The 57,414-nt window shown below is 67.1% G+C and carries 52 protein-coding genes and 8 pseudogenes (2 of these 60 only partly in view); 23 read left to right on the top strand and 37 right to left on the bottom strand.

The annotated features are described in order from the left end of the window. From ID132_RS09380 to ID132_RS09370, 3 genes are all read right to left on the bottom strand, one after another. Positions 1 to 767, bottom strand: partial view of a Dyp-type peroxidase gene (locus tag ID132_RS09380; protein ID WP_193128445.1) — the 5' portion only. It extends 457 nt beyond the left edge of the window; the window shows 767 of its 1,224 coding nt (coding positions 1-767); its start codon is at positions 765 to 767; its stop codon lies beyond the left edge, outside the window. A gap of 2 nt (positions 768 to 769) precedes the next feature. Next, positions 770 to 1,297 carry a copper chaperone PCu(A)C gene (locus ID132_RS09375; protein ID WP_193128444.1) on the bottom strand — a complete coding sequence of 176 codons (528 nt, stop codon included), beginning with the start codon at positions 1,295 to 1,297 and terminating at the stop codon, positions 770 to 772. A 79-nt stretch (positions 1,298 to 1,376) separates the two neighbouring features. Next, entirely contained in the window at positions 1,377 to 2,081 is a 705-nt protein-coding gene (locus ID132_RS09370) for a hypothetical protein (RefSeq protein ID WP_193128443.1), read from the bottom strand. A 52-nt stretch (positions 2,082 to 2,133) separates the two neighbouring features. Between ID132_RS09370 and ID132_RS09365 the strand changes: the two genes are divergently transcribed. Further along, positions 2,134 to 4,692, top strand: coding sequence for a DEAD/DEAH box helicase (locus ID132_RS09365; RefSeq protein ID WP_125107882.1), 2,559 nt, complete (start codon positions 2,134 to 2,136; stop codon positions 4,690 to 4,692). Between the two features lie 113 nt (positions 4,693 to 4,805). Here ID132_RS09365 and ID132_RS09360 read toward each other — a convergent pair. From ID132_RS09360 to ID132_RS15310, 4 genes and pseudogenes are all read right to left on the bottom strand, one after another. Next, positions 4,806 to 6,438: pseudogene (locus tag ID132_RS09360) on the bottom strand (solute symporter family protein). After that, positions 6,435 to 6,803 (bottom strand): DUF485 domain-containing protein, encoded by a 369-nt coding sequence (locus ID132_RS09355; RefSeq protein WP_193128442.1) that lies wholly within the window; start codon positions 6,801 to 6,803, stop codon positions 6,435 to 6,437. The pseudogene ID132_RS09360 and the gene ID132_RS09355 overlap by 4 nt, the downstream one beginning before the upstream one ends. Before the next feature lie 8 nt (positions 6,804 to 6,811). Further along, positions 6,812 to 8,853: pseudogene (locus tag ID132_RS09350) on the bottom strand (AMP-binding protein). A gap of 64 nt (positions 8,854 to 8,917) precedes the next feature. Continuing rightward, complete coding sequence (locus ID132_RS15310; RefSeq protein ID WP_413229363.1) at positions 8,918 to 9,211, bottom strand: hypothetical protein; 294 nt, start codon at positions 9,209 to 9,211, stop codon at positions 8,918 to 8,920. 133 nt (positions 9,212 to 9,344) lie between these two features. On the opposite strand from ID132_RS15310, the gene ID132_RS15305 reads away from it, so the two are divergent. From ID132_RS15305 to ID132_RS09320, 7 genes and pseudogenes are all read left to right on the top strand, one after another. Then, positions 9,345 to 9,845 (top strand): response regulator transcription factor, encoded by a 501-nt coding sequence (locus tag ID132_RS15305; protein ID WP_413229362.1) that lies wholly within the window; start codon positions 9,345 to 9,347, stop codon positions 9,843 to 9,845. Positions 9,846 to 9,931: 86 nt separating this feature from the next. Beyond that, positions 9,932 to 10,144, top strand: a complete 213-nt coding sequence (locus tag ID132_RS15300) for a GntR family transcriptional regulator (RefSeq protein WP_459562469.1) — start codon at positions 9,932 to 9,934, stop codon at positions 10,142 to 10,144. 34 nt (positions 10,145 to 10,178) lie between these two features. Next, positions 10,179 to 10,229: pseudogene (locus ID132_RS15295) on the top strand (hypothetical protein); the annotation flags it as partial. Between the two features lie 106 nt (positions 10,230 to 10,335). Then, positions 10,336 to 10,590 (top strand): FCD domain-containing protein, encoded by a 255-nt coding sequence (locus ID132_RS15290; protein ID WP_413229366.1) that lies wholly within the window; start codon positions 10,336 to 10,338, stop codon positions 10,588 to 10,590. Continuing rightward, positions 10,583 to 12,118 carry an MmgE/PrpD family protein gene (locus tag ID132_RS09330; RefSeq protein ID WP_328744059.1) on the top strand — a complete coding sequence of 512 codons (1,536 nt, stop codon included), beginning with the start codon at positions 10,583 to 10,585 and terminating at the stop codon, positions 12,116 to 12,118. The genes ID132_RS15290 and ID132_RS09330 overlap by 8 nt, the downstream gene beginning before the upstream one ends. Before the next feature lie 9 nt (positions 12,119 to 12,127). Next, positions 12,128 to 13,028 (top strand): annotated as a pseudogene (gene prpB / locus ID132_RS09325) (methylisocitrate lyase). 26 nt (positions 13,029 to 13,054) lie between these two features. Next, positions 13,055 to 14,164 carry a bifunctional 2-methylcitrate synthase/citrate synthase gene (locus ID132_RS09320; RefSeq protein WP_193128438.1) on the top strand — a complete coding sequence of 370 codons (1,110 nt, stop codon included), beginning with the start codon at positions 13,055 to 13,057 and terminating at the stop codon, positions 14,162 to 14,164. A 38-nt stretch (positions 14,165 to 14,202) separates the two neighbouring features. On the opposite strand, the gene ID132_RS09315 is transcribed toward ID132_RS09320, so the two are convergent. Then, positions 14,203 to 15,231, bottom strand: a complete 1,029-nt coding sequence (locus tag ID132_RS09315; protein WP_193128437.1) for a TerC/Alx family metal homeostasis membrane protein — start codon at positions 15,229 to 15,231, stop codon at positions 14,203 to 14,205. A 140-nt stretch (positions 15,232 to 15,371) separates the two neighbouring features. Next, entirely contained in the window at positions 15,372 to 15,953 is a 582-nt protein-coding gene (locus ID132_RS09310; RefSeq protein ID WP_125107885.1) for a histidine phosphatase family protein, read from the bottom strand. A gap of 38 nt (positions 15,954 to 15,991) precedes the next feature. Here ID132_RS09310 and ftsY point away from each other — a divergent pair. After that, positions 15,992 to 16,874: pseudogene (ftsY, locus tag ID132_RS09305) on the top strand (signal recognition particle-docking protein FtsY). A gap of 76 nt (positions 16,875 to 16,950) precedes the next feature. Here the strand turns inward: ftsY and ID132_RS09300 are convergent. Further along, positions 16,951 to 18,390, bottom strand: a complete 1,440-nt coding sequence (locus ID132_RS09300; RefSeq protein WP_193128436.1) for an amino acid permease — start codon at positions 18,388 to 18,390, stop codon at positions 16,951 to 16,953. Between the two features lie 258 nt (positions 18,391 to 18,648). Here ID132_RS09300 and ID132_RS09295 point away from each other — a divergent pair, with 258 nt between their 5' ends. Further along, entirely contained in the window at positions 18,649 to 19,920 is a 1,272-nt protein-coding gene (locus ID132_RS09295) for a S1C family serine protease (protein WP_193128435.1), read from the top strand. Positions 19,921 to 19,981: 61 nt separating this feature from the next. Here ID132_RS09295 and ID132_RS09290 read toward each other — a convergent pair whose 3' ends face one another. Beyond that, positions 19,982 to 20,536 (bottom strand): gamma carbonic anhydrase family protein, encoded by a 555-nt coding sequence (locus ID132_RS09290; RefSeq protein ID WP_193128434.1) that lies wholly within the window; start codon positions 20,534 to 20,536, stop codon positions 19,982 to 19,984. Positions 20,537 to 20,588: 52 nt separating this feature from the next. Between ID132_RS09290 and ID132_RS09285 the strand changes: the two genes are divergently transcribed. Then, positions 20,589 to 21,494: a LysR family transcriptional regulator gene (locus ID132_RS09285; RefSeq protein WP_164509821.1), complete on the top strand. Its 906-nt coding sequence runs from the start codon at positions 20,589 to 20,591 to the stop codon at positions 21,492 to 21,494. A 50-nt stretch (positions 21,495 to 21,544) separates the two neighbouring features. Beyond that, positions 21,545 to 23,104, top strand: a complete 1,560-nt coding sequence (ffh, locus tag ID132_RS09280) for a signal recognition particle protein (protein ID WP_193128433.1) — start codon at positions 21,545 to 21,547, stop codon at positions 23,102 to 23,104. 76 nt (positions 23,105 to 23,180) lie between these two features. Here the strand turns inward: ffh and trmD are convergent, their stop codons facing one another. Genes trmD through rpsP form a run of 4 tightly spaced genes read right to left on the bottom strand, consistent with a single transcriptional unit; the run spans position 23,181 to position 25,137 of the window. After that, complete coding sequence (trmD, locus tag ID132_RS09275; protein ID WP_193128432.1) at positions 23,181 to 23,897, bottom strand: tRNA (guanosine(37)-N1)-methyltransferase TrmD; 717 nt, start codon at positions 23,895 to 23,897, stop codon at positions 23,181 to 23,183. A 6-nt stretch (positions 23,898 to 23,903) separates the two neighbouring features. Continuing rightward, positions 23,904 to 24,455 (bottom strand): ribosome maturation factor RimM, encoded by a 552-nt coding sequence (rimM, locus tag ID132_RS09270; protein WP_211198359.1) that lies wholly within the window; start codon positions 24,453 to 24,455, stop codon positions 23,904 to 23,906. A 1-nt stretch (position 24,456) separates the two neighbouring features. Beyond that, positions 24,457 to 24,687, bottom strand: coding sequence for an RNA-binding protein (locus tag ID132_RS09265; RefSeq protein ID WP_125107893.1), 231 nt, complete (start codon positions 24,685 to 24,687; stop codon positions 24,457 to 24,459). A gap of 18 nt (positions 24,688 to 24,705) precedes the next feature. Beyond that, a complete protein-coding gene (gene rpsP / locus ID132_RS09260; RefSeq protein WP_125107894.1) occupies positions 24,706 to 25,137 on the bottom strand; it encodes a 30S ribosomal protein S16 in 432 nt (143 codons plus the stop codon). A 219-nt stretch (positions 25,138 to 25,356) separates the two neighbouring features. Here rpsP and ID132_RS09255 point away from each other — a divergent pair, with 219 nt between their 5' ends. From ID132_RS09255 to ID132_RS09230, 6 genes are all read left to right on the top strand, one after another. Then, positions 25,357 to 26,448: a carboxylate-amine ligase gene (locus ID132_RS09255; protein ID WP_193128431.1), complete on the top strand. Its 1,092-nt coding sequence runs from the start codon at positions 25,357 to 25,359 to the stop codon at positions 26,446 to 26,448. 38 nt (positions 26,449 to 26,486) lie between these two features. Further along, entirely contained in the window at positions 26,487 to 27,101 is a 615-nt protein-coding gene (locus ID132_RS09250; protein WP_125107896.1) for a hypothetical protein, read from the top strand. A 162-nt stretch (positions 27,102 to 27,263) separates the two neighbouring features. Continuing rightward, positions 27,264 to 27,611: a 50S ribosomal protein L19 gene (rplS, locus tag ID132_RS09245; protein WP_125107897.1), complete on the top strand. Its 348-nt coding sequence runs from the start codon at positions 27,264 to 27,266 to the stop codon at positions 27,609 to 27,611. A 100-nt stretch (positions 27,612 to 27,711) separates the two neighbouring features. Beyond that, entirely contained in the window at positions 27,712 to 28,560 is an 849-nt protein-coding gene (gene lepB / locus ID132_RS09240; protein WP_241209220.1) for a signal peptidase I, read from the top strand. Continuing rightward, positions 28,557 to 29,219 (top strand): ribonuclease HII, encoded by a 663-nt coding sequence (locus ID132_RS09235; protein WP_193128430.1) that lies wholly within the window; start codon positions 28,557 to 28,559, stop codon positions 29,217 to 29,219. Before lepB ends, ID132_RS09235 begins: the two co-directional genes overlap by 4 nt. Before the next feature lie 29 nt (positions 29,220 to 29,248). Continuing rightward, positions 29,249 to 29,572, top strand: a complete 324-nt coding sequence (locus ID132_RS09230) for a DUF2469 family protein (protein ID WP_125107899.1) — start codon at positions 29,249 to 29,251, stop codon at positions 29,570 to 29,572. A gap of 78 nt (positions 29,573 to 29,650) precedes the next feature. On the opposite strand, the gene ID132_RS09225 is transcribed toward ID132_RS09230, so the two are convergent. Beyond that, a complete protein-coding gene (locus ID132_RS09225; protein WP_193128429.1) occupies positions 29,651 to 31,342 on the bottom strand; it encodes a thiamine pyrophosphate-binding protein in 1,692 nt (563 codons plus the stop codon). A gap of 449 nt (positions 31,343 to 31,791) precedes the next feature. Here ID132_RS09225 and ID132_RS09220 point away from each other — a divergent pair, with 449 nt between their 5' ends. The 3 genes from ID132_RS09220 to ID132_RS09210 all read left to right on the top strand — a co-directional run bounded on the left by ID132_RS09220 (position 31,792) and on the right by ID132_RS09210 (position 34,773). Further along, entirely contained in the window at positions 31,792 to 32,151 is a 360-nt protein-coding gene (locus ID132_RS09220; protein WP_125107901.1) for a YraN family protein, read from the top strand. A 67-nt stretch (positions 32,152 to 32,218) separates the two neighbouring features. Then, the gene (locus ID132_RS09215; protein ID WP_193128428.1) at positions 32,219 to 33,118 is read left to right on the top strand and encodes an ATP-binding protein; all 900 of its coding nucleotides are present in this window, start codon (positions 32,219 to 32,221) and stop codon (positions 33,116 to 33,118) included. A 14-nt stretch (positions 33,119 to 33,132) separates the two neighbouring features. Next, positions 33,133 to 34,773 carry a recombinase family protein gene (locus ID132_RS09210; RefSeq protein WP_193128427.1) on the top strand — a complete coding sequence of 547 codons (1,641 nt, stop codon included), beginning with the start codon at positions 33,133 to 33,135 and terminating at the stop codon, positions 34,771 to 34,773. A gap of 168 nt (positions 34,774 to 34,941) precedes the next feature. Here the strand turns inward: ID132_RS09210 and ID132_RS09205 are convergent, their stop codons facing one another. The 6 genes and pseudogenes from ID132_RS09205 to ID132_RS09180 all read right to left on the bottom strand — a co-directional run bounded on the left by ID132_RS09205 (position 34,942) and on the right by ID132_RS09180 (position 40,651). Next, entirely contained in the window at positions 34,942 to 35,511 is a 570-nt protein-coding gene (locus ID132_RS09205; RefSeq protein ID WP_193128426.1) for a hypothetical protein, read from the bottom strand. A gap of 17 nt (positions 35,512 to 35,528) precedes the next feature. Next, a complete protein-coding gene (locus ID132_RS09200) occupies positions 35,529 to 35,978 on the bottom strand; it encodes a single-stranded DNA-binding protein (RefSeq protein ID WP_193128425.1) in 450 nt (149 codons plus the stop codon). An 84-nt stretch (positions 35,979 to 36,062) separates the two neighbouring features. Further along, positions 36,063 to 37,843: pseudogene (locus ID132_RS09195) on the bottom strand (type IV secretory system conjugative DNA transfer family protein). After that, the gene (locus tag ID132_RS09190) at positions 37,840 to 38,376 is read right to left on the bottom strand and encodes a hypothetical protein (protein WP_193128424.1); all 537 of its coding nucleotides are present in this window, start codon (positions 38,374 to 38,376) and stop codon (positions 37,840 to 37,842) included. The pseudogene ID132_RS09195 and the gene ID132_RS09190 overlap by 4 nt, the downstream one beginning before the upstream one ends. Beyond that, a complete protein-coding gene (locus ID132_RS09185) occupies positions 38,376 to 39,860 on the bottom strand; it encodes an ATP-binding protein (RefSeq protein ID WP_193128423.1) in 1,485 nt (494 codons plus the stop codon). Before ID132_RS09185 ends, ID132_RS09190 begins: the two co-directional genes overlap by 1 nt. Further along, the gene (locus ID132_RS09180; protein ID WP_193128422.1) at positions 39,857 to 40,651 is read right to left on the bottom strand and encodes a hypothetical protein; all 795 of its coding nucleotides are present in this window, start codon (positions 40,649 to 40,651) and stop codon (positions 39,857 to 39,859) included. The genes ID132_RS09185 and ID132_RS09180 overlap by 4 nt, the downstream gene beginning before the upstream one ends. Before the next feature lie 337 nt (positions 40,652 to 40,988). Here ID132_RS09180 and ID132_RS09175 point away from each other — a divergent pair, with 337 nt between their 5' ends. Continuing rightward, complete coding sequence (locus tag ID132_RS09175; RefSeq protein ID WP_193128421.1) at positions 40,989 to 41,705, top strand: hypothetical protein; 717 nt, start codon at positions 40,989 to 40,991, stop codon at positions 41,703 to 41,705. A gap of 8 nt (positions 41,706 to 41,713) precedes the next feature. Here ID132_RS09175 and ID132_RS09170 read toward each other — a convergent pair. From ID132_RS09170 to ID132_RS09160, 3 genes and pseudogenes are all read right to left on the bottom strand, one after another. Then, positions 41,714 to 43,200: pseudogene (locus ID132_RS09170) on the bottom strand (SCO6880 family protein). After that, positions 43,197 to 44,714 (bottom strand): TrbL/VirB6 family protein, encoded by a 1,518-nt coding sequence (locus ID132_RS09165; RefSeq protein WP_193128420.1) that lies wholly within the window; start codon positions 44,712 to 44,714, stop codon positions 43,197 to 43,199. Before ID132_RS09165 ends, ID132_RS09170 begins: the two are co-directional and overlap by 4 nt. Before the next feature lie 45 nt (positions 44,715 to 44,759). Continuing rightward, positions 44,760 to 45,073: pseudogene (locus ID132_RS09160) on the bottom strand (DUF6112 family protein). Between the two features lie 205 nt (positions 45,074 to 45,278). On the opposite strand from ID132_RS09160, the gene ID132_RS09155 reads away from it, so the two are divergent. Continuing rightward, positions 45,279 to 46,130 carry a TIGR02391 family protein gene (locus tag ID132_RS09155; protein ID WP_193128419.1) on the top strand — a complete coding sequence of 284 codons (852 nt, stop codon included), beginning with the start codon at positions 45,279 to 45,281 and terminating at the stop codon, positions 46,128 to 46,130. Positions 46,131 to 46,310: 180 nt separating this feature from the next. Here ID132_RS09155 and ID132_RS09150 read toward each other — a convergent pair whose 3' ends face one another. The 12 genes from ID132_RS09150 to ID132_RS09095 form a co-directional block, all read right to left on the bottom strand. After that, a complete protein-coding gene (locus tag ID132_RS09150) occupies positions 46,311 to 46,577 on the bottom strand; it encodes a DUF6112 family protein (protein WP_193128418.1) in 267 nt (88 codons plus the stop codon). Positions 46,578 to 46,582: 5 nt separating this feature from the next. After that, positions 46,583 to 48,169 (bottom strand): M23 family metallopeptidase, encoded by a 1,587-nt coding sequence (locus ID132_RS09145; RefSeq protein WP_193128457.1) that lies wholly within the window; start codon positions 48,167 to 48,169, stop codon positions 46,583 to 46,585. A gap of 34 nt (positions 48,170 to 48,203) precedes the next feature. Further along, complete coding sequence (locus ID132_RS09140; RefSeq protein ID WP_193128417.1) at positions 48,204 to 48,902, bottom strand: hypothetical protein; 699 nt, start codon at positions 48,900 to 48,902, stop codon at positions 48,204 to 48,206. A 45-nt stretch (positions 48,903 to 48,947) separates the two neighbouring features. Beyond that, a complete protein-coding gene (locus ID132_RS09135) occupies positions 48,948 to 49,982 on the bottom strand; it encodes a ParB N-terminal domain-containing protein (RefSeq protein ID WP_193128416.1) in 1,035 nt (344 codons plus the stop codon). Then, positions 49,979 to 50,347 (bottom strand): hypothetical protein, encoded by a 369-nt coding sequence (locus ID132_RS15580; RefSeq protein WP_459562468.1) that lies wholly within the window; start codon positions 50,345 to 50,347, stop codon positions 49,979 to 49,981. The genes ID132_RS09135 and ID132_RS15580 overlap by 4 nt, the downstream gene beginning before the upstream one ends. A 625-nt stretch (positions 50,348 to 50,972) precedes the next feature. After that, complete coding sequence (locus tag ID132_RS09125; protein ID WP_193128415.1) at positions 50,973 to 51,518, bottom strand: hypothetical protein; 546 nt, start codon at positions 51,516 to 51,518, stop codon at positions 50,973 to 50,975. Then, a complete protein-coding gene (locus tag ID132_RS09120) occupies positions 51,515 to 52,324 on the bottom strand; it encodes a DUF2637 domain-containing protein (RefSeq protein ID WP_193128414.1) in 810 nt (269 codons plus the stop codon). The genes ID132_RS09125 and ID132_RS09120 overlap by 4 nt, the downstream gene beginning before the upstream one ends. Positions 52,325 to 52,341: 17 nt before the next feature. Further along, positions 52,342 to 53,262: a bifunctional DNA primase/polymerase gene (locus ID132_RS09115; protein ID WP_193128413.1), complete on the bottom strand. Its 921-nt coding sequence runs from the start codon at positions 53,260 to 53,262 to the stop codon at positions 52,342 to 52,344. After that, positions 53,259 to 54,338 (bottom strand): ArdC-like ssDNA-binding domain-containing protein, encoded by a 1,080-nt coding sequence (locus ID132_RS09110; protein ID WP_193128412.1) that lies wholly within the window; start codon positions 54,336 to 54,338, stop codon positions 53,259 to 53,261. Before ID132_RS09110 ends, ID132_RS09115 begins: the two co-directional genes overlap by 4 nt. 207 nt (positions 54,339 to 54,545) lie before the next feature. After that, positions 54,546 to 55,001: a helix-turn-helix domain-containing protein gene (locus ID132_RS15285; protein WP_413229365.1), complete on the bottom strand. Its 456-nt coding sequence runs from the start codon at positions 54,999 to 55,001 to the stop codon at positions 54,546 to 54,548. Positions 55,002 to 55,055: 54 nt separating this feature from the next. Further along, complete coding sequence (locus ID132_RS09100) at positions 55,056 to 56,405, bottom strand: MFS transporter (protein ID WP_193128410.1); 1,350 nt, start codon at positions 56,403 to 56,405, stop codon at positions 55,056 to 55,058. Between the two features lie 144 nt (positions 56,406 to 56,549). After that, positions 56,550 to 57,414 carry the 3' portion of a GNAT family N-acetyltransferase gene (locus ID132_RS09095; RefSeq protein WP_193128409.1) on the bottom strand. The gene runs 215 nt beyond the window's last position, so 865 of the gene's 1,080 nt are visible here — the last part of the coding sequence; its start codon lies beyond the right edge, outside the window — the gene reads right to left on this strand; its stop codon occupies positions 56,550 to 56,552.

Below are 57,414 nucleotides of genomic sequence, written 5' to 3'. Positions count from 1 at the left end.
TCGAGGTTCATCTCGATGCGGCGTAGCACGAGGCTAGTGCCGCCCTGCAGCCACCCGGGTTCGGTGATGCGCACGACCGTCTCGAACTCGGTGGTGCCCGGGGTCGGGTTCGAGGTGCCGTCGAGCTGCCCGAACAAGTTGCGCTGCGTCGTGGCGGGTTTCGCGACGCCGTGGGCGTTGCGAAACCCGTGCTGCTGCCAGCGAATTGTCGTGTACGCCCGCGCATCCTTGAGCAGCATGCGCTGCGCGTGCGCGACGGCGAGCGGGTCGTCGCCGGTCACGAGCAGCAGCAGGTCACCCTCGCTCCAGTGGTCCTCGAGCGCGTCGATCGAAAAGGCCGGCAGCTGGGCGAGCCACTCGGGCCGCGCGGCGGGATTCACCCGCTCGACGAGGCCCGGCCCGAAGCCGAACGTCACCGCGAGGTTCGCGGGCTGCTCGGCGAGCTCGGGCTCCTGGTCGCCGATCGGCGCGGCACCCCGGGTGAGGCGCGCCGCGTCGTCGTGGAGGAGCCGCAGCAGGCTCGCGATGCGGTCGCGCTCGAGCCCCGGTGCGAGGTCGAGGCCGAGGAACACGGCGTGCGCCGACTCGACGCCGAGGCCCGGTGGCAGGGATGCGTCGTTCGCCTCGCGGCGCTGCTGGCCGAGCGGCGCGGCCTCGGTGAGACGCTCAGTCAGGCGCACCCCGGCCACGCCCGCGGCCGCACCGACGCCGACGGCCGCGGCGCCGACGAGCACGTCGCGGCGCCGCGGCCCCCGAACGGCGGCCACGGCTAGTGCCCCTCGTGCCCGGACTCGGGCGCGTAGCTTTCCTCGGCGCCGGTGTACTCCTTCGCCGTCGCGGTGAAGTCGACCTCGGTGCCGTCGTCGAGCGTCAGCGTCACCGCGACCTCGTCACCGGGCTCGATCGCCGAGTCGAGGCCCATCGGCATGATGTGGTTGCCGCCCGGCTGCAGCTCGAGCGTCTCGCCGTCGGCGATCGCGAAGCCGCCCTCGATTTCTTGCATGAGGCTCGAGCCATCCGACTGCACGATCGTCTCGTGCAGCTCGGTCATCGAGGCGCCCTCGACGGTGGCCGACTCGATGACGACATCGTGGCCCGACGTGTTTTTGATCGACGCGAACACGCCGGTCATGTCGGTGTCGGTCGCCTTCACCCACGGGTCGGTGACGGTGAGGGCCGCGTCGGTGGCGCCGGCCTCGGCCTGGCTGCAGCCGGCGAGGGTCAGGGCGATCAGGCCCGCCGCGGCGAGCGCGGTGAGGGGGCGGATGGTTGTGGTGGTGGCACGGAAAATAGACATAGGGATGCTCCTGAGTGCGTAAGCGATGCGGCAGCGCCGGGGTCGTCGCGCACAGCGAGCACCCCGTCTGCCGGGGGAGCTACGCCAAGGTGCAGTGCGCGAGGAAATCGCGCGACGGCGGCCCTCGTCGCGGTGCCGACGCCACAGCGCGAGCCGCGAGCCGCGGCACCCACGGCAGCGACAGGGTCGCCGGTGCCGCGCTCGGGCGCGGCGTGAGGGCCCGCACGAGCACGAGTACGAAGGCAAAGAATTCACCGAGCGCGTCGCGCACGCGCGAGAGCCGGCGCAGGATCGCCTCGCCGAAGAACAGTACGAGCGTCGTCACGAGCGCGGCGACCCCGTGCATCGCCCACATGAACGGGGTGTCGTGGCCGAGGTGCACCGACGCCGAGGCGGAGCCCGTGTGCGCGGCGATCGCGCTCGCCATCTCGGAGTTCGACGCGTGGTGGTGCGGGTGCGCCCCGCCCCCGAACGCCGAGGGAGCGCCGAGCGTGAAGATCGCGTGGAACGCGAACTGGCTCAGCGCGACCGAGAGCCCGAGCCGCAACCAGCTCGAGCGAATCGGGGTGAGCCAGAGCGAAAACACGTAGGCGAGGCCGAGCGGCACGAGGATGCCCGCAAGGGTTGGCAACTCGCCGCCCGCGGTGAGGTGCGAGGTGAGCGCCACGAAGGTCGAGAAGGACGCCGCGACGAGCGCGAGGCGAAGCCGGCGACGGAGGATGGCGGCGCGCACACGCGAGTCGGCGCCCGGCGCGGGCACGTTCTCGAGGCGCAGCAAACTCACAGCTCTACGATACGTCGTAACCGCGTCGGGGGCGCGTGGGATGATCGAGGGGATGCCTACCCTGCCCGAGCTCATCCCCACCCTCGCTGACCCGGGGGCACCCTACGACCCCGACCATGTCTACGACGCGATTCTCGAGTGGACGAGCGGGCGCGGAATCGACCTCTATGACGCCCAGGACGAAGCGATCGTGCACCTCGTCTCGGGCGCGAACGTCGTGCTCGCGACCCCAACCGGCACCGGCAAGTCGCTCGTCGCCATCGCGGCGCACGCGATCGCACTCGCGGAGGGCAAGCGCAGCTACTACACGGCGCCGATCAAGGCGCTCGTGAGCGAAAAGTTCTTCGCCCTCGTCGAGATCTTCGGCGCCGAGCGCGTCGGCATGGTCACCGGCGACAGCTCGGTGAACCCCGACGCGCCCATCATCTGCGCGACCGCCGAAATCCTCGCCAACAAGGCCCTCCGTGACGGCGAAGGCGCCGACGTCGACCAGGTCGTGATGGACGAATTCCACTACTACGGCGACCACCAGCGCGGCTGGGCGTGGCAGGTGCCGCTGCTGCTCCTGCCGCGGGTGCAGTTTCTGCTCATGTCGGCGACGCTGGGCGACACCGACGCCCTGCGCGAAGACCTCACCCGCCGAACGGGCCGCCCCACCGAGCTCGTCGCCGGCGCGACGCGACCCGTGCCGCTGAGCTACGAGTACGTGCTCACGCCCGTGCACGAGACCGTCGAGCGCCTGCTCGAGGAGCACGAGGCGCCGATCTACGTCGTGCACTTCTCGCAGAAGGAGGCGGTCGACCGTGCCCAGGCGCTCTCGAGCATCCGCGTCGCCTCGCGCGAGCAACGCGACGAGATCATCGCCGCGATGGGCGGCTTCAAGTTCACGACCGCGTTTGGCCGCAAGCTCTCGGGCTGGCTGCGGCAGGGCATCGGCGTGCACCACGCCGGCATGCTGCCGCGCTACCGGCGCCTCGTCGAGGTGCTCGCGCAGCGCGGTCTGCTCCGCGTTATCTGCGGCACCGACACCCTCGGCGTCGGCATCAACGTGCCGATCCGCTCGGTGCTCATCACCTCGCTCACGAAGTTCGACGGCACGAAGCAGCGCCATCTCTCGGCGCGAGAATTCCACCAGATCGCCGGCCGCGCAGGCCGCGCCGGCTTCGACGACCACGGCACCGTTATCGTGCAGGCCCCCGACCACGTCGTCGAGTACGAGCACGCGATGTCGAAGGCCGCTGGCGACCCGAAGAAGCAGCGAAAAGTCACGCGCCGCCAGCCGCCGCAGGGCTTCGTCAACTACACCGACAAGACCTTCGAGAAGATCGTCGCCGCCGAGCCCGAGAAGCTCTCGAGCCACATGGAAATGACCTCCTCGATGCTCATCAACGTCGTCGCCCGCGGCGGTGACGTGTTCGCGAACGTGCGTCGGCTCTGCTTCGACAATCACGAGTCGCGCTCGCGGCAGTTCGAGCTCGCGCGGCGAGCCCTCGCGCTCGGCCGCACCCTGCTCGACGCGGGCATCATCGAGGTCGATTACCTCGAGCCGGTGCCCGGCACCTCGCGCCCGAGCCTTCACCTCACCGTCGATCTGCAGCCGAACTTTGCGCTGAACCAGCCGCTGTCGCCGTTCGCGATCGCGGTGCTTGACGTGCTCGACCCGGCGGTCGAGACCGACGGGAAGACCGACGAGGTCGGCAGCGGCCACTACGCGCTCGACGTCGTCAGCGTCGTCGAGTCGATCCTCGACGACCCACGCCCGATTCTCATGGCGCAGCAGCGCAAGGCCCGCGGCGAGGCGATCGCCGCGATGAAAGCCGATGGGCTCGACTACAACGAGCGGATGGAGCGGGTCGAGGAGATCAGCTGGCCGAAGCCGCTCGAAGAGCTGCTCGAGCAGAGCTACGAGCAGTTCGCCGAGGGGCAGCCGTGGGCCCGCGACTTCGACCTCGCCCCGAAGACCGTCGTGCGCGACATGTACGAGCGGGCGATGAGCTTCGCGGAGTTCACCGGCTACTACGACCTCGCCCGCGCCGAGGGCGTCGTGCTGCGCTACCTCAGCGACGCCTACCGCACGCTGCAGCACTCGGTGCCGTCGGATCGCCTTACCGACGAACTCGAATCGATCATTGAGTGGCTCGGCGAGCTGATTCGCCAGGTCGATTCGAGCCTCGTCGACGAGTGGGCCGAGCTCGTGGCGCCGACGGATGCGCAGGGCCAGCCGGTGCTGCCGCCGTCGCCACCGAGCGTGGTCGCGAACCGCCGCGCGTTCACCGTGCTCGTGCGCAACGAGCTCTGGCGGCGCGTGCAGCTCGCCGCCCTCGAACGCGACGACGAACTCGAGAAGCTCGACCCCGAGCTCGGCTGGCCCGAGATCCTCGACGACTATTACGACACGTACGACGACATCAATATTGATGGCGCCGCACGCTCGCCGCAGCTGTGCCGCATCGACACGAGCCGCGAGCGCGAGGGCATCTGGCTCGTCGAGCAGACGATCGATGACCCTGAGCACCACCACGACTGGCGCATCCGAGCCGAGGTCGACCTCACCGCATCCGCGGAGGAAGGCGAGGCCATCGTGCGCCTAACCGAGGTAGTCGAGCTGTGAGCCTGTTCGCGGAGCCGCGGCAGCGCATCCGAACCTGCTGCGAACGCCGAGCGGCCCGCGCAAACGCGGGGGCCGCTCGGCGTTCGGGCCGCTTGCCGAAGCAAGCCGGCTAGCTAGTGGTGCACGGGCGGCTCAGCGCCGTGGCCGGTGAGGGCGCGCACCTCCATCTCGGCCGCAAGGCGAGGGTCCTCCCGCTGCCGCGAGGTGACCGAGCCGAGCCAGCCGAGGAAGAAGCCGAGCGGAATTGAGATGATGCCCGGGTTCGACAGCGGGAACCACGCGAAGTCGACGCCCGCGCCGAGCAGCGAGGTCTCGGAGCCCGAGACGACGTGCGAGAACGTGATGAGCACGAGCGCCGAGATGAGGCCGCCGTACATGCTCCACACCGCGCCGCGGGTGGTGAAGCCCTTCCAGTAGAGCGAGTAGAGGATCGTCGGCAGGTTTGCCGACGCGGCGACCGCGAAGGCGAGGGCGACGAGGAACGCGATGTTCTGCCCCTGCACGCCGATGCCGCCGGCGATCGCGACGATGCCGAGCACCACCACGGTGACCTTGCCGACGCGCACCTCGTCTTCGGGTGCGGCCTTGCCGCGCTTGATGACGTTGCCGTAGATGTCGTGGGCGAAGGAAGCGGCGGCCGTGATGGCGAGGCCCGCGACGACCGCGAGAATGGTCGCGAACGCGATCGCCGAGACGACGCCAAGCAGGATCGGCCCGCCGAGCTCGAGCGCGAGCAGCGGGGCCGCCGAGTTCACCTTGCCGGGCGCGGCCGCGATGGTCTCAGGGCCGACGAGCGCCGCGGCACCGTAGCCGAGCTCGAGCGTGAAGACGTAGAACGCGCCGATGAGCCAGATGGCCCAGACGACCGATTTGCGGGCCTCCTTCGCGGTGGGCACCGTGTAGAAGCGCATGAGCACGTGCGGCAGGCCTGCCGTGCCGAGCACGAGGGCCATGCCGAGCGAGAGGAAGTCGAGCGGGTTGGTGCCGTACTGGAGGCCCGGCGCGAGGATCGCGGCACCATTCGATGATGCCTCAATGGCGCGGTCTAACACGGCACTGAGGTTGAAGCCGTTGAGCACGAGCACCCAGATCGTCATCGCGAATGCGGCGCCGATGAGCAGCCATGCCTTGATGATCTGCACCCAGGTGGTGCCCTTCATGCCACCGATGAGCACATAGACGATCATGAGCACGCCGACAACGGCGACGACGATGCTCTGGCCGAGCCTGTCGTCGATGCCGAGCAGCAGCGAGACGAGACCGCCCGCGCCGGCCATCTGCGCGAGCAGGTAGAACAGTGTCACGGCGAGCGTCGTGATCGCCGCCGCCATGCGCACAGGACGCTGCTTGAGTCGGAACGAGAGCACGTCGGCCATCGTGAACTTGCCGGTNGTTACGCATGAGCTCAGCGACGAGTAGCAGCGCGACGAGCCACGCGACGAGGAAGCCGATCGAGTAGAGGAAGCCGTCATAGCCGTTGATTGCGATGGCGCCGACAATGCCGAGGAACGACGCGGCCGAGAGGTAGTCGCCCGAGATTGCGAAGCCATTCTGGGTGCCCGAGAACGAGCGGCCGCCGGCGTAGAAGTCGGCCGCCGAGCGGGAGTTGCGGCTCGCGCGGATCACGATGAACAAAGTGATGCCCACGAACACGACGAAGATCGAGATGTTGAGCACCGGGTTGTTTTCGACTGCGGTCACGGTGTCGGCGAGCACAGTGCCGACGTTGCTGAAGAACTCATTCATCGGGCGTTCCCTTCGATGGTGCCGGCGCCAACCTCAATGTCTTCGAGCTCGCCTCGGAGGTCCTCTGCGACCGGGTCGAGCTTGCGGTTCGCGAAGCGGACGTAGAGCGTCGTGATCGTGAAGGTCGTGACGAACTGCAGTAGACCGAGGATCAAGCCGACGTTGATGTTGCCGAACACGGGCGTCGCCATGAAGTCGTGCGCGTAGGCGCCGAGCAGCACGTAGACGAAGTACCACACGAGAAAGAAGATCGTCATGGGGAAGACGAAGGAGCGCTGCCTCCGCCGGTGCCCCTGGAATTTTTCGGACGCTTGCACGGCGACGTAGTCGACCGGCGATGGTGTTGCCGATTCTGGATGGGACACTGATCCTCCTAGTTGTCGTCGTCCGCCTCGTTGCGAACGACTTCGATTGGTGTGGTAAACATGTCGGTGGCGGCGCCGGACGGGTCGGCGAGGCCGAGGGCGCGCACGTCGTCGAGCACGCTCGCATCCTCGATCGTCGCGGGCACGCGGATCTCGGCCTCGCCATCGAGAATCTGCCGGATGGTTTTGCGCAGCACCTTGCCCGAGCGGGTCTTCGGCAAGCGCGGCACGACGGCGACCTCGCGGAACGCGGCGACGGGGCCGATGTGCTCGCGCACGAGCGCAACGAGCTCGCGGCGGAGCGCATCCGGGTCGATGTTTGTGCCGTGCTTCAGTGTGACGAGGCCGTACGCGCGCTGGCCCTTGAGCGTGTCGGTGACGCCGACGACGGCGGCTTCGGCGACCGCCTCGTGGCGCGCGAGCACCTCCTCGAGCGAGCCGGTCGAGAGCCGGTGCCCGGCGACGTTGATGACGTCGTCGGTGCGGCCCATGATGAAGACGTAGCCGTCGTCGTCGACATAGCCCGAGTCGCCGGTCGCGTAGTAGCCGGGGAACGCGTCGAGGTACGAGGTGCGCATCCGCTCGGGGTTGCCCCACACGCCGCGCAGATAACCCGGCGGCAGCGGCAGGCGCAGCGCGATGTTGCCCTCGACGCCGGGTCGATCGATCTCGTGGCCCTGCGCGTCAAGTACCCGCAGCTGCACGCCGGGGCTCGGCAGCGCGGTCGAGCCGGGCTTTGCCGGGAGGAGCTCGGTGCCTCGCGGATTCGCGCAGATCGCCCANGCCCGTTTCGGTCTGCCACCAGTGGTCAATGACCGGGCAGTCGAGCCCGTCGTTCGCCCAGTGGTAGGTCTCGGGGTCGAGGCGCTCGCCGGCGAGGAAGAGCGCCTCGAGGCTCGTGAGGTCGTGGCGTGCGGCACCCGTGAGTTGCGGATCCTCGCGGCGGATCGCGCGCACGGCGGTCGGCGCCGTGAAGAGCGCCTTGACGCCGTACTGCTCGACGACGCGGAAGAACGCGCTGGCGTCGGGCGTGCCGACGGGCTTGCCCTCGTAGAGCACGGTTGTCGCGCCGACGAGCAGCGGAGCGTAGACGATGTAGCTGTGCCCGACGACCCAGCCGACGTCGGAGGCGCACCAGAACACGTCGCCCGGGCCGATGTCGTAGATCGCGCCCATCGAGCGCGCGAGCGCGACGGCGTGGCCGCCGGTGTCCCGCACGACGCCCTTCGGCGTGCCGGTGGTGCCGGAGGTGTAGAGAATGTAGGAGGGATGCGCCGACGGCACGAATACGGGCTCGGCGGGCTCGGCGGCAGTCTCGGCCTCGACCCAGTCGAGGTAGCGCACGGCTCCACCGTCGTAGTCGGAGGCCGAACCGGGCACGCTCGGGCGGCGGGTGACGATGACCGCTTCGACCGAGCCGCCGGCGAGTTCGAGCGCGCGCTCGACGATCGGCAGGTACTCGATCGTCCGGCCCGGCTCGAAGCCACCGTTCGTCGTCACGAGCAGCTTCGGCTGCGCATCCGCGATGCGCAGCGCGAGCTCGGGCGCCGCGAAGCCCCCGAACACGACCGAATGCACGGCGCCGAGGCGAGCGCAGGCGAGCATCGCGACGATCGCCTCGNGGAATCATCGGCAGGTAGATGAGCACGCGATCGCCTGCGGTGACGCCGTGGTCGCGCAGCACGCCCGCGAACTTCGCGGTGCGCTCGAGCAGTTCGGCGTAGGTGAGCGAGCGCTGGCTGCCGGTCATCGCCGAGTCGTAGATGACAGCCGTGCGGTCACCGTGACCGGCCGCGACGTGCCGGTCGAGAGCGTTCACGCTTGCGTTCAGGGTGCCGTCGGGGAACCAGGTCCATTCGTCATCGCTCGGCTGCTCGAGGGCGACGGTTGGCGGAGTCTGCCAGTCGAGCAGCTGTGCGGCCTCGAGCCAAAATTGGTTCGGGTCGTCGATGCTGCGCTGCCGAGTGGCGCGGGCTGCTCCGGGGGTTTCGGCTGCTTGGTTTCCGTTGTCCGGGGTTGCCGGCGCGGTCGGAATAGGGGGATTGGTCATCCAGAACTCCTGACGATGCGCGTCATTGCGAAATATGTAGGCGCATCGGTACGCAACGTCGACATCAAACTAGGCATTCGGTACGCTGCCCACTACCTCCGAAAGTTGGTAACGAACGATGAACATGCAACGGCGCAGTGTTGTCTCCGAATACGAACTCCTCGAACAGGCCCTCGAGGAATTTCAACGCAGAAGTGGCCTCTCGCTGGTCTTTGGGGGCATTGCGAGCGAAGACGGGGTGCAGGTGACGGCACTGCGCGGCCAGCTCACGGGCACCATGGCCGGGCTGCACGTGCGCACCGAACGCGGCCTCGGCGGCCGCGTCATCGCCGAACGCCGGCCGCAGCTCACGACGCATTACGGCAAGTCGCGCTCGATCACGCACGACTACGACCGTGCAGTGCTCGGCGAGGGCGTGCGCTCGTTGCTCGCGGTGCCCGTCGAGGTTGACGGCGCGATGCGGGCCGTGCTCTACGGCGGGCAACGGGCGGATGCGCCGGTCGGCGACGTCTCGATCGTGCCGGCTGAGCGCGCAGCGGCCGAGCTGCGGCGCAATCTCGCGGCGCGAGATGCGGTGCGACGGGCCCGCGAGCAAGCCGAACTTGCGCGCGCCGCCGAAACCAAGCCCATCCCGCTGCCGATCGCGCAGCTCGAACAACTGCGGGAAAGCTACGCCGAGCTGCGCGCGATCAGCGCCGACGTCACCGATGCACAGCTGCGACACCGGCTCGAGGCGCTCGAACACCAGCTGCTCGGCATCGCTCACCCCGAATTCGGGGCCGACTCCGCCGACCNGCCCAACGCTCTCGCCGCGCGAACTCGATGTGCTCGGCTACGTCGCGCTCGGTTGGCGCAACGCCTCGATTGCCGAGGCCCTTGGGCTCACGCAGTCGACGGTGAAGAGCTATCTGGGCTCGGTGATGCAGAAGCTCGGGCAGCCCTCGCGCTCGGCCGCCGTCACCGCGGCGCGGCGGGCTGGGCTGTTGCCGTGATCCACTAGTGCATGCACAGTATGAGAAATTATGTGGTGCACTTCGGAAAATCGCGGTTAATGTATACATAAACGGAGTGAGGGGGTGTGGTGCGAGCGAGTGAACGCGTGTATGCAACGCTGCGCGAGGAGATCCTCGACGGCGTGCTCGAGCCCGGCACCCAGCTCGCCGAGGTCGAACAGGGCAAGCGCCTCGGCGTGAGCCGCACCCCCGTACGCGAGGCGCTCAACCGGCTCAACTCCGACGGACTCGTGCAGGNCGCTCTCGCCGCGCGTCCTCGTCGTCGCCGAGCTGAGTGAAGCGCGCATCCGCACGCTCTACGAACTGCGCCGCGTGCTCGAGACGAGCGCCGCCGCGCTCGCGGCCGAGCGGGGCGACGCCGCCGTGTTCACCGAGCTGCGCGCCCGCATCGAGGCGGCGCCGCGGCTGCTCGACGCGGGGGAGTCCGGCATCGCGCCGTACTTCGAGGTCGTCGACGCGCNACGAGGCGATCGCCGACGCCCTCGACAACCCCTATCTCGCCTCTGCGCTCGCGAGCGCGCGGCTCCACTCCGCGCGCATCCGTCGCCTCGCGAGCCACGACCCGAACCGCCTCCGCGAAGCCGCCGCCGAGCACCTGCTCGTCGTCGACGCGATCCTCGCGCGCGATGCGCAGCTCGCCGCGCACGCGACCCACGTCCACCTGCACCGCAGCCTCAATAGCGCCCTCGCGCGCAGCACCGACCGAAAGGACACCAGTGCGTAACCACGAAGTTCGCGTCCACCGATCCGAAGAGAACCTCGCCCGCGAAGACCAGCTCGCGTGGAAGCTCGCCGAAGTCGCCGCCGACCCCGTCGAGGTGAGCGAGGAGGTCACCGACATGGTGATCAACCGCGTCATCGACAACGCCTCGGTCGCCGCCGCCTCGCTCAACCGCGCGCCGATCGTCGCCGCACGGGGGCAGGCCACCGCGCATCCGGTCTCGCGCCACGGCGAGGGTGCGACCGTGTTCGGCCTCGACGCGGGCGAACGCACGAGCCCCGAGTGGGCCGCCTGGGCGAACGGCGTCGCCGTGCGCGAGCTCGACTTCCACGACACCTTCCTCGCGGCCGAGTACTCGCACCCGGGCGACAACATTCCGCCGATTCTTGCGGTGGCGCAGCACCTCGCGGCTGACCGCGGCCTCACCGGGCGCGACCTCGTGCGCGGCATCGCCACCGGCTACGAGGTGCAGGTCGACCTCGTGCAAGGCATCTCGCTGCACAAGCACAAGATCGACCACGTCGCCCACCTCGGCCCGTCGGCCGCGGCCGGCATCGGCACCCTGCTCGGTCTCGACGCCGAGACGATCTTCCAGGCCGTCGGCCAGGCGCTGCACACGACCACCGCGACGCGGCAGTCGCGCAAGGGCGAGATCTCGACCTGGAAGGCGCACGCGCCCGCATTCGCCGGCAAGATGGCGGTTGAGTCGGTCGATCGCGCGATGCGCGGCCAGACGAGCCCGACGCCGATCTACGAGGGCGAGGATGGTGTCGTCGCGTGGCTGCTCGACGGCCCGGAGGGGCGCTACACCGTGCCACTGCCCGAGGCGGGGGAGGCGAAGCGCGCGATCCTCGACACCTACACGAAGGAGCACTCGGCCGAGTACCAGGCGCAGGCCTGGATCGATCTTGCGCGCAAGCTGCACCACGCGCATCCCGAGCTCGTCGAGCACCCCGAGCGCATCGAGTCAGTGCGCATCGAGACCTCGCACCACACGCACTACGTCATCGGCTCGGGCGCGAACGACCCGCAAAAATACGACCCGACGGCGTCGCGCGAGACGCTCGACCACTCGATTCCGTACATCTTCACGGTGGCGCTGCAGGACGGCACGTGGCACCACGTCGACTCGTACTCGCCCGAGCGTGCGGCGCGTCCCGACACCGTCGAACTGTGGCAGAAGGTCACTACGGTTGAGGACCCGGAGTGGACCCGTCGCTATCACTCACTCGACATCAGCGAGAAGGCCTTCGGCGGCGCAGTCGTAATTCGCCTCGCTGACGGCACCGAGATTCGAGATGAGATCGCGGTCGCCGACGCGCATCCGCTCGGCGCCCGGCCGTTCGCCCGGGAGCAGTACGCGCAGAAGTTCCGCACGCTCGCCGCTGACGTGCTCGAGGCGAGCGAGATCGAGCGCTTCCTCGACGTCGCGCAGCGCCTGCCCGAACTCGGGGCGAATGAACTCGGTCTTCTCACGATCGTGGCGGCGCCGGGCAAGCTCGTCACCCCGCCCGACACAGGCATCTTCTAGGAGGCCGACGTGCTCTACGCATCCACCTCGCCCGCCGACAAGCGCGCGGCGTTTCGCGAGCGGCTCGCCTCGGGCGAGCTGCTGCAGTTTCCCGGCGCCTTCAACCCGCTCTCGGCGCGGCTCATTGAGCGCAAGGGATTCGACGGCGTCTACGTGTCGGGCGCCGTGCTCGCGGCCGATCTTGGGCTGCCCGATATCGGCCTCACGACCCTGAGCGAGGTCGCGGGCCGGGGCAAGCAGATCGCCCGCATGACCGAGCTGCCAACGATCATCGATGCCGACACGGGTTTCGGCGAGCCGATGAACGTGGCGCGCAGCATCCAGGAGCTCGAGGACGCGGGGCTCGCCGGCGCCCACATCGAGGACCAGATCAACCCGAAGCGGTGCGGACACCTCGACGGCAAGCANGGTCGTCGACGACGACACCGCGATCAAGCGCATCCGCGCCGCGGTCGACGCGCGCCGCGACCCGAACTTTCTCGTCATGGCGCGCACCGACATCCGCGCCGCCGAGGGGCTCGACGCGGCCCTCGACCGCGCGAAGGCGCTCGTCGATGCCGGCGCTGACGCGATCTTTCCCGAGGCAATGCGCACGCTCGACGAGTTCGCGGCGATGCGCGCGGCTGTCGACGTGCCCCTGCTCGCGAACATGACCGAGTTCGGCAAGAGCGAGCTGTTCTCGGTCGACGAACTGCGCGACGTCGGCATGAACCTCGTGATCTGGCCCGTGTCGATGCTGCGCATCTCGATGGGCGCGACCGAGCGTGCGCTCGACGAACTCAGGCAAACCGGACATCTGCGCGGGAAGCTGGGAGAGATGCAGCACCGTGCGGAGTTGTACGAGCTCATCGATTACGAGGCGTACAACCACTTCGATACGTCGATCTTTAACTTCCGCGTCGAGCGGTAGCCCCGAACGCCGCGAAGGAGCGAGCTATGGAAGCCAAGGAAATTTACAAGGGTCTCGCCGGTGTACCGGTCGACTACACCGCCATCTCGAAGGTGAATGCCGAGACGAATTCGCTGCTCTATCGCGGGTACCCGGTGCAGGAGTTGGCCGAGCGCTGCGCGTTCGAGGAGGTCGCGCTGCTGCTCTGGCACGGCGAGCTGCCGACCGCGGATGCGCTGGCCGAGTTCACCGCCTTTGAGCGCGCGAACCGCGCGCTCCCCGAGCGAGTCCAGCAGCTCATCGACGATCTGCCCGTGACGTCGCATCCGATGGATGTCGTGCGCACGGCGGTGTCGGTGCTCGGGGCGCTCGACGAGACGACCGAAGACAACTCCGAGGCCGCGAACCTGCTCAAGTCGAAGCGGCTGTTCGCGGCGCTGCCCGCGGTCGTCGCGTACGACCAGCGGCGGCGCCGCGGCGAGGCGCTCGTCGAGCCGCGAGATAACCTCGACTACGCGCAGAACTTCCTCTGGATGACCTTCGGCGAGGACGCCGCGCCCGAGGTGGTCGACGCATTCCGGGTGTCGATGGTGCTCTACGCCGAGCACTCGTTCAACGCCTCGACGTTTACCGCGCGGGTGATCGCGTCGACGACGGCCGATCTCTACAGCGCGGTCACCGGCGCGATCGGCGCGCTCAAGGGCGCGCTACACGGTGGGGCGAACGAGGCCGTGATGCACGCGTTCGACGATATCGGCTCGGCCGACAACGTCGTGCCGTGGCTCGACGACGCGCTCGCGAACAAGCGCAAGATTATGGGCTTCGGTCACCGCGTCTACAAGCACGGCGACTCGCGCGTGCCGACGATGCAGGCGGCGATGGAGCGCATGATCGCGTACTACGGACGCGACGACATGCTCGCGCTCTACCGCACGCTCGCGGGGGAGTTCCTCGAGCGCAAGGGCATCTACCCGAACCTCGACTACCCGGCTGGGCCGACGTATCACCTCATGGGCTTCGACACCCAGACGTTCACGCCGCTGTTCGTCGCGGCCCGCGTCACGGGCTGGACGGCGCACGTGCTCGAGCAAAACGCGAACAACGCGCTCATCCGCCCCCTCTCGGTCTACAACGGCCCCGAAGAACGCCACCTCTAACAGCCAAANAACGACCACTCAACCCCCTACTTTGTGGGCTATTTGGTGTCGATTTCGTCTGCGGCCGGGGTGGCCTCGACGGCGTCGTTCTCGTCTTCCGGGTTGAGCTTCGAGTAGATCAGCGACGCGATGACCGCGATGAGCAGCACCCCGAAGATATAGATGAGCGAGAACCAAGTTGGAATTTCGGGCACCCACATGACGGGCTCGCCGCCGTTGATGAACGGCACCTCGTTGACGTGCAGCGCGTGGAACACGAGCTTCACACCGATGAACGTGAGGATGAACGCGAGGCCCAGATCGAGGTACTTGAGGCGCGCGAGCAGGCCGTCGAGCAGGAAGTAGAGCTGGCGCAGGCCGAGCAGCGCGAGCGCGTTCGCCATGAAGACGAGGTACGGCTCCTGCGTGATGCCGAAGATCGCGGGAATGGAGTCGAGCGCGAACAGCAGGTCGGTGAATCCGAGCGACACGATGACGAGCACGAGCGGCGTGAAGACCTTCTTGCCGTTCTCGACGACGGTCCACTTGTCGCCGTTGTAGTGCTCCGAGGCGGGGATGACGCGCTTCACATGACGCACCCAGCCGGGCATCTCGGGGTCGGAGTCGTCGAACGAGTCGATGAACTGCTTGACGCCGATGTAGAGCAGCCATGCACCGAATAAGTAGAACACCCAGGCCCAGGCCTCGAGCACCCAGGCACCCGCGATGATGAAGATTGTGCGCAGCACGAGGGCGATCGCGATGCCGATTAGCAGCACCTTCTGCTGGGCGATCTTCGGCACCTGAAAGCTGATCATGATCAGCAGGAACACGAAGAGGTTGTCGACGCTGAGCGCCTTCTCGGTGAAGTAACCGGTGATGAAGTCGCCCGCGTGCGCCCAGTCCCATTGCCAGGCGACGAGGAACATGAAGCCGATCGAAAGCACGATGTAGAAGATCGACCAGAAGCCGGCTTCCTTCATCGAGGGCACGTGCGCGTGCCGCACGTGCGAGTAAAAATCAAAGAAGAAGAACCCGATAACGACCGCAATGCTGATCGACCAGATCAAAATATCGACGTGATTCATGAAGCCTCCAGAAGGTTCGTTGAACGTTCTGAAGGTCTCTTCCGCCGCGATTGCGACCAACGTTCCCGGATGAAACTCCGTGTTTCACCGTGATGACGAGAACGTTGAGGAGGAATACTCCCCTTCAACACCGCACTAGGTTACACGCTGTGGGTCAATTCCGCTGCCACGGGGTACCCGTTCGCGAGTCGCACGCGGAAGCCGTGTCGCGCATCCGGGTCGGTCTCGAGCACCGTGAGCGCGAGGTTATTGATCGCGGGCGAGGCGACCGTGAGCAGGTCATTGAGCAGCAACCGCACGACGGTGCCGTGGGTCACGATGAGGGCATCGGATGCGCAGGTCGTCGACACCTGCTCGAGGGCCCGGTAGGTGCGCTCGAGCACCGCCGCAACGGGCTCGACGGTGGGATGGTCGGCGAGGCGTCGCGTGCCGTCGGGCAGGAACACGCTTTCGCCCTCGAGTTCGCCGAAGCTGCGCTCGATGATGTCGGGGAGCGGGGTGGGTTCGCCGAGCCCGCTGATGCGCCCGAGCTCGGTCGCGGTCTGCGTCGTGCGCGTCAGCGGTGAGCAGAATAGCGCGCTCCACCGCTGTCCCTCGAGCAGCACTGCAGTGCGTCGGGCCTGGTCGTAGCCGGTGTCGTTGAGCGGGACGTCGCTCGTGCCCTGGAACAGGGCCTTTCGGTTCCACTCGGTTTCGCCGTGCCTGATCAGCCCAATTCGCATGCCTCAAGGGTACGGCCCGCCCGGCTAGGCTTGGTTCCATGGCGGAACGCACACCCTGGTCTCTCGGAAGCGCCCTGCGCGGCATGTTCGCACGACGCACGATCGATGAATCCACGTGGGAAGACCTCGAGGATGCGCTGCTCACCGCCGACTTCGGGCCCGACATCACCGACGAGATCGTCGACGAGCTGCGCGCGCAGGTCGCGCACCACCAGACGACGGATGCGCGCGACCTTCGCCGCATGCTCAGCGAGGTCATCGAGGAGCGCCTCTCGAAGTTCGACACGACGCTGAACCTCTCGGCGCGCCCCGCCGTCACGCTCATGGTCGGCGTCAANCGGCGTCGGCAAGACGACGACGATCGGCAAGTTCGCGCGCTTCCTGCGCAACTTCGACCGCACGGTCGTGGTCGGTGCGGCCGATACCTTCCGCGCCGCGGCGGTCGAGCAGCTCGACACGTGGGCGATGCGCGCCGATGTGCGCATCGTGCGGCCGCAGCAGTTCGGCCAAGACCCGGCATCCGTCGCCTACCAGACCGTCGAGATCGCGATGCGCGACGGCATCGAGATGGCGATCATCGACACTGCCGGTCGCCTGCAGACGAAAGCTGGCCTCATGGACGAGCTCAAGAAGGTGCACCGCGTCGTCGAGAAGCTCACACCCGTGAGCGAGGTGTTGCTCGTGCTCGACGCCACGACCGGCCAAAATGGCGTGCAGCAGGCCGAGGCCTTCATTGAATATGCCGGTGTGACGGGCCTCGTCATCACGAAGCTCGACGGTTCGGCCAAGGGTGGATTCGTGCTCGCTGTGCAGGAGCGCACCGGGCTGCCGATCAAGCTCATCGGCACGGGCGAGGGCATCAACGACCTCACCGGTTTCACTCCGCACGTCTTCGCCGAACAGCTGCTCGCCGACGCGTAGCGTCACCGAGCGCAGAAACGAGCGGCGGCTCCCGACCGAAGCCGCGAGCCGCCGCTCGTTGATCGGGGCCGGGGAGCTATTCGCCCATCGGGGCCTCGACGGCCTCGGTGATCGGCTTACCGTATTGGCCCGACTTCTTGAGGTTGCGGCGCACCAACGGCCACACGGCCACGAGGACGACGACCGAGATCAGGCTCGTCCACACCTGCACCTGCGTGTTCGGTCCGCTCACGAGCATGATCACGACGACGCCAGCGACGGCGGCGACGGTGAGGTACGCGAGCCACGGGTGCAGCCACATCTTCAGCTTGAGCTCCGCCTGCTCGTCCGGGGTCATCTTGTTGCGCAGGCGCACCTGCGTCAGCGCGATGAACACGTACACGAACAGTGCGACGAGGCCCGAGCTGTTCATGATGAAGTCGAAGATGCCGCTGTCGGGGAACAGGAAGCTCACGAGCACCGCGGCGAAGCCGCCGAGCGTCGAGGCGATGACGGCCGCGACCGGCACGCCGTTCTTTGCCTTGCGGGCGATGAACTTCGGGGCAAAGCCGCGTTCAGCAATCGACGCGAACATGCGCGACGCCGAGTAGATGCCCGAGTTGAGCACCGAGCAGACGGCGGTGAGGATCACGGCGGTCATGATGAGGTCGGCACCGGGAATGCCGTACTGCGAGAACAGGTAGGCGAATGGGCCCTGGTCGTCGGTGTCAGGCAGGCCGTTCCACGGCACGATCGCGACGATGAGGAACACCGAACCTAAGTAGAAGAGCAGGATGCGCCAGACGATCGTGTTGGTGGCCTGCCGCACGCCGCGGGCCGGGTCCTCCGACTCGGCCGCCGCCATAACGGCGATCTCGGTGCCGAAGTACGAGAAGATCACGATGGCGACACCCGAGAGGATTGGCCAGACGCCGTTGGGTGCGAAGCCACCGTGGCTCCAGAGGTTGCTGATGCCGGGCGTCGCGTTCGGCCAAAGACCGAAGATGAACAGCGCGCCGACAGCGAGGAAGACGATGATCGCGGCAACCTTGATGCTCGCAAGCCAGAACTCAACCTCGCCGAACGAGCGCAGCGAGACGAGATTCGTGACGATGAAGATCACGAGCAGTGCGACCGCGAAGACCCACGAGGGAATAACGGGGAACCAGCCGTTGAGGATCGCGCCACCGATGACCGCCTCGTAGGCGACGACGCCGACCCAGAAGTACCAGTAGAGCCACCCGACGAGGTAACCGGCCCACTCACCGAGGCCGCTGCGGGCGTACTCCATGAACGAGCCGATCGACGGCCGAGCGGTCGCCATCTCGCCGAGCATCCGCATCGCGAGCATGACGAGCAGACCGCCGATGGCGTAGGAGAAGAGGGCGGCGGGGCCGACCTGGGAGATGACGTTGGCCGAGCCCACGAACAGGCTCGAACCGATGATGCCGCCGAGCGTGATCATCGTCACGTGGCGATTGCGAAGCTTCTTCGCTGGCTGTGCGTCGGTGCCAGCCTGGGCGGTGTGTTGTGACATTTCGCGTTCCGGGTTGCGCGCGCGGGGCGCTAGGTTAGGGGTCCCGCTGGAGGTCGGCGTCCGGGCTCACTGCGCTGTCACTGTGTGCCGTACAAACGTGCATCCCGCCATCGGGGTGTCTCGGCGGCGGTGCATGAAGCGTCGTCGTTGGCGATCAGTGATTTTACTCACTGTGCAAACCCGATATCATATCGACGCATAACTGGTTCATAGCTGTCCCATGCCCGAATCATCGCGAAGAGGGGTGATATCAGGGCCATGAACGACTCAGCACCCACTTCTCGGAAACCTCGCGTTCGGCGCGGTCTGACAGCAGTCGCTGCCGGCTGTGGCCTCGTCGTCGCCGGCGCGTTCGGCGGCTTCGCCATCACGAGTGGCGCCACCACCCACAGCGCCTGGCAGGGCGCGGATGCGTCGGCCCAGACCACGCAGAACCTCAGCCCCGCCTCCCAAGCACTCAAGCAGCAACTGCTCGACCTCGTGCCGTGGGTCGACGAGGGCACGTCGAGCGGCGGGTTCGGCCAGGGCACGGATGGGCAGAGCGGCGGCTCGCTTGGCGGTTCGACGCAGGAGTCGACCGACAGCCTCGACATCTCAGCCGCGAGTGCGGATGAGTCGACCGGCGTCGTGCTCATCGACACGAAGCTCGAATATCAGAGCGCGGCGGCGGCGGGCACGGGCATCGTCCTGAGCTCCGACGGGCTCGTGCTGACGAACAACCACGTCGTCGAGAGGTCGACCTCGGTGCAGGTCACGACGACTGACGGCACCACGTACAACGCGACCGTCGTCGGCACCGACTCGACGCAGGATGTTGCCGTGCTGCAGCTTGAGGACGCGAGCGGGCTGACCACGGCGACGATCGATCAGGACGATGACCTCGCGGTGAGTGACGCCGTTACCGCGATCGGTAACGCCGAGGGAGGCGGCGAACTCATGGCCGCCGACGGCGTCGTGACGAATCTTGATGCGTCGGTGACACCGTCAAACGAGGCGGCAAGCGGCGGCACGACCGGCTCGAACACGCTTACCAACATGATTGAGATCGACGCCGATGTGGTAACGGGCGACTCGGGTGGCGCGGTGCTCGACGACCAGGGCGAGGTCGTCGGCATGACGACTGCGGCCTCGAGCGGTGGCACGAACATCTCGGGCTACGCGATCGAGATCGACACGGCGCTCAGCGTCGCGCAGAACATCATCGACGGCGTCGAGACCGACACGAACACGCTCGGCACGCCGGCGTTCCTCGGTATTGCGCTCGCCGACTCGACGTCGGGCACGAGCTCGAGCACCGTCGCGGGCGCCACGGTGGCGGGCGTCTACGACGACACCCCCGCGGCCGAGGTCGGCCTCGCGGCCGGCGACACGATCACCGCGGTCGATGGCATTGCCGTGGGAAGCGCATCCGAGCTGCAGGGACTTATCGCCGAGTACACGCCTGGCACCGAGGTGACCCTGACGTGGACGACGTCGTCGGGCGCCGAGCAGAGCGGCACGACGACCCTCGTCGAGGGCCCGGCCAACTAGGAGGAAAACGAGTGCGGGGCCGGTCACGATCGTGACCTGCCCCGCTGTCGTTGTTCGCGGCTTACTCGAACCAGCAGGTGTCGAGCGAGAGCGCCTCGGGCAGCGTCGGCTGGCCCTTCGACAGGTCGACGTAGCCGCCGGCATGGGGGATGAACCCAGCCGACTCCTCTTCGGTGAGCTCGCGGCGAATCTTCGCGGGCACACCGGCGGCGAGCACGCGGTCGCCGATCTCGAAGCCCTCGAGCACGACGGCGCCGGCCGCGATCAGCGAGCCGGTACCGATGACCGAGTGGCTCAGCAGCGAGGCGCGCATGCCGACGAGTGTGCCGTCGCCGACGGTCGTACCGTGGAGCATCGCGGCGTGGCCGACCGTGACGTCATCGCCGAGGGTGCAGGGCGCGTCGGCATCGACGTGCACGACGGTGCCGTCTTGCAGGTTCGTGCGCGCGCCGATGCGGATCGCGCCCGAGTCGCCGCGCAGCACGCAGCCGTAGAAGACACTTGAGTCGGGGCCGATCTCGACGTCGCCGATGATCGTGGCGTTCGGCGCGATCCACGCCGAACGGTGGATGCGGGGGCTGACGCCATTGAAGGGGAGCAACAGTGGTCCTTGCATGTTGCCCAGTGTATTGGGAGCCGCCGACACCGGGAGGCGCTACCTTGACTCTGTGACCCGTCTAGATTTGGATTCGCTCGAACTGTTCGTGTGTGTTGTCGAGCGTGGCAGCATCAACGCGGCCGCAGCGGCCGCCGACCGCTCGCAACAGGCGGTGTCAGAACGGATGCGCAAACTCGAGCACGAACTCGGCCTCGACCTGCTCGAGCGCGGTGCCCGCGGCTCGCAGCCCACCGAGACCGGCCAGGTCGTGGCTGACTGGATCGCCGAGCTGCTCGTCGCGACCGACCGCTTTCAGGAGCGGCTCACCTCGCTGCGGGCCGATCGCACGAGCACGCTGCGGGTCGCGGCCTCGCAGACGATCGCCGGCTACCTGCTGCCGCAGTGGCTGAGCCAGCTCGAGCAGGCTGGCACCGCGACGAGCCCGCACGTGCACGCGGTGAACTCGGTCGAGGTGATTCGCGAGGTGCACTCGGGCGCGGCCGTGATCGGCTTCATCGAATCGCTCGACGAGCCGAGCGGCTTGGAGCACCGCGTGGTCGGGCACGACGAGCTCGTCGTGGTCGTGGCGCCAAGCCACGATTGGGCCTCGCGCGATTTCATCACCGCGCAGGAGCTCGCGGCGATGCCGCTCGTCGTGCGCGAGTCGGGCTCGGGCACGCGTCAGGTACTTGAACAGTTGCTGGGGGAGCAGCATCCGCAACTCGTGGCCGCCGAGCCCCGGGCCGAGTTCTCGGCGATCCTCTCGGTGCGAGGCGCCGTCACGGCGGGCATAGCCCCGGCGGTCATGAGCGCGCTCACCGTCGCCGAAGACCTCGCGGCGGGTCGGCTCCGCCGCGTCGACGTCGCCGACCTCGAGTTGCACCGGCCACTTACCGCGATCTGGCGCGAAGAGCCCGAGCTACCCGCCAGCGCGAGCGAGCTCATCCGGATCGCGGTGCAGCACGCCGCCGACTGACTCGGCCCGCCCGGTAGTCCCGGCCGATTGCCGGTAGAATGGCCGACACTATGGCCTTGTTCGGGAACCTTTCAGACCGCCTTGTCGACGCGCTGAGCAATCTGCGCTCGAAGGGCAAGCTCACTCCAGCCGACGTCGACGGCACCGTCCGCGAGATTCGTCGCGCCCTGCTGGAGGCCGACGTCGCGCTTCCCGTCGTCAAGGACTTCGCCGCGCACGTGCGCGAGCGCGCCCTGAGCGACGAAGTGAACCGCGCGCTCAACCCGGCGCAGCAGGTCGTGCAGATCGTCAACGACGAGCTGGTGCGCATCCTCGGTGGGGAAGAAGCCCGCCAGCTGCAGTTCGCGAAGCGCCCGCCGACGGTGATCATGCTCGTCGGTCTGCAGGGTGCTGGTAAGACGACGCTCGCGGGCAAGCTCGCGAAGTGGCTCGTCGGGCAGAAGCACTCGCCGATGCTCGTCGCAGCCGACCTGCAGCGCCCGAACGCGGTGCAGCAGCTGCAGATCGTCGGCGACCAGGCCGGCGTGCCAGTCTTCGCGCCCGAGCGCGGCAACGGCGAGGGCGACCCGGTGCGCGTCGCGCGCGAGTCGATCCGACTCGCCAACGAGAAGCTCCACGACGTCGTCGTCATCGACACCGCCGGTCGGCTCGGCGTCGACGAGACGCTCATGCAGCAGGCCCGCGACATCAAGCAGGCGACGAACCCCGATGAGGTGCTGTTCGTCATCGACTCGATGATCGGTCAGGACGCGGTCGCGACAGCGAAGGCGTTCCAAGACGGCGTCGACTTCTCGGGCGTCGTGCTCACGAAGCTCGACGGTGACGCTCGCGGTGGTGCGGCGCTCTCGGTCGCGCAGGCCACGGGGCGCCCGATCATGTTCGCGTCGACCGGTGAGCGCCTCGACGACTTCGAGCTGTTCCACCCCGACCGCATGGCAAACCGCATCCTCAACATGGGTGACGTGCTCTCGCTCATCGAGCAGGCGCAGAAGGCCTTCGATGAGGAGGAGGCCCGAGAGGCCGCCGAGAAGCTCGCGGCGAACGAGTTCACGCTCGACGACTTCCTCAAGCAGATGCAGCAGCTGCGTCGCGCCGGCAACTTCAAGAAGATGATCGGCATGATGCCGGGCGTCACGAAAGAGATGCGCCAGCAGCTCGACGACTTCGACGAGTCGAGCATGGTGCGCATCGAGGCGATCATTCAGTCGATGACGCCGCTCGAGCGCAAGACGCCGAAGGTGCTCAACGGCTCGCGCCGCTCGCGCATCGCCCGCGGTTCGGGCACGAGCGTGAGCGAGGTCAACGACCTCATGAAGCGCTTCGAGCAGTCGTCGAAGATGATGCGCCAGGTCGCGCGCGGCGGCATGCCGTCGATGCCCGGCATGCCCTCGTCGGGCGGTGGCCGCGCGGTGGCAGCCAAGCAGGCGAAGAAGAACGCCAAGAAGGGCAAGAAGTTCTCGGGCAACCCGGCGAAGCGGGGCGTCGAGGCACCGGCGCAGAGCGCGCCGAGTGGCTCGTCGTTCGGTGGCGGCGCCTTCGGTGGCGGGGCCGGCGGCGCTCAGCCGAGCCCCGAAGAGCTCGAGAAGCTGCAGAAGTACCTGCGCAAGTAGGCGCGGCGCCCGAGGCGCTCATTTTCGTCCACGTTTTGCGTCGCAACCCGTCTCAGTGACGAGGTGAAACGTAGAGCTACGCGTCGTCGCGTGCTTGGAAGGCCTCGTAGAGGTCGGGGCGCACGCGCTGGGTGCGCTCGAGTTGCTGCTCGTGGCGCCACTTCGCGACGTTGCCGTGGTGACCGCTGAGCAGCACGTCGGGCACGTCGAGGCCGCGCCACTGCGCGGGCTTCGTGTAGCTCGGGTATTCGAGCAGGCCGTCGGAGTGCGACTCCTCGACGAGCGATGCCGGGTTACCGACGACGCCCGGAATCAGCCGGCCGAAGGCCTCGATCATCGCCATGACGGCGACCTCGCCGCCGTTGAGCACGTAGTCGCCGATCGACACGAGCGAGACGCGGGCGTGCTCGGCGGCCCAGTGGAACACGCGCTGGTCGATGCCCTCGTAGCGGCCGCAGCCGAACACGATGTGTTCCTCGCCCGCGAAGTCATGCGCGCGCGCCTGCGTGAACACGTCGCCGGCGGGGGAGGGGAAGACGATGAGCGGGCCGTTCTCGGCGGGCGAGGCCGCGAGAATGCCGTCGAGCGTTTCGCCCCAGGGCTCGGGTTTCATGACCATGCCGGCGCCGCCGCCGTACGGAGTGTCGTCGACGGTGCGGTGACGGTCATGCGCCGCGTCGCGCAGGTCGTGGATGTGCAGGTCGATGATGCCCTGCGTGCGCGCCTTTCCGAGCAGCGAGAGATCGAGGATGTCGAAGAACTGCGGGAAGATCGTGACGATGTCGATGCGCATCGCGGGCTACTCGCTCGCGTCGTCGAACAGGCCGCCGGGCGGGGTCAGCGTGACAACGCCGACCTCAAGATCGACTGCAGGCACGATGTCCTTCACGAACGGCACCATGACGTCGCCCTTCGGCGTCTTCACGACCAAGAGATCCTGGGCGGGGAAGTGGTCGACGCGCTCGACCGTGCCCACCGAGGTGCCGTCGATCTGCACATCGAGCTCGACGAGCTGGTGGTCGTACCAGGTGTCGGGTGCGAGCTCCTCCGCCTCGTCCTGGTCGACCCAGAGGATCGCCTTGATCAGGGTCTCGGCGGTGGTGCGGTCAGTGACATCTTCGAAGAACGCGACGGGCGACTCGTTGAACCAGCGCAACTCGCGCAGGGTCACGTTCTTGCCGCGCCACGGCGACGTCGTCGGCACCTGAAGCGAGAAGGATGCGCCGGGTACGAAGCGTCGCTCGGGCTCGTCGGTGTAAAGCTCGACTTTGAGGGCTCCCTTGAGCCCGTGTGCCTTGACGAGGCGTCCGACGCGCAGCTGGGTAATCCCGCTGCGGCTGCGTGCGGACAACTTAGTTATCAGCCACGTCAACGCGGACGCGGCGGCCGTCGGCAAGTGCGGTGATGAGGGTGCGCAGCGCCGTCGCTGTGCGTCCCTGTCGACCAATGACGCGGCCGAGGTCCTCGGAGTGCACGTGCACCTCGAGGACCTCGCCGCGGGCGGAGTCGATTGCGTCCACGCGGACGTCGTCCGGGCGATCAACGATGCCACGGACGAGGTGTTCAAGCGCGGAAGCAAGCATTGGGACTCCTTCTTGGGATTATTCGGCGGATGCCTCGGCCTCGGCGGCCGGCTCGGCAACCTCAGCGTCAGCCTCTGCCTCAGCCTGCGAAGCCTTCGGCTCCGACTTCGGCTTGAGGACGGGCTTCTTGTTCTCGTCGGCCTGGAAAGCTTCCTTGGCCTCGGGCGACTTGACCTGCGACTCGGTCGAGCCTTCGCCCTTGAACTTACCCCAGTCACCGGTCAGCTTGAGCAGTGCGAGGACGGCCTCGGTGGGCTGTGCGCCGACCGAAAGCCAGTACTGCGCGCGCTCCGACTCGATCTCGATGAGCGAGGGGTTCTCGGTGGGGTGGTACTTACCGATCTCCTCGATCACTCGACCATCGCGCTTCGAGCGCTCGTCGGCGACCACGACGCGGTAGAACGGTGCCCGGATCTTGCCCAGGCGCTTCAGACGAATCTTGACAGACACGTGTCTCCTGCTTGTTGAAACTAGTTAACGATCAAAGACTGAGCGGTGATATGCGTGGGGCGCACTCGCCGACGTCCGGATTCGCTGCACGCTGCGGATAGAGGGTCGCTGGCACAGACTCAGCTGACTATTCTTGCAGATTTCTCGGCCCCGCGGGAGTCCCGCTCGGAATCAGTTCACTCAAATAATCGACTCCGTGCCCCGCGTACGATGTCATCCATGGACTTCACCCTGTCCGAACGCGCCACCCTCGGGGTCGAGTGGGAACTCGCGCTAGTTGACCGTGCCTCCGGCGATCTCGCCGGTCGCGCCGGTGAAGTAATCGCCGCGGTGAACGAGCCCCGTTGCGTCGGCGAGTTCCTTACCAATACGGTCGAGCTCGTCACCGAGGTGCACCGCAATGTGCCCGGAGCAATCGCCGATCTGCGCACGCTGCGCGACAAGCTTGCCGCAGCCTGCGACCCGCTCGGCGTCGCCGCGATCGGCGCCGGCACGCATCCGTTCTCCGACTGGCACGTGCAGACCCTCGTGCCTGAGGATCGCTACCTGCGCGTCGTCGAGCGCTCGCGCGACTGGGGGCGACAGCTCTCGATCTGGGGGCTGCACGTGCACGTCGGCCTGCCCTCGTCGGATGTGGTGGTGCCGGTGATGAACGCGGTGCTCGCGAACTTCCCCTGGCTGCTTGCCCTGTCGAGCTCGAGCCCGTTTTGGGGCGGCGTCGACACGCAGTTCGCCTCGCACCGCTCGATGCTCTTCCAGCAACTGCCCACGGGTGGCATTCCGCCGCAGCTGCGCGACTGGGACGACATCAGTGACACCGTCGACGCGATGGTGCGTTCGGGCACGATCCTCGACGCGAAGGAGCTCCGCTGGGATGTTCGTCCCGCGCCGCGCTTCGGCACGATCGAGGTGCGCATCGCCGACTCCGCGCCGTCACTCTTCGACATCGGCGCCGGCGCCGCGCTGACCCAGTGCATCGTCGAAGAGGCCCTGCGCGCGCTCGACCGGGGCGAGGAACCGATGCACCTGCCCGACTGGGTCGTGCAGGAGAACAAGTTCCGCGCTGCGCGGTGGGGCTTCGACACGAACTTCATCGTCTCGGCTGACGGCCGCGAGGAGGCCGCCCGCGGCAGCTTCGCCCGCCGCATCGACGAGCTGCTCGAGATCGCCCGCGACCTCGGCTGCGAGGGCGAGCTCGTCTCGGGCCTCGTTATCGTCGACTCCACCCCGGCCGACCGCCAGCGCGCCACCATGCGCTCGGGCTCGGCCGTTGGCGTGGTCGATACGCTGCGCGCGGAATTCCTGCGGTGATCCGGCGTTTGCGGAGCAAGTTTCCGTAATTTATGGGTATGCCCAAGCGGATCCACCGAATACTCAGCACGCTCCTCGCACCCGCACCTTTCCTGGTCGGTGCCTGGACCGTCATCGCGTGGATTGTTTTCCAGCGTTCGGTGAGTGGCTTTCTCGGCCTCTTCATTCTGATTCCTGTCTCGTTCGCGCAGATGGCGATCCTCGGCCTCGCGCTCTGGCTGCGCCCGAGCTTCCGCATCTCGAAGAAGGCGACGGCGATCGACGCGGGCTGGTACCTCGGCTCGCTCGTGTTCTGGCTCGCGGCCGTGGCCATCCCCGGCACCTGGGGCGCGGTCGCGCAGGTTGCCGCGGCCGTCTTTGCCGGCGTAGCAATCGCCCAGCTCTGGCGCCGCAATCGCAAGGAAGCCGAGGAGCAGCTGCGGCAGCGTGCCGAGCGTGCCGCCGGCGCATCCTCGAATTCCGACTTCGGCCGGGCTCGCGGGCCGCAGGCGGGCCGGGTGATCATCGTCGACACGAACGAGACCTGGCAGGAACAAGAGGGCGGCACGGTACGCCGCGAGTCCGAGGCGATCGAGGCCGAAATCATCGAGGAGCCGAGCGGGCGTGACGATGACGAGCCCGATGAGTGGACCGCGCGGCCGCACACCAGCTAACTTCCGCGCAACTCGAGGCTTGTCGGCGGGGCTGATTGCCCGCTAAGCTTGTCGTTTGTGCCGCGGCGTGAATCTGCCACAGGGGACACTCTGCCCGCGGAATTAAGAAAACTTACTTCTATTGCGTTCGACCTGTGGCGGCGCAGAGAGTGATTGATCATCATGACCAACCTCATCGACCAGATCGACGCACAGTCGCTGAAGGACGTCCCCGACTTCCGCCCCGGCGACACCGTCAAGGTTCACGTCAACATCGTTGAAGGTAACCGCAGCCGTATCCAGGTGTTCCAGGGCGTCGTTATCGGCCGCCAGGGCGCTGGGGTCAAGGAGACCTTCACGGTCCGCAAGGTGAGCTTCCAGGTCGGCGTCGAGCGCCTCTTCCCGGTGCACTCGCCGATCATCGACCGCATCGAGCTCGTCAGCCGCGGTGTCGTTCGCCGCGCGAAGCTCTACTACCTGCGCGACCGTCGCGGCAAGGCCGCGAAGATCCGCGAGCGTCGCGAAAGCTAACTCGTTTATCACGATTTGATTGACCCCGGTGCGTTCACGCACCGGGGTCAATCTCGTTCGTGCTTAGATCAACAGACCACAACCGACGAGGAGCCCATGGGTGCGTGACGACGCCGAGTATCAGTTGCCGAAGTTGAGTGGCAACGCCGGCGCCGATGGCCAGGACGATGCTCTCGTCTACGAGGTATTTCGGCATGCCCACGCCCCGCGGCACCGGCTCAGAAACGACATCGCGGTCGACGACCGGGGCAACGTCGTGGCCCGCGGCGCGACGCTCGGGATGTTCATCCGCGACGTCGTCGTCATCGTTGCGATCGCGCTCGTGGTCTCGATCGTCGTCAAGACGTTCTTCCTCAAGCCGTTCTATATTCCGTCGGCTTCCATGCACGAGACGCTGATCGAGCAGGATCGCGTGCTCGTGAACCAGCTTGTGCCCGACCTCGTACCGCTCAACCGCGGCGACGTCATCGTGTTCGAAGACCCGGGTGGGTGGCTGCCGCAGCAGCCCGCCGTCGACAAAGCGCCGCTGCAGGCGTTCACCGACGGCACGCTCGAACTCATTGGCCTCAAGGCCGAAGAGACGAACAGCCACCTCATCAAGCGAGTTATCGGCCTGCCGGGCGACCACGTCGAGTGCTGCAACGCCTATGGCCAGATCATGATCAACGACGTGCCGATCAGCGAGCCGTACGTCGAACTCGGCGACAACACCGCAGCATCCGGCACCGAGTTCGATGTGACCGTGCCCGCCGACGCGGTGTGGGTCATGGGCGATAACCGCTACAACTCGGCCGACTCACGGGCGCATCAGGACACCCCGACCGGCGGCTTCGTGCCGTACGAGAACATCGTCGGCCGCGCGTTCATGATCAACTGGCCCTTCGACCGGCTCCGCTTCCTCAGTAACTACTCCGAGGTGTTCGCGAGCATCCCGACTCGGCAGCCGTGACCGCCGTCTCGCCGACGCTCGAGGTTGAGCGGGTGCTGTTTGCCGACACCGAATTCGTGATCGGCATCGACGAGGTTGGCCGCGGTGCGATCGCCGGGCCGGTCGCCGTCGGGGCGTGCGCGATCCGCGACGTCGAGGCGCAGCAGGGGTTCCCTGAGGGGCTGCGCGACTCGAAGCTGCTCACAGCGAAGGCGCGCGAACGCCTTGCGCCCGCGTCGGCGGAGTGGGCGTTCGCCACCGCCGTCGGCTGGGCCTCCGCCGCCGAAATCGACGAGTTCGGCATTACGCAGTGCCTCGCCGCCGCCGCGGTGCGTGCGCTCGGCGAACTCTGGCAGCTCGGCGTGCCGGTCGACTTCGCGAGCGTGCTCCTCGACGGCAGCCACGACTGGCTCTCGCCCGCGCTCACGCAGCCGCTGCGCGTCATGGTGCAGCCGAAGGCCGACCGCGATTGCGCGAGTGTCGCGGCCGCGAGCGTCATTGCGAAAGTGGCGAGGGACGCGCGGATGCGCGAGCTCGCGGCCGGCGAGGAGGGCCTCGCCGCGTTCGGGTGGGAGAAGAACAAGGGGTACGGCTCGCAGGGGCACCGCGACGCGATTCGGGCGCTCGGGCCGAGCTCTGAGCATCGGCGAAGCTGGCTCGGGAAGATCCTTGACGCGTAAGTCAACCGTCGGGCCTAGACTGGTGCGTTATGAACGAGGACGCCTTTGACGACTACGAGCGCAGCGTAGAGCTGGCACTGTTCCGCGAGTACCGTGACGTCGCGAAGCAGTTCAAATACGTCGTCGAGACGGAGCGCCGCTTCTATCTCGCGAACGAGGTCACCCTCGACCGCAAGGATGCGTCGAACGACTTCTACTTCGAGTTGTCGATGCGCGACGTGTGGGTCTGGGACATCTATCGCTCCGACCGCTTTGTCAAGGAGGTGCGCGTGCTCACGTTCAAGGACGTGAACATCGAGGAGCTCAACGTGCACGACTTCGAACTGCCGAAGGAACTCTCGATCGACGAGTAGCCCGCCTGCATCCGCGGCGGGTCGACGGCGCGAGGGTCTTCCCTTCTTCGACGTACGCGACGCGTCGGGGAACCACACCTAGCGCGCGGCGGCGGCCTGTCGCTTGAGGTTTTCCATGATCTCGAGCTGGTACGGCGCGATGACCTCGCCCGAGACGCGGCAGTCGAGCACCCAGGTGCCGTTCTCGCCAGAGGCGACCCACTCGGCCCACGCGTCGAGGTCATCGAGCGTGCGCACTTCGGTGCCGTGGGCACCGACGGCCTGCGCGAGGCCGGCGAAGCTCACCTGGTCGATGCGCATCGGGCGCTCGTCAAGGCCCTGCATGCCGTACTGCGTGATCTCGGCCGTGTACGCCGCGTCGTTGTAGACGATGACCGTGGCGCGTTCGGCGGTGCGCACGAGCGAATCGAGGTCGGCGAGCGCCATCAGACCGCCGCCGTCGCCGGTGGCGAGTATGAGCATCCGGCCATCAGCGTTCGCCGCGATGGCGGCGCCGGGTGCGCTCGAGAAACCGAGGCCGATGGATTGGAAAGCCGTGCCGACGAGCACGACCGAGTCGGGGCCCGGAACACTGAGGTACGTATTCGCCCAGCCGATGAAGTGGCCGCCGTCGGTCGCGATGAGTCGCTCGGCGGGCAGCTGCTCGTCGATCGCGGCGGTGACGGCACGGGGGTCGAGTTGGCCGTCCGCGGCGATCGGCGAGGGATCCTCAGCGTCCGTGCTCGTGCGGCCGAACGGGCGGTCGAACTGGGCCGCCGCGACGGCGTCGCGGTCGAGCGACGGCCAGGTCGCGTGCTCGGGAGCGGGCGTGTGCGCGAGAAGTACGGCAGCCGCGTCGGCCGCATCCGTGCGAATGAAGGTTTCGACGGCCGGGTGGGTGGCGGTGTCGGCGAGGTCGAGCTGCACGAGGCGGGCCTGCGCAAACATGCGGCCGAAGCCCATCGTGAACTGGTTGAGGCCTGCCCCGAACGCGACGATGAGGTCGGCCGCAGCGAGGTAGTCGGCGGTGGGCTCCGACGAGAAGCCACCGCAGATGCCGGCGTCGAGCGCGCGCCCCGTGAACAGGCCGCGTGCGGCCGCCGTGGTGACGGTGATGGCGCCGAGCCGGTCGGCGAGTTCGGCGAGGTCGCCGCGCGCGCCGAGCGCGCCGCGGCCGGCAAGGATGACCGGGGTGCGGGCCGCGGCGAGGTCGCGCGCGAGCGCCTTCAGCGCCACGGCGTCGGCCTGCGGGCGCTCGGAGGCAAGCACTTGGTCGAAGTCGATCGGCGCGACGTCGCCCTCGTCGCTCGTCACGACGGGGAGGTCATAAGGCAGCGAGAGTACGACCGGGCGGCGCTCGATGAGCGCGAACCGCACCGCGTCATTCACCGCGGCGGCGACGTAGTCGGCGCGCACCGTGACGTTCTTCACACCGACGGCGCGGGTGATGGCGTCTTGGTCGAGGTCCCAGGGCCGCAACCCAGTCGTCGGCGCGTCGCCGACGAGCACGAGCATCGGGATGCGCGCCATCGACGCCTCGGTGAGGGCCGTGATCGTGTTCGTGAACCCGGCACCGTACGTCGCGGTAGCGATCGCGAGCTTGCGGGTAGCGCGGTAATACGCATCCGCTGAGGCGACAGTCGCGACTTCGTGGCGCACCGCGGTGTAGCGAATCGGGGTGAGGCGCAGCATCGCGTCGACGACGAAGGCGTTGCCGTTGCCGAGCAGGCCGAACATCTCGTCGGCGTAGGGGGCGAGGGCGGTGGCGAGTCGCTCGGCGACGGTGGTCATAGTCACTCCTTGGCACGTGTGGGTGCGGGACGTCGGTGTCTCCGGATACCTGCAGACGGTACTCGACATGTGCTTTATGCAACATCGACAGCGAAAAGGCATTACAAATTGTGCAAATGCTAGCGGGTGACGTGGCACTTCTGGGCGCTGCCAGTGCGCGAATGATAAGTCGCTTGGTTCGGGACTGCGGCATGGGAATCATGGTGCTCGCGTCGCGAATTTGACTCGTTGCCAACCACGCGAAGATCATGAGGGTGCTGCTCATCGTGCGCTCGACCCAGAACATCGGCGCCGCACTCTCGCCCTTCTCACAGCCCTTGCGCGCGTGTCGCGGCGCCTCCCGCGACGCCTGTGGATGCGCGACTTTCCACCGTTGGCGCCCACGACCGGGCGTGCGCCAGCGCGCTTCTCCAAGATGACTGCATTCACCGCAGTTTGGGGAGGCGCACATGGCACGGCACATCACGCTCGGTCGCGAGGGCGAGGACCTCGCCGTGAAGTACCTCGCCGACGCGGGCTTCGAGATCATCGACCGCAATTGGCGCTGCAGCGCGGGTGAGGTCGACATCGTCGCGCGCGGCGAGGGGTACCTCGTCTTTATCGAGGTCAAGACGCGCAGCTCGATCGGTAGCGGGCACCCGCTCGACGCCATCACCCCAACGAAGATCGCGCGCATGACGCGGGTCGCGTATCGCTGGCTCGACGAGCACCCTGGCCCATTTGTACCGATTCGCCTCGACGTGGTGTCGATCGTCATGCCGCGCTTCGCGAGCTCGAGCCTGCTGCACGTCGAAGGGGTGGGCGAGTAGATGGCGCGCAACGCCCGAGCCTGGGGCATCGCACTCGCGGGGCTCCGCGGCGACGCGGTGCAGGTCGATGTGCAGGTCGCGGCCGGCGTGCCGAAGCTGCTCATCATCGGTCTGCCCGACGCGACCANGCGAGGCCGAGCACCGCATCCGTGCCGCCCTGCAGTCGTCGAAGCAGTCGCTGCCGCCGAAGCGCATCACCGTGAGCCTCGCGCCTGCCGAACTGCGCAAGCATGGCGCTGGCTTCGATCTGCCGATCGTCTGCGCGGTGCTCGCTGGCCTCGGCGTCATCGATGCCGAGGCGCCCGCCCGTAATGCCCACATCGGTGAGCTCGCGCTCACCGGGGCAATCCGACCCGTCGCGGGCATTCTGCCGGCGGTGCACGCGGCGAAGCAGCACGGCTTTGAGGCGATCCTCGTGCCCGCGTCGGCGCGCGCCGAGGCCGAGCTCGTCGAGGGCATCCGTGTCGTACCGGTCGCCTCGCTCGCCGAACTCGCCGAGTACTACGGGGCCGACTCGGAGGCGCTCGCGGCGCCCACCAGCGCCGAGCGCGAGTTTCTGCTGCCGGGGGCCGCCGAGGGGGTGGGCGGTGTCGGAGACCTCGCCGACGTCGTCGGTAACGACAGCGCGGTGCGGGCGGTCATAATCGCGGCGGCAGGCGGGCACCACCTCGCCATGATCGGGCCGCCGGGCTCAGGGAAAACGATGCTCGCGGAGCGGCTTCCAGGCATACTGCCCGACCTCGACGATGATGCCGCGATCGAGGTGGCCGCGCTGCGCTCGTTGCGTGGCCTGCCGCTCGGCGAGCGGCTCGACCGTCGCCCGCCGCTGCAGGCGCCGCACCACACCGCCTCGGCCGTCGCGCTCATTGGAGGCGGCTCCGGCGTCATCCAGCCCGGCGCGCTCTCGCTGGCGGCGCACGGGGTGCTGTTTCTCGACGAGTCCGGTGATGGAAAGTACACCTCCTGATCACAGGAGGCACCGTGACCATCACCGACCGACCCGCGAACCCACGTCCCGGACGCGCGACCCGAACTGTCGTGTACCCGGCATTCACCCAGACCGGTCCAGAGGAGCCTGTCGAGGGCACCCGGGGCATCTACCTCTACCTACGTCTGTCGAAGTACCACCGCGATGGCGCCGACGCGATTGAACGCCAGCGACTCGATCTGCTCCGCAAGCTGAACACTGAAGGTGGCTGGACGGTGCTGGGGGAGTACATCGATAACGATTCGGCAAGCGCTTCCGCGGTGCGCAACCGCAAGGGGTGGCGGCAGCTGAATCAAGACATACAGGCTGGCAAGGTCGAGGCGGTGGCGTTCTGGAAGCTGGACCGGACGAACCGCGTTGCCTCCAAGTGCATCGAGTGGATCGGTCAGTGTCAGAAGGCTGGCGTGTACTTGGTCTCACACCAGGACAGTGACCAGGAACTGAACACGGCGACAGCTGGCGCAAAGTTGATCACCGGGATCAAGGCTCTTATGGCGGAAGTCGAGACAGACTCGATGAGTGAGCGGCAGCTCGCTGCCAAGAGGCACCTGGCCGAGGCGGGCTTCCATCATGGCGGAAGGCCGCCACTTGGTTGGATACCAGGTCCCCGGGTGACCGATGAACAAGGCCGCACCGGCGTGCGACTTGTGCCTCATCCAGTAGAGCATCCAGCTCTCAAGCGTGCAGTGGAACTGGTGTTGGACGGCGTGAGCTTGGCACGCATCGCGGACTACTGGAAGGCCGAGTACGGCATCACTACAGCCAAGGGCGCGCCGATCTACGAAGCGACGATCTATCGTGCTCTGGTTTCGCCGCGCATGGTCGGCTACCGGATGCGGCAGGTGCCCGAGCATCAGCGCGGTGTGAAGCTCAACTTGCTTGACTACATCGCGCGTGATGCGAAAGGTGACCCGGTCATTTCACAAGAGCCCGTCTGTGACTGGGTGACTTGGCTACGGGTGAAGAAGCGTTTGGAGGAATCGAAGACCTCACGAACTCGTCGACCGTGGGGGTCGCATGAGTGGCTGCTGACGGGCTTGGTTTTCTGCCAGTGTGGTGATCGGTTGTACGGCCACAACAAGACGCGGAGAAGGGCCTCGGGAGAGAAGTATCAGCAGTACGCCTATCGGTGCATGGCGAACCGTAAGCGTGGTCGCGGTCACTGCGACATCGCGTGTGTCATCGACGCGGCACAGGGTGAAGCGCACGTGTTGGGTTGGTTCTTTGCGCAGCTCACTGACGAGTCCGTGGCCCGGGCTCGCGCACAACGCCGGGCCGCGAACTCCGATCAGGCCTTGAAGAGTCTGTTCACGTCTCTGGAGGAGGCCCGAGCTGAGCGTGATGAACTCCTGGCCCGCCAGGGGAGCCAGGAGTTCAAAGGCAATATGGTGCGGTTGTTGGTGTCGTTGTTGGGGGATGTGGAAGCGCGGATCGAAACACTGCAGCAACAGATCGATGCTATGGACCAAGACCCCACAGTGATCGACGACCCGGCGGGGCTGGTTGCCAGTTGGAACGAGCGCTCGCTGAGCCAGCGTCGGTCGCTGCTACGACGGCTCATCCGCCGCATCGACATTGCGCCTGGGCCAGGACCCGCTTCCGAGCGGATGACCATCACTCCGGTGGACACCTGAGTCTGCGAGTATCTCGACCGTACTGGCGAGCTCCATGAGAACCACTGGCGGTGGCTGCGCCACCTTCAGTGCCGTGCAACCGGCCTGCCAGCCGAGCCTAAAACTCTCACGGGCTGCCTCAGTGAAATCAAACGCCTCCAGGATCTCCTCTGCGGGGGAAGCCATCAGTCATCCCCGGTCATCCAGGCTGGCGTAGAAGGCGTTTTCGGCGGCTTGTCGTTCGTTGACTTGGCCGATGACGTGTTGGACGAAGTCGGCGTCTCGGTCGGTGATGACGGTCTCGTCGTGGGTGGGTTGGGGTTCTTCGCCGGGCCAGGTGGTTTGGCGGGTGGGTCGGTCGCGGTCGAGGCGGGTGCCGGAGGCGGTGACCCAGTCGCGGAGGCGGTGGCGTGCGTCGGCGAAGTCGCGGTGCCATCCCAGGGGTGCGGAGCCGTTTTGTTCGGGGTCGTAGGCGCATAGCCAGTGCAGGTGCAGGGCGGACAACTCCCACAGAAGTTCGGGGTGGCGGTGCCAGTAGGGCGGGATGACCGATGCGGGTAGGCCGTAGGTGTGGCGAAGCCAGTCGACCCACCGGTTCAGCTCCAGCAACTCGGCTTCCAGATCCTGCGCCGATAGCAGGTTCCAGTTGATCGGGTGCGGTGGTTCGGGCAGCGCGCTGGTGTCGGGGGCGTGGGGGTGGTCGTCGAGGATGCCGGGGTCCTCGTACTGGTCGTCGGGCTCGGGGCCGTGTGTGTTCATGTTCGGTCACCCCCGGGTCACATGCTGAGGCTGTCGGCAGCGGGCGTGGCCTGGTGGTGCTGGGGTGGTTCGAAGGCCTGCCCAGCCGCCTGGCGTTCGAGTGCTTGGCGGGGTGTGCGGTCGACGTCGTAGCGGGTGCGGGCGGTGTCGTGGCCGATCTTCTTGGCGACGAATTCTTCGCCGGCGATGGTCTGTCCGTCGCGTTCGTAGGTGTAGTCGTGGGCGTAGCCTTCGGCGACGAACTGGTCGCCTTTGGTGAAGCGTTCGAAGGCGCGTTCGGCGGTGGCTCGGTAGAGGACGAGGTTGCCGAAGGAGGGCTCCAGTTTGGTGAAGGTGCCGTCTTCTTCGCGCTGGAAATTCTCCTGGCCGAAGCGGGCGTAGAAGCGGGCATCGCCGCGTTCGGTGTAGGTCAGCTGCGGGTCGGATGCGATGAACCCGGACAGGGATTCCTGGGTGCGGATGGCCATGACGCGGTACCTCTCAACTCGTGGACTGCAGCCCGCTGGTGGTGTGGGCTGCTGGTACCGGTCAGGTGCACCCCGCAACCCCGGTCATGCACGGGGGTTCTGCAGGAGCTGTTCCAGTTCGCGGCGGTCGTGTTTGAGGGTGGCGGCGTCGGGGCGGGTGGGCCAGGCGGTCAGGTCGGTGATGATCGGTGGCGCGGAGCGGAGCAGGGTGACGCCGGTGCCGAAGGGGAGGGTGCGGATGCGGTCGGGTGGCAGGATCGGCACCCGCCGCACGGAGCGCTGGTTCGACCTGGTGCCGTGGTCACCGAGGGTGACGGAGTCGGTGTATTCGTCGCGTTCGCCGATGAGCGTGGTGAGGTCTTGGAGGTCGCGACTGTTCGAGGCGCCACCGAGGATGAGTTTGACGATGGCGGCGTCCCAGATCGCTCCGGCTTGGTGATCGGACCACTTGTCGCGCGCCTGAGCGAGCGATTGCAGGACGGGCAGTGTGGTGATCCCGGTGCCGCCACCTTCGGCCATCAACGTCGGCAGGGACGGCAGCGGAGCGAGGTTCCCGATCTCATCCAGGGCCAGCAGCAGGGGTGGGTCGAGGCGTGCGCCGGGTGAGCGGGCGGCGAGACGCCGGGCGCTTTCGATGAGGTCTTCGATGAACGCCGCCACCAGAGCGGCCGATGCCCCGGCACCAGCACCCGTGGCGAGCAGGTAGAGGGTCCCGGACTCTCGCAGGAAGGTCTCGGGGTCGAAGGGGGTCTCGTCGTCGCGGGGTGTGACTGCGTCGAGGACGCGGGGGTCGGCGAGGGCTCCGAGGGCGAGGGCGACGCCTTGCCAGATGGAGTCGCGGGTTTTGGGGTCGGCGTCGATCATCGCCCCGAGCGAGTCGGCCCATCCGGCGGCAGCATCGGGGTGNGTTGGTGAGGATCGCGACGGCTTCGGCTGCGGCGGCGGGGTCGAGGGTCCACCGGAACAAGTCCGCCGGCTTTCGAGAGTCCAACGCGGCGGCGTGGAGGAGGGATTGGAGGGCCGTGCGGGTCTTGCCTTCCCAGAACCCACCCGACTCCACCCCACCAGCCGACAACCCGGTGGCAGAAGCCAGCCCGGTCGCACGGATCATCGCCGTCAACGGGTCCTCACAGCCCCGGACGGGTNACCAGCGCATCCCCGCCGGGAGTCCTTCGGCCAGGTGCTGGGGATCGAACACCGCCACCGGGCCGCGACGTTGCCGGGCGCGCAGGGTGGCGGTGAGATTGTCGGGGCGCGTGCTGGTGGTGACTACGGGGCCGGGGGCGTCGAGGATGGCGGGGATGATGATNCAGGCCCTTGCCGGAGCGGGGCGGGCCGATCAGCAGGATCGAGTCCTCCACACTCGCCCACACCCCCTGCCCCTTCGACGTCCCGAGCCGATACCCCACCTCACCCGGCTTCGGGTCCTTCAGCGACGGCCGCAACGTCGAGGCCCGTTTCAGCAGCGCCTTCTCTGAGGCGACCTGGGCGACCTCGTGCCGCGTCGCCGTGCCCGCCAACCGATGCGGATCCACCTCCTGAGCATGGGAACGGCGCCGCCAGGCGACCCATCCCCAGTCCGCGAGTGCGACCAGCCCGCCCAGAGCGACGATGGTGGTGACCCAATAGGCGACGGGGCTGAGACCAGGCGCCCCCAATGCGACTGCGGGGTTACCGGGGTTGAACAACACCCCGGCACCGGCGGCCCAGCTCGCTGTGGGCTGGGGTGCTCCGGTGAGGAACGCGGCGACCGACCCGGCCGCGCGGAGCACGAGGGTGAGGAGGAACAGGGCGATGAGGCCGATGAGGGCGGCGTTGGTCAGTTCCTCACCCATCGACCCACTCTGCCGCTGCGAGGTACTCATCGCGTCTCCTGCACGATCAGGGTCCCGGAGGCCCGCCCGACCACCACCACCGGCGTCACGGTTGTGTCGGGTGGGGTGATGGTGCCGTTCTCATCCGCCGCGACTTCCTCGGTGATCTGGGCGAGGAGCACCGTCTCACCGGGCAGGAACCCCACCAACCGGCCCGGATCATCTGTCGGGGGTGCTGGAGTGTCCGTGGCAGCTTCTTCATCGGCAGTGGCTGGGATGTCTGGCTCGGGTTCGGGGGTTCGGCGTGGTCGGTGGGCGTGGATGATGTCGGTGAAGTGACTGCCGTCGGACTCATAGACATCCACCCGCACGGGAATACGGCGCTGCTCGGTGAGGTCATCAAGGATGGCCGCGAGGTCACCACGACCCCACACCTCACCGGCGGGAGGAAGATGCGGCTGTTGGTCGACGGTCACGGTCAGGGTGCCGGTGATGTCGACGGTGATGACCACGTGCCGCAGCACCACCGGCACCGTCTCGCTCGCGCTGTTGCGGCGGTGTCTCAGGGTGGGAAGTTTGGACATTAGTTGACTCCTGCGGTGAGGCGGCTGCTGGTGTCGAACAGCTCCAGCTCGCCGGGGTGGAGTTGGTGTTGGATCACGAACGAGCGGTTCTTGATCCGCCACAGTCCCTGGCCCACCCCGAGGTTCGGTAGCAGGGCTTGTTCGGTGCCGGTCAGGCTGAGGGCGGTGGCGGTGGGGCCGAGCTGGTCGGATTCTTGGCGGTAGACGATCCGTGTCTCCGCATTCGCCAGCAGACTGTTGGCCAGCGAGCGCATGGCGGAGCCTTCGTCGCCGACGTTGTCGAGGTCGGAGAGTTTGTGGAAGATCAGCATGTTCGCGATCCCGTAATGCCGGGCCAGACGCCAATGCGCATCCATCCGCTTCAACAACGCCGGGTGGGACATCAGTCGCCAGGCCTCGTCGTAGATCACCCACCGCTGCCCACCGTTGGGGTCCAGCAGCGCGGATTCCATCCATGCCGAGCTGCAGGTCATCAGCACGCTGATGAGGGTGGAGTTCTCGGTCACCCGGGACAGGTCCAGGCTGATCATCGGCAGATCCGGGTCGAACGCGACGGTGGAGGGGCCGTCGAACAGGCCGGCGAGGTCACCGGCCACCAGACGTCGCAGCGCGTGGCCGACCAGGCGTCCGTCCTCGGCCAGGCGTCCGTCGGGGTCGTGGCTGGGGGTGAGGATGTGGTCGACGACCATGGGCAGGATCGGTACCTCGTTTTCTGCAACCGTGGCGGTGAGGGCGAGGTCGATCGCGGTGTGTTCCAACGGCGTGAGCCCCCGCGCCAGCACTGTTTCGGCCAAGGCTCCGATCAGGTCACGGCGCCGGGACGCGACGGTGCTCGCCCACTCCTGGTCGGTGAGCCCACCGGGACGGTGTCCCTCATCCAGGGGATTCAGGCGAGTGTGGAGGCCGTGGCCGAGCACGATCGCCTTCCCACCCACCGCTTCGGCGACCGCGGTGTGTTCGCCCTTGGGGTCGCCGGGGACGTAGACGCGGCGTCCGAACGGCAACGACCGCGTATACAGCGACTTCGCCAACGACGATTTGCCCGACCCGACGATCCCCGCAAGCACTAGGTTCGGGGCGGTGATGATCCCGCGGGCGTAGAGGACCCACGGGTCGTAGACGAAACTGCCACCCGAATACAGGTCCTGCCCGACGAACACCCCATCCGACCCCAGGCCACCTTCGGCCATGAACGGATACGCCCCAGCCAACGTGGCCGAGGTGTCCTGATGCCGCGGCAACCGCAACCGGCCCGGAGACCGCAACGCCGCCGGCCCCGCCTCGCCCGCCGCCGGCAGAAACGTCGTCGCCTTCCGCTCCTCCCGTTCCGCCAGCGCTTTCGCCTTCGCCGCCTCACGCTCGACCCTGGCCCGCTCAGCCTGCAGCCGGGCCGCAGCCTGACGACGAGCCTTACGAGCTTTCCGCCGCTCCGCAGCTGGGGACACCAACACCGCAGCGTGCAGCCGTTCCTTCTCGCCACTCACAGCGACCGCCCCACCGAAGACGACGCTGCGCCGCCACCCACCTTGGGTGCGAACCAGTCCGTACCGTCAGCTGCTCGACGCGGAGACTCGGACGTGACCCCACTGAGAGCGTCCCGTGCCGCCACCACGTCCTCGTCGTAACTGGGGTCAGGGACGGTGTCGGGGTGTTCGCGGACCAGCCCGACATACCCCATCTGCGGGTTGTAGGTCAGCACATACCCGTCGGCCTCGAAGCTGCGATCCCACTGCCCGCCCGGCAGCTCTTCGTACACCTCACCGTTCACGAACGCCGCCGCGGTGGTTTCGTCGCCGAAGTCCCACTGCGCCAGATGCGCGATCCCCGCCTGCACCCCCTCCACATCAATCAGCTCCAGCACCTCATCGGCCTCGGGGCCCTGGAGGAACACCACATTCACCCACCGCTGTGAAGGCTCGGGCTCGGGGTTGGTGTGGGTGTGCCAGGCGATCCGACCGGAGGCTTCGTGCGCGCGCATCACCCGGTCAGCGACCTCATCCAGCCCGTCGGCGGCCTGATGCAACTCATCCGCCGCCGCCAACGCCACCGCCTCCGCCGGCGCGCGGTCGTCGGTGAACGCGATATCGCGGTGGTCAGCATGAGCGCGAGACAGCTGGTCCAGGACCTGCCGCAACAGCCGCACCGACCCCGACACTTCGCCCAACACTCGGTACGTGTCAGCCGGATCCTCGAAGGTTCGAGTCGCGTGCGCCAACCCACGCAACCCCTCATAGGCCTCAGCAGCATCCGCAATCGGATCAACAAACGTCGCCATCCCAACAGTCCTCTCTACGCAGCGGCGGATTGCCTACGAGGGAGGTGCGCGGAGCACCGCGAGACTTTGCTGAGGATCAGTGAGTCCTCGGTGCTTTACGCTGGAGTTGGACAACGATGTTCTTCGAGAGGACCTCGAGATGTTGACGTGCACGGGAAGTTCATGCCAGCACGCAGTGAGTCCTGGCTGCGAGTGTGGTTGCGGTGGTGGGAACCACGGAGCTCTTGCCAGGCTTGCCTGGGCTGCCGCCTTGACAGTTCCAGCCCCACAACGGACCCCTGCGCAAAACAAGCAGGTTGGAACGGCCACCACTCAGCGCAACCGTGCGAGTACGAAGGTGAAGAAGCAGGAGAAGACGCACCGGTCATCCCGCAAGACGCCGCGACGCGATGATGCAACCGCGTTCTTTGACTCCAGTCGCTCAGTCGATATTGTCGACTGGCTGGTTGCCAACCCCAGCGAGCGCGAGAAGATTGAATGGATGGCGCGGCAGGTGGGCGATACCTGCGAACAGGTTCTCAAGCAGCATCCGGGTACCCACCCGCGACTTGCGGATCATTTCTGGTGCGACGTGCTCGCTGCCCTGGTGCAAGTGTTCACTGAGGCGCTTGATGAGATCGACAAGTTCCCCAGCCGTGTCTCACAGTTCACCGTCGACCTGCTGGGGGCACGAACGTGGGAAGCGGTTCACGCCCAGCGTGCGGGGTCAAAAGGGAACGCACCGTGTCAGCAGAAGAAGACACGAAAGACGGTCTCCAGAGCAGACAACGATGTTGCGGCAGGGCTGCATGACGCGATCCTGGAAAAGGCCGTCAAGGACCTGGTTACGGCCCTGATGACCGGAGCAACCGAAGCGACCCACGGCGCGCTGGACCCGATCATCTTGCGGCTGCGAATCCTGGCCATCCTCTTTTGCCCCGACCCATACGCGCACAAAGCCGTATGGGACTACTGCGTCGTGCCCCTGTTGAAGCAAGGGATCGTCATCCGATCACAGAACTACCTTCAACAGTTCTATGACATGTTCAAACAGCAATGGACCTGGCCCACCTAAGATCGCGCTCAGACTTGGCGGCAGAGTGGTAGGGCTGCGGCGGTGAAGGCTTGGGCTTGTTGTCCGGCGAGGAGTCGGGTTTCGCAGTTGGCTTGGATGGCGGCTTGTTCGAGGGCGGCGACGTGGGCGTCGAGGTCTTCGATCGTGGTGGCGGTGATGGTGATCAGGCCGGTGTAGCGCAGGATGCCGTGGCCGGCGGTGAGGTCGGCTTCTTGCTGGAGGACGTCGTGGTATTCGGCGGTCTGGGAGGCGTCTTCGATCTGTCCGATTTTGGCGCGTTGGGCTTGGTCGGAGATGTGCTCGACTTTCTTCTTGCGGATGTCGCGGGCGGCTTGGTCGGAGCGCATGGGGGTGCAGATGAGGGAGAACGACCGTTGGATTCCGCTGGATAGCAGGATGGGTGAGAGGAAGCCTGGGTAGACCATGGAGCGGGGCCATTCGCTGATCCACAGCACGGCGTGGTGGGCGGAGTCGGTGCGGATACGACTCCAGGTTTCGTTGACTGCGACCGGTCCGGCGGTGGCGAGGTCGTGGCCGATCTGGCCGTGGCGTTCCAGGGTGGCGGCGATGGCGGGGTCGTAGGCCGAGCGCAGGATGACAGCGATCTGGCCGGGGGTGAGCCACCCGGATGGGGTGAGGTCGGCTGAGCGGAGCGCGGCGGTGAGGGTGTTCATCTCTTGGCGCAGGACGGCGGCGGCGCCGCGGATACCGCCGCCGGCGGTGCGGATCTGCCTTGCCGCGTTTCTCATGTCGAGGGATAGGGAGAGGGTGGTGGCGTGGCGTTCGCCGGCGGGTCCGGCGCGGTCGATGAGTTCGGCGTAGGTGGTGGCAGCCCAGCTGGTGTCATCGGGCTGGCCGTGGGTGGTCCACCATTCGGCCAGTCCGGTGCCGGAGTCGGGCAGGGTGCGTTCCAGGATCTGCAGGGTGGCGATCCGGCCGGAGCGGCAGACGGTGGCGAGGACGCGGCCCCAGGCGGTGACGCGGCGTTCTTGTTCGGCGGGGTCGAGGAGCACGAACGCGGGGTGGGTGATCTCGCACACCACCGTGAGCGTGTTCTGGTGGNGTCGTGGATCATGCCCGCCCCCGTGGTCGGATCCTCGTACTCGCGCAGCCGGGCTTGGTCGCCGGGCAGGGCGAGGGTTCCGGCGGGGCGTGGGGTGACGATGCGACGCCGGTAGAGGAGTTGGCCGATGGTGGTGCGGTAGACCCACCAGCCGGCCACGGGCACCCACTCGATGACCGGGCGTCCAGCGACAGGGACCCAGGTGAGGAGGACGGCGGTGGCCCAGATGGGGGCGGTGTAGGCCAGCCACGTCCCGCCCCCGGCATACAGGGCGGTGATGATGGTGGCGATCGCGATCCCGACGGTGACGAGCTGGGCCGCGGACAGGCCAAGCAGGATGCCGCGGCGGGTGAGCCGGGAGAACTTCACCGGCACCAGCTCCGAACCGGTCGCATCCGGGTCGTGGCTGTTGTTCTTGTTGCGGCGGCTCATGACTGCGGCTCCTTCCCAGCACTCGACGGCGGTGGCGGATTGTCGGCGGGCGGCGGGTTCGGCACCGGCGCGGACGGTGCCACCTGCTCACCCGCACCCGGTGAAGACGACCCCGGTGGCTGTGAGCTTGGGGTGCTGGGCGGGGTGGGCTCCCCGCTGGCAGGTGGTGTGCCCTGCTGTGGCGGCGTCTCACCGGGTACAGGCGCCGGCGGAGTATTCCCGCCATTGCCTCCGCCTTCGTTGTTGGCGGGGGTGTGGTCGGCGGCGTCGGCAGCGGTCTCGGCCTGCTGACCCACCTCGGCGCCGGCTTTCGGGCCCGCGGTGGCAGCGTCCTTGGCCACCTGCACCCCGACCACCGCAGCCGCAGCAGGACCCGCAGCGGCAGCAGACCCACCCGATGCCGCACCCGACCCGGAAGCCCCGGATCCAGCTGCTCCGCCAGTTCCAGCACCAGCTTCGGCACTGCCCTGGGAGGCCGAGGGGTTCGGGGCACTCGGTTTCGCCGGCTGCTTCCCACCACCACCGTTGCTGTCACCGCTGCTGCTGTTGTTGCCGTCGAGGACCTGCTGGGGGTTACCTGGCTGACGGTCGGGGAGGGGGATGGGGCGGTTGAGGGAGTTCTTGGCGTCTTGTTCGGCGCCGATCGCGTGGTACATGTCGAAGCCGACGAAGCTGATGAACCGGTAGGTCAGGTACGGGGCGAACGCGGCCATCGCCATCAGCACCACCCCGGCCAGCGGGTCACTGATCGAGGACAAGTCCCCATCGATCGGGGCGGCGACCTGGGTGATCGCGACCAGGAACATCACGACCAGCACGAGCTTGGAACAGATCAGCGCGACCACGAACATCGCCCACTTGCTGATCCACCCCCTCGTGGCGTCCCACGACGAGCCCGACAGAGCCAGGGGTGCGAACACGATCGCGACCAGCAGCAGCGCCTTGCGCACCAGCAGTGAGAGCCACACGATCGCCGCGGAGGTGATCGCGAGCCCGGCGAGGAAGATCGTGATGATCGCCCCCACCCCGGGGGCGGCGATGTTGATCGCGGTCAGTCCGCCGGCAAGGATCGTGATCTTCTCGCCCATCGATTCGGTGGTCTCCCCGGCGGCTTGGACGATCCCGACACACAGCTGGTCGACCACCTCCAACAGCAGCCCGGTCAGGGTGATCACCACAAACGACCCCAACACGCTCTTGGCGAGGCCGAGGGCGGCTCGGGTCAGGGCGGTGGGGTCACGCCTGATGAGGCCGGTGATGAGTTGGAGGCAGAAGAACAGCAGCATCACGAACACCGCGATGNACAGCAGGTTGTACACCGACAGGTATCCGTCACTGGTGATGTCGACCAGGGTGGTGGCGTCGAAGACGTTCCACACGGCCTCGAACAACCAGCCCGCGGCCGAGCCCATGGCTTGGGCGAGCCAGTCGAACGGGGCCGACACCAGCGAGGCGGCGGCCTCACCAGCGGTTTCGCAGACACCTGAGATGACGGGCAGATCACAGATCCCCACCGCAATCACTCCTCACACACGCGGGTTGGAACGGTTGGGTAGGGGTTAGACGGACTGGCCGACGTTCCAGAAGAAGNCGTGACCGCGGCACCGCAGATGATCGCCGCCCCGCACGAGACCAGGACACCGACCTTGCCGCGGCCGGCCAGGTGCGGGTTGGACGAGTTCGCGCCGAAGCCCCACACGATCGCGGAGATGATCAGCGCCAGCACCGACAGGATCAGCCCGATCGTCATCACCGCGCCCACGATGTTGCGCAGCTGCGCGATCCCCGGCAGCCCATCATCGTTCGGCGTGATGTCCACCTCCATCGGCAGCATCACCGGCAGAGACGACAGATTCGGCACAACACAGCTCATCAGATCAAACACAGCAAGCTCCTCACAGACAGAAGGACGAAACGGGTCTGCCCACCGGGATGTGACCGGGAAAGCAGGCAACCAGGAGAGGTCTGCCTGTCAGGTGCGCGCATGGGTCCGTCAACGCGCCGTAGTTCCGCGACGGAGGCTGGGAATGGTGCAGGGATTGCTGCCTCGTGACGTGTTTGATGGGGGACAATGAATCGTGGCGAATTACGGCGCGGATTACCTTGCGAGGCTGAAGACGGCTGTTGAGACCTTTGAGGCAACGTTTGAAGCGTGGATAGCCACGCAAGTTGAGTCTGATCACATGACAGCTCGTGGCCTCTTCCCCACCGTGTGGACTAAGGACGGGGTCGATGAAGTCGAGCTCCGGCGCCTGGAGTTGGCTGTTGCTGAAGCGGCGGGACCAGCCTCGACGGCGGTGGGCGTGACGGGCTGCTACATCATGGTTCAAGGCGTAGGACCAGTGGATCCCATCGCGAACTGGGCGATGATGCGGAATCCCAAAGCGCTGTTGAGTCCCCAGGATGTGCGGACCACCGCTGCGACGGTTCGCGGTCGGCTCCGAGCCATGATGGCGGACGCAGAGGCGGGCGCGATTGATGAGCTGCCCTCGTTCTCACCCGCCCTCATGCATCCTGTCGTGTGGGCCGGCGCTGCGGCACATTGGACAGCCCATCAGTATCGAGTGGCGGTGCGCGAAGCTGCTGAAGCACTCACCGTTCATTGGAAGGACCGCTTGGGACGAAACGACGTCGATGACACGCCTTTCTGGCAGCAGACCCTGTCCAGTGGCCCAGCGGAAGCTGGCCGTCCCAAACTGCGGTGGCCAGGCAACGCAGAAGACAAGACATCCAAGAGCATGCGCGGCGGGCTCGAACCACTTGTCAAGTCCCTCAACGGCCTCGCCACAGGACTAAACCTCACCGTTCGCAATGTCACTACCCACACCCGGGATGAGCTCAGTGAGCAAGAGGCGATGGAACGTCTCGCCGCCTACAGCTTCCTGGCTCGACTTCTGGACCAGTGCGACATCGACCAAGTCGAGTCGTAGCGCCTCGGCCATGGCCGAGCCCAATTGGCGTGAACTCGGAGCAAGACAGCCGAGCTTCAGGGGGAGGTACGTCTTAGTCAGGCAGAGTTCGCCCCACACGGGGCGCCGCATCTTCGTTCGCACGCCTGATAGCTGCGTGATCCACGTTCAATGTCACTGAGTGCACGAGAATCGCGAACGCTAGAGCTGGTCGCCGAGGTTGATGAGCCAGTTGAGCCAGGTGATGCCGGCGCCGGCGAGGGTGGCTGTGCCGAGGGCGACGAGGAGTCCGGTGCGGGCTTTGGTGGCGGTGGTGTGGTTGCCGTTCGCTGTGGCGATGGCCCAGGTGATGCCGGAGATGAGCATGGTGAGGACGGCGGTGACGAGGACGAACGTCAAGAGGGCACCGATCACCGTTTGGAGGGTGGTGTTGTCGCCGAAGGCGCCGAAGTCGGGGTAGATGTTCACGGGTATCAGCTGCCTTCTTTGACGGTGATGTGGACGTGGTCGTAGTGGCCGCCGGTGACGTCGTTGGGGTCGTGCATGCCGCCGCCGTTGTAGGGGCGCCAGCCTTCGGCGTCGCGGGCGAGGGACCAGATTTGGCCTTGCCAGATGAGGTACTCGACGCCGAGGGTTTCGGCGTTGTCTTTGAGCCAGTTCGTCAGCGCCCATCCGGATTCGAGTTGCTGGGGTGTGGGGCGGGTGCCGATGGCGTTGCCGAAGGTGACATCGCAGGCTCGTCCGAGGGGGTGTTCGGATTTGGTGCCGGGGCGGGGTGAGTAGCAGGCCCAGGAGGTGTCGGGGTAGGCGGCGAGGGCTTGGTTGTAGACGTGGAGCATGCGGGCGGTGATCTGCCCGTCGGTGGTGGGGTCATCGACCTTTCGGTCCGGGTCTCCGGCATCGGGTCCTTGGGGTGGCGCGGGCTGGGTCGCGGCCGGGTTGCAGCCTTCCTGCTCGACCGGCGTGGTGGGGGCTGGAAGGTTGCCGGTGGTGTGTTGGTCGAGCCAGGGCTGGGGGTCGGTGAACTCGCTGTCGCTGCCGCCTTGGCGGAGTTCGAAGTGCAGGTGTGCGCCGGTGGAGTAGCCGGCCGAGCCGACATCGCCGATGTGTTGTCCGGCGGTGACGTGGTCGCCGACGTTGACGTGAAAGCCGGTTTCCCACAGGTGGGCGTAGGCGGTGGCGATCTTCTGCCCGCCGATGGTGTGTTCGATGATGATCAGCCCGCCGTACCCGCCTGACATCGAGGCGTGGGTGACGANGTCGGCGGCGGCGAGGATGGGGGTGCCGTCGGGGGCGGAGTAGTCCGCGCCGGTGTGGAGCTTGTTCTCCCCGGTGATGGGATGGACCCGCATCCCAAACGGCGAGGTGGCTACCCAGGTGCCCTCAGGCAACGGGAAGACCACACGCCCGGTCTCCGGTAGCGATGGACTGGTGGTGCTGGGGGTGGTGAGTGCGGTCAGGATCTGTTCGGCGACGGGCTCGTAGTTCGCATACCGGTCGGGGTAGGCCGACACTTCGACGGCTTGCGCGGCTTCGCCTTTCGACAGGGTCTGCCAGCCGGGGATGTCGAGCAGTCCGCGGGGTGAGGGGTGGTTGGGGCCGGTAGGTCCGCCGAAGAACGCGCGCGCTTGGTAGACGGGGTCCATGAGGTCGGCGACGGTGCCCCACCCGGCCTGGGGTCGCATCTGGAACAGGCCGAGGCTGTCGTGGTCGGAGGCGTCCCCGTCGTTGGGGTAGGCCCCGGAGTCGGGGTAGACGCTGGTGTTGGCCAGCATCCGCAGATTCGACTCGGTGAGCGCGGCCATGAGCGCGATCTGCAGCCCGTCACGATTCACGCCTTCGATCTGGGAGCCGGTCCGGATGATGGTGGCAGCGTGGGCGAGCTGGGTCGTGTTGAGCGTGAAGGTCTGCCCGTCAGCGGTCGTCACCTCGAGTGAGTCAGGTACGGGCCCCACCACCGATGGGCCGCTGGTGCTGGTGGTGCAGGAGGCGTTGGCGCCGGGGCTGAAGATCATCCCGACCCCCAAGAGCAGGAGGGCGGGGCTGAACAGCACGAGCATGGCAGCGATGACGGCGAGTTTCTTCACGGCCAGGTCACCGCAGTGGGTTGTCGAGCTGTGACAGGCGCAGTAGGTGGCAGGTGTCGTAGGTCGGCGCGCAGACCACGAACACCGTGAACTCCACCTTGTGGGCCGAGGTGACTGGTTCGTCGTTCCAGGTTCCGGTGCGGTGCCGGGTGCCCTCGATGGTGTAGGCGACCGTGCCGGGCGCGAGCTGCCCCTCAGGTGCCTGGGCAACGGCTTCACCCCACTGGTCGGGGATGTAGGCGCGGTCGATCGTCAGATGCTGACTGGTGCCGTACTCACGCAGGTCCTGCCATGCGGTCCGCGAGGGCAGGTAGGCGGCGACGTCGGTGGCGAGGCCAGCTTGTTCGGCGCCGCTGGGGTCACCGACGGCGAGGATCGCCGAGGTGTAGTCCAGCGGTAGCAGCCCAGTGGTGGTGTCCCACGCAAACAACGTGGTCGCGACATTGCGAGCGAACTGCTCCGGATCAGCGCCCCGCGCCACCGGTCGCACCGACGGCGCCCCGGATGCTGAAGGACTCGCCGTGGCGGTGGTGGTCGAGGAGGGTGACGGGCCGGTGGTGATGGTCGGTGACGTGCTCGGGGTGCTGGTGGGAGTGTGGGGGCCGGTGGCCAGGCCGTAGATCCCGACCCCACACACCAGGGTCGTGACCGAGCCGGCAGCGATCAGCACGAGCCGGCGACGCGACGAACGATCAGAAGTGTCCATGCCCAGCAGGTGCACCCACCCACCCCCAACACCAGCAGGCAGAAGCTAGATGGCGCGCAGCTGCGGACGCCCACCCGCCGGTGCGTCATCCCTCTCATCGACAGGGTCGGAGGCGGCGGTGGTGTCGTCGGGGTTGGTGAGGGCGGCTTGGAGGGCGTCGGCGAACGCGATGGTGTGTTCGATCACGCGCAGGAACGTGGCGACCTGTTCGTCGGTGAGTTCGGCGGCGAGCACGGCCGGGTCGTAGTGGGTCCACCACTGATCCAGTTCGGTCCACGTCACCACGAACGCCCGCACTGGGTACTGCACCGGCACGCCCTCAGCGTCGTCCTTGGGCTTCTTGACCGAGGTGGGCTTCGGTCTGCCGGCGGATTGGATGCGGGCGAGGGCGTCGGCTGCGGCCTGATGCAACGCCTCATCGGCCGGGCTGGTGGCGTGGTTGCGGATGGTCTCGTAGATCGGATGGACCGGGCTGCCTGCGTCGATCTGCTCCAACCCCCGCTGTGCCGCGGCCCTCACGTGTTCGGGCAGCGTCTCATCGGTGGCGGCGTGTTCGAGGTAGCCGATCTTGTCCAGCGTCTTGTACGAGGCCCCACCGGGAATCATTCCGGCCGCTTGTTCACTGGCGCGTCCGGTGGGTGTTGACGGTGCGGGAAAATTTCCCACACCGTCGGTTCCGGGCTGGTTGTCGCTGCGGAACTGGGTCGCGGCCTTGCGACGCGCAGCATCCTCGGCCATGAGAGATTTCAGTTCGCGGTAGAGGGCGGCGGCTTCCAGCGAGGTGAGTGGCTTGTGTAGGACGTTGTCGTCTTGTTCGGCCAGCAGGTGCCCGAGACGGTCGGAGATGCCGGAGCGGACCCACACGTTGACGGTGCGCCAGCCGAGCTGCTTGATTGCCGCCAGCCGTCGTGCCCCGCAGATCAGGACCCCGTCGGGGCTGACCGTCAACGGTTGCAACAACCCGTCGCGCTCAATCGAGGCCGCCAGCGCGTCGATGTCGCCCAGGTCGGCGCGGTGACGTCGGCCCACATGCAGGGAGTCGACGGCGCGGTCCAGCTCGATGTGCCCCGGGGTACTCATGACCGCACCCGTTCCCGTCCCGGTGTGGCACGAACGATGGAGGCCACCAGGGCGTCATCACCCAACAGGTCCGCCAGGGACTCCCCGAGCAACAGACGCAGCAGGATCCCGCGCCCAGCCGTCGTGGTGGCGTAGGCAGGTTCGGGATGTCCCAGCAGAACCCTCAGCAGACACGTCCAGGCCGGGGCGGGGAGGTCGAGCAGGGCGCGGGCGTGTTTGTCGCGCCGCAAGGCTTCGTAGGTGCCGCGCCGGGACCCGATCCGGGCCAGGGCGTTGGTGACGTGATCCACGCCTGCCCGAGCGGAGGCTTCTGGCCAGCCCAGCAGCACGAACAACCGGGTTGCATCCGCGACTGCTGCCTGCACACTCGCATCCACATCCACGTCGCCCTGCTGGTCGTGGTGGTGGGGGTCGGTGAGCTGGAACGCGGGATGGTATTCGTACAGGGGTGTTTCGCGGTCGGAGAACCGTTCGGGGTCGTGGTGGGCGGAGATGTGGGCGCGGCGGGCTTGGTGGACTGAACACAGGAGCCCTTGGGCGCGTTCTTCGTANGATGCAGGTGATCCGCACCGCATGCGTGACCACCGCCCATGGGTCTGCGGCCTTCCTTGCCGCAGGCGTTCGCATCACATCAAACGCCGCCGACGCGGCCTCCCACACATCCAGGCCGTGCTTGCGCGCCAACGGTGCGAACCGCTCCGCCGCGAACTCCAGCAACTCTTTGGCTTGGGGATTGTTGCGCCATCCGTGCTCGGCCAGATGCTCCAACAGAGCCCGCAGCCCCTCGCTGGTGCGGAAGTCAGCCCTGTCGGGGTGCGGTGTCGACGGCGTTGTCGACGTTCTCCCGGTCTCAGCGGTGCCGGTGGTTGGTGTTGTGGTGTGGGTCATGGTGGTGCCTCCTGACAAGCAGGTGCGCACCCCCACCCCAGACAGCGGCGGCAGTGGTGTCGTGGTGGTGCTGGCGAGAGTCGTCATTGCTGGTCACCACGCTCAGCTCATCCCCACCGCGGACCGCCCCGGCACCGACTGGGCCTGGCCCCGGCCGAAGGCCGACAACGGCGCCAACCGTCCAGCCCGATCACCCACGCGCCGTGCACCCACCGTGATGCCGTGGCGGGTCTTCTGACTCAGCGCGGTCTGGAAGTGGATGCCGCGGCCAGCGACTGTGGCACCACGTCGGGCCATCAGATCGGTCGGACGCACCCACTCCACACCCCGCCCCACCTGCCGACCCACAGGACGGCTGGTGGTCCGGGCGGTGCGGGCCTTGACCGCCTCAGGCACCTCCTCCGCACCCCTACCCAGCCCCGGGGAGCCCGCGTCTGGTCCGTCGCTGTCGGGGGTGAGCTGTTCGTCGAGTTCCGCTGGCGGAGTCTCGGGCGGGACAAGATCGCCTCGCTCACTCACCGTCTCCTGGTCGAGGTTCTCCGCGTGGGTGCCGGGGGTGGTCAGGGCGAGTTCTTCGGGATCGGGTGGGCCGTAGTCGTCGTGGACCGGCGGCTCCACCGGGTGGTGCTCGTGTTCGTGGGTGCTCATGATTCCTCCTTCATCGATGGGCTGGTGTCAGGTTCAGAACTCCTCGTTGTTGGGGAGGTGAGCCAGCGGCCCACCGTGGACGGATGCACCCCCAGCTCGGCGGCAATCTGCTTGTTCGACCACCCCTGCCCCCGCAACCCGGCAGCCCGCTCCCGCCGACCCACCCCAGCCGTCTCGGGAACCCCTCGAACGGTCTCCCCATCAGAGGCAGTCGGAGTCGAGGCCTCGGGCGCGGGCTTCTCCTCGACGTGCTTCATCGGAGACGGACCGGATTCCGGCGCGGTCGGTCGTTCATCGCCAAGGCCGACGGTGTCGCTAGCGTCGGCCTGCGGGAGTGCCGCCGGCGGTGGGTTTGCCTCGATTCCCGTTGGTGGCTCGGGTATGGGCTCGTCATTGTGGTGGGGGACGGTTCGCCAGATCACCGGCTGTGAATCGGTGGTGTGGGTGAGGATGACGGTGAGGTGGGTGATTGCCAGCAGCACCACGGGCGGAACGGCGGCGATCGCTGCCGCCAGCAGGGCCGGGACGTCGGCGTCGGCGGCGACGATGGCGTGCAGGGCGTTGGCGGTGACCGAGACGATGGCGCCGCCGATCAGCAGGGCCCAGGGGTACCAAGCGGCCTTCTGGCCCGCGAGTGCGACGACGGCGACGGTGGCGACCACGATGATGCCGTCGACGATCAAGGGCCACGCCCACGCCTGACCTGCCCCGATGCCCGAACGGGCCGCGAGATCAGCTAGAGAGGTGAAGGACAGCCAGAATGCCCCGATCGCGATGAACACCGTCCCCGCCACCGCCGTCCGCACCGCCCACCGCCGCGCCCTCACGCCAGCCCCCGACCCGCACCCACCGGCACCCGCACCGGCGACACCGACGCTGGTCCAGCAGGCCTGGAAGATGTTGAAGCGGTCGGGTGGGTGGTGCGGTAGGCCGACCGCACGGTGGCAGCGATCTCCCGCGGCCCCAGCCCCGCCTCAGCGGCAGCTGCGCCCAGCACATCTACCGCCGTGGCAGGTGCGATGTCGTGTTCCGCGGCCCGGCACGCCGCCCAGAACAACCCCCGATTCCGCTCGCCCTCACCCAAACCCGCCACCCAGGCAGCCAGCCGCGACACCACCACCCCAGGCTCGCTTTGAGCCATGCCGCGATCAGCAGCGCGCGGCTTCAGGGCGGGCCGGGGGTCGAGGAAGTCCCGCAGCGCCTCACTGTCGATCCCGGCCGCCGCCCCTTGCCGGACCGTCGCCAATCGATACGAGCCGGCAGCGGTGTGTGAGGGTGGGATGACGATGTAGCCGCCATCGCCGCGGAAATCTACACCGGCCCGGGCAGCCTGCCACGACCGTTGCACAACATCCGGCGTGGCCGGGTAGTAGCCATGTCGACCACCCGAGGGGGAGACCACCGTGAACACCGGCACACCTGCCCGCCCCGCATTGAGGGCGCGGCGCATGCTTTCCCGGCCATCGACGTGCTCGCGGACATCGACATCCACGACCACGACACCGGAGACCGCCCCGGTGGGAAGCCCGAGATTCGCGTCCGGCCATCGCGTCCACCATTGCGTGATCTGGGCGANGTCGGTGGTGGCGTCGTGGAACCCCCGGGCCGTGAGAGGGCGCTTCTGCCCGGGCACGCACGGAAACACCGGCACACCCGCCGAAGCAAGATCACCCGCCACCCGCCCCAGCAGACGATCTTGGCGAGGGGCGAGAAGCCGGGCCAGGTGGAAGAGGTTCAGGCTCATAGCGCCACCGCCTCACGCCCCGACACCACCCGCTCAACCGACTCCGACACCGCCGGCGCAGCCGGGGCCTGCCGTGTCGCGGGTTCGCGAGCGGGGGTGTCGCGTTCCAAGCCGGGAGGTGTGCCGTTGCCGACCTGGGTGGTGTCGAGCTGCTCCAGAATCCCCAGCGCGGTTTTGCGGACCCGTTCCCCGGTGGTCTTGACCACCTCGACCGGGTCCTGGCCCTCCACTCGGGCTGCCCACGTCGACACGTACGGGACGGTGTAGCCGGAGGTATCCATGCCATGCGCGGCACCCACCATCAACGCGACCGATTCGGCCTCCACCTCACCGATCCCACGATGCTGTCGCGCCTCGCCCGCGTCCGGGGCATGCAACAGGACGTGGCCGAGTTCGTGGGCCAGGGTCTTCACCTGCGCGGCCGGGTCCATGTCCGCACGCACCGACACCACCCGACTGGCGTAATCGGTCAGCCCATTCGCCCCGAAAATCTCCGACGCATCCGCAACCAGCCGCAGCTCAAACCCAGCAGACTGGACTTGGGCGGCGAGGCCCTCCCACAACCCGGCAGGAGCCTGTCCCTCCAACAACCGCGGAGCAGGCGGCTCAGGGATCGGCTCGCCCGNGGAGGCGTCCCAGACGTAGGCGGGGCGGACGCCGACCATCTTCGTGCGCACCGTCTCACCCGCACGCGGCTTCTCACCCTTCCCAAGGCGTCGCCACGACTCAGCATCCTGCGGGGTTGCTGAGGCGAACCGTCCCGTCACCGGCGCCAGAATCTGATACCCCGGCTGCCCCTTGGAGACCTGGCGACCCAACTGCTGCCACTGCCGATACCCGGCGACATGCGAGGGAACCGGGTCCGGCACCAGACCCAACCCGTAGGCTTCCTGATGCTGGGTGAAGATCAGAATCGTGTTCGCGAACGACCGTGCTCGGAACCGGGCCGCGAACGCCAACGCCCGGGCCCAATCCTCACCCGAGACCAGCTGCTCGACCGCACCCGTCAGCCGCTCGTGCAGCGCATCAAGCTTCGCCTCCCGCGCCGCCCGAGCATCCTTGCCCGACGTTGCCATGCCGGCCTCCTTCCGCGAACCTATCCACCGGGTCGAAGAACCGACCCGGTGACCATCAGGTACGCCGGAACCACCAGCACTAGAAGACGGACAACAAGGAACCCTTACAGTGACCGTCAGGAACCCAACGAACCCGACGTGTCATACCCGGCCTAGCAGGTGCGCTGAGATCAGGCCATGCGTTGCTTCCGAAGATGAGCAGAATCGTCACAAGGAAGCGGCGTTTGGAATCATCAACACTGAAGCGATCTCGACTTCTTGGCCACAGCGCGGGCACTTGGCGTGCCCATCAGTGAGGGGTGTAACGGGCCGAGCGCGTTGCTGAGACTGGTCACGGTACTCAGTAGGAAGGAGGCCAGTGATGCGTCGAAATTGTCGCGCAGCATTGCCTCGGCTGCGCCATCCCACCTCGTGCATCAGTTCACCGACAGGACGTCGGCTGCGCGCGAGCAGTGTCGCGAGCTGAACGCAGCGAACCCGCGTCAGGTACTTCATCGGGCTGATCCCGTACCGTCGCGCGAAAACTCTACCCAACTGAGACGGCGAAATGTGCACCTCTCTTGCCAGTGAGTCCAGAGTCCATTGCACTTCCGGCCAGTCGTTGAGTAGTGATGCAGCAATCTCAGCAGGGTCAGGTTCCGCCACTTGACGTAGAGACCCCATGCGGTTGCGACTCATGGGAGCCTCCGAAGACCCATCCGCGTGGAGGTCGAGTGCTTAGCGCGACAGGGCTCGATCACTGCGCAAGAGGAGGGCGATGCCCATGAACCCGACAAGGCATGCAGCCGCTGCGAGCGCCAGCGAAACCTGGTACCCCTCAGTCCCACAGGAGGGTTCACGGGCCATGAACGCCGCGTAGATGCTGCCTAGCAACGTGACGGAGATCAGGCTGCCGAACTCGTATGACACTTCCTCGACGCCGGAGGCCATCCCGGCCCGATCAGCAGACACGTTGGAAATGATCGTGGAGGAAGCCACTGTGATCAGGACTCCAATTCCTGTGCCCGCGAGGAACAGGCTGACCGCGAACATCCACAAGTTCGCCTTCAGAACCAGGGTTGCCAGTGCATAACCCCCGCCCGCAACAACACAGCCAGCGCCGAGCAGGCGACGCGGCCCGACTCGGGAAAGCACTGAACCCGCAAGGAGGGAGGTCACCGTCGCGCCCGCCGCGATCGCGGCCAACAGGAGTCCGCTCTGCAGGGGTGAGAATCCACGAACCAGCTGGAAGTGCTGAGAAGTCACCGCCCCAACTCCGGCAAAGACGAATGTAGCCAGCCCTGCTGCCAAGACACCGGCAACGACCGATCGGCTGCGGAAGACCGAGAAATCCAGGAGCGGTGTTGGGAGTCTCCGCTGCCGTCGTGCGAACCACCAGAAGCAGACGAAACTCGTCGCAAGTGCCCCTGTAATGAACGCGCCGGAGGGGGCCGATACGGCACCCTGCTTGATCGCTGCGACTAGGCCAGTCAACCCAACGAGCGCCAGCACAGATGACAGCAAGTCCCAGGACGTTCTTGCCGATGCGCGAGCCGCTGGCGCGTACATGGCCGCCAACAGGAAGGCCACGAGGGCAAAGGGGACGTTGATGAGGAAGACCGAGCCCCACCAGAACCACTCCAGGAGCAGGCCTCCAACGAGCGGACCGAAGGCAATGCCACCGATCGAGACACTCGACCAAACAGCGATGGCGACGTTGCGCTCATCCTCGTCCTCGAACGTGAACCGGATGATCGCGAGTGTCGCGGGCAGCATCAGTGCTGCGCCCACCGCGAGTAGTGCCCGCGCGACGATCAGCACCCACGCGTTTGGAGAGAAGGCTGCGAGTAGGGAAGCTATCCCGAACGCGCTGATGCCAATCTGGAACACCAGCTTGTGTCCGAACCTATCCCCGAGCGTCCCGGTGCCCAGCAGTAGGCCAGTCATGACGAGGGGGTACATGTTGATGATCCACAGTGACTCACTTACGCTCGCCGACAACTCGTCCGTCAGAAGAGGCATGACCACGTAGAGAATCGAAGTGTCGACCGTTGCAAGCAGCAAACCGAGAGAGACGGCGGTGAGCACGAACCACCGTGTTCGCTGCGAGGCCGGCGCAGGGGGATCTTGAGTCATCTCAGCCTNTTCAATATGCCGATACGTCGTCAGAGCGCGGTAGATTGCGGTAGATTTGGGAGCCGCGTACACGGAGCATGAAAGTCAGACTCCCGATCATTGGCGCATGTGCTCGGAGGCAAGTCGCGCGAAGATGAGGGTGTCGGTCCATTCGCCCTTGCTGAACCAGTCCTGGACGTGATGTGCTTCGAGCCGNAGCCCGACACGACGAGCCAGTGCTGCCGAGGCGCTGTTTCGGGCATCCATCTGCGCGGTGATGCGGTGGAGCCGGTAGTGGTCAAACCCGAGGGCGAGCACTGCTCGGACGGCTTCGCTGGCGAAACCTTGCCCACCGTGCGCCGGGTCGAGAACCCACCCGATCTCGCCTTGACGGTGCTCGTGATCGGTGAGCCACAACGCGACGTCTCCGATCGGGACGCCGTCATGCTCGATGACCAGCGCAAGCGCGCCAGTCTCGCCATCGATGTCAGTCTTCGCTAGGCGTTCTGTGAGCTTGTCGTGGGTGACTTCCGCGGTCCATGGCTCGTCCAGCAGGTAGCGGGCAACGTCGGGTCGCGAGTACAGCTCGTGAAGCCATTCGGCATCGTCGGCGTTATGTGGACGGAGCCGAAGCCGCTCCGTCGCCAACGGCCACTGGGCGGTGGGCTTGAGGTCGCGCCGGTAATGGAATAGTTCCTCGCACTGCCCTGCGGGCGTGGTCCCGACGGCTCGCTCGACCTCACGGAACCCTGCGTTCGTCAAGCACCGCTGGGAGGCCTTGTTCTCCAGGAGCGTGCGTGCTGTCAAGGTTCGCAGTCCACTGTTGCGTGCGAAGCGCGATGCCAACTCCACGCCCCGACGAGCGTGCCCTGCTCCCCGCGCATCCGGATGAATCCAGAACCCGACCTCGGCAGCCTCGGAGCTGACGTCGAAGAGCACCAAGGAGCCCACAAACCGGTCCGTCTCGGCGTCGGCAAGTGCG

The sequence above is a fragment of the Gulosibacter sediminis genome (assembly GCF_014904065.1).
Classification (GTDB): Bacteria; Actinomycetota; Actinomycetes; order Actinomycetales; family Microbacteriaceae; genus Gulosibacter; species Gulosibacter sediminis.
The sequence above is the reverse complement of the archived record's forward strand: the minus strand, read 5'-3'. Positions and strand labels throughout refer to the sequence as shown.

What these genes read in the sequence shown, in the direction of transcription:
- ID132_RS09290 (WP_193128434.1), bottom strand. Translation starts at nt 20,536, where the DNA reads ATGCAAGGACCACTGTTGCTCCCCTTCAATGGCGTCAGCCCCCGCATC.
- trmD (WP_193128432.1), bottom strand. Translation starts at nt 23,897, where the DNA reads ATGCGCATCGACATCGTCACGATCTTCCCGCAGTTCTTCGACATCCTC.
- ID132_RS09200 (WP_193128425.1), bottom strand. Translation starts at nt 35,978, where the DNA reads ATGGCCATCCGCACCCAGGAATCCCTGTCCGGGTTCATCGCATCCGAC.
- ID132_RS09375 (WP_193128444.1), bottom strand. Translation starts at nt 1,297, where the DNA reads ATGTCTATTTTCCGTGCCACCACCACAACCATCCGCCCCCTCACCGCG.
- rplS (WP_125107897.1), top strand. Translation starts at nt 27,264, where the DNA reads ATGACCAACCTCATCGACCAGATCGACGCACAGTCGCTGAAGGACGTC.
- ID132_RS09225 (WP_193128429.1), bottom strand. Translation starts at nt 31,342, where the DNA reads ATGACCACCGTCGCCGAGCGACTCGCCACCGCCCTCGCCCCCTACGCC.
- ID132_RS09135 (WP_193128416.1), bottom strand. Translation starts at nt 49,982, where the DNA reads ATGAGTACCCCGGGGCACATCGAGCTGGACCGCGCCGTCGACTCCCTG.
- ID132_RS09265 (WP_125107893.1), bottom strand. Translation starts at nt 24,687, where the DNA reads ATGCTTGCTTCCGCGCTTGAACACCTCGTCCGTGGCATCGTTGATCGC.
- ID132_RS09250 (WP_125107896.1), top strand. Translation starts at nt 26,487, where the DNA reads ATGCCCAAGCGGATCCACCGAATACTCAGCACGCTCCTCGCACCCGCA.
- ID132_RS09140 (WP_193128417.1), bottom strand. Translation starts at nt 48,902, where the DNA reads ATGGACACTTCTGATCGTTCGTCGCGTCGCCGGCTCGTGCTGATCGCT.
- ID132_RS09255 (WP_193128431.1), top strand. Translation starts at nt 25,357, where the DNA reads ATGGACTTCACCCTGTCCGAACGCGCCACCCTCGGGGTCGAGTGGGAA.
- ID132_RS09365 (WP_125107882.1), top strand. Translation starts at nt 2,134, where the DNA reads ATGCCTACCCTGCCCGAGCTCATCCCCACCCTCGCTGACCCGGGGGCA.
- ffh (WP_193128433.1), top strand. Translation starts at nt 21,545, where the DNA reads ATGGCCTTGTTCGGGAACCTTTCAGACCGCCTTGTCGACGCGCTGAGC.
- ID132_RS09320 (WP_193128438.1), top strand. Translation starts at nt 13,055, where the DNA reads ATGGAAGCCAAGGAAATTTACAAGGGTCTCGCCGGTGTACCGGTCGAC.
- ID132_RS09125 (WP_193128415.1), bottom strand. Translation starts at nt 51,518, where the DNA reads ATGAGCACCCACGAACACGAGCACCACCCGGTGGAGCCGCCGGTCCAC.
- ID132_RS09230 (WP_125107899.1), top strand. Translation starts at nt 29,249, where the DNA reads ATGAACGAGGACGCCTTTGACGACTACGAGCGCAGCGTAGAGCTGGCA.
- ID132_RS09315 (WP_193128437.1), bottom strand. Translation starts at nt 15,231, where the DNA reads ATGAATCACGTCGATATTTTGATCTGGTCGATCAGCATTGCGGTCGTT.
- ID132_RS15310 (WP_413229363.1), bottom strand. Translation starts at nt 9,211, where the DNA reads ATGCGTCGTGAGCTGCGGCCGGCGTTCGGCGATGACGCGGCCGCCGAG.
- ID132_RS15285 (WP_413229365.1), bottom strand. Translation starts at nt 55,001, where the DNA reads ATGGGGTCTCTACGTCAAGTGGCGGAACCTGACCCTGCTGAGATTGCT.
- ID132_RS09310 (WP_125107885.1), bottom strand. Translation starts at nt 15,953, where the DNA reads ATGCGAATTGGGCTGATCAGGCACGGCGAAACCGAGTGGAACCGAAAG.
- ID132_RS09295 (WP_193128435.1), top strand. Translation starts at nt 18,649, where the DNA reads ATGAACGACTCAGCACCCACTTCTCGGAAACCTCGCGTTCGGCGCGGT.
- ID132_RS09205 (WP_193128426.1), bottom strand. Translation starts at nt 35,511, where the DNA reads ATGAACACACACGGCCCCGAGCCCGACGACCAGTACGAGGACCCCGGC.
- ID132_RS09190 (WP_193128424.1), bottom strand. Translation starts at nt 38,376, where the DNA reads ATGTCCAAACTTCCCACCCTGAGACACCGCCGCAACAGCGCGAGCGAG.
- ID132_RS09220 (WP_125107901.1), top strand. Translation starts at nt 31,792, where the DNA reads ATGGCACGGCACATCACGCTCGGTCGCGAGGGCGAGGACCTCGCCGTG.
- ID132_RS09300 (WP_193128436.1), bottom strand. Translation starts at nt 18,390, where the DNA reads ATGTCACAACACACCGCCCAGGCTGGCACCGACGCACAGCCAGCGAAG.
- ID132_RS09180 (WP_193128422.1), bottom strand. Translation starts at nt 40,651, where the DNA reads ATGGCGACGTTTGTTGATCCGATTGCGGATGCTGCTGAGGCCTATGAG.